Raw genomic sequence first — 48988 nt, 5'->3', positions numbered from 1 at the left:
GGTACGTTTGAAGTAGTGGGTTCAATCAATGAAACAGGGCATCACAGGAAGCGCGATGCCAGTTCTTTCATGATCTCGTTGGTGCCGCCATAGATGCGCTGCACGCGCGAATCGGCCCACAGGCGAGCAATCGGGTACTCCTTCATGTAGCCGTAGCCCCCGAACAGCTGCAAGCATTCGTCGATCAGCTTGCACTGGTTGTCGCTGATCCAGTACTTGATGAGCGCCGCGCGGTCTACGCCCAGCTTGCCTTGCAGGTGCGACACCATCGCGGCATCGACCAGCGCACGCGAGGCCATGAGCAGCGCCTGGCATTCGGCCAGCTTGAAGCGCGTGTTCTGGAACGAGAAGATCGGCTTGCCGAACGCCTTGCGTTCCTTGGTGTATTCGAGCGTCACCTTCATGGCCAGCTCCATGGCGGCGATGCCGGCCACGGCCACGATCATGCGTTCTTGCGGCAGCTCCTGCATCAGCTGCACGAAGCCCATGCCTTCGATTTCGCCCAGCAGGTTGTGCTTGCTCACCACCACGTCGTCGAAGAACAGCTCGGAGGTGTCTTGCGCCTCCATGCCGATCTTGTCGAGGTTGCGACCACGGCGGAAGCCCGGCGCCTCGTCGGTCTCGATCACGAACAGCGAGATGCCGTGCGCGCCTTCGTCCTTGTTGGTCTTGCAGACCACGATGACGAGGTTGGCGAGCTGGCCGTTGGTGATGAAGGTCTTGCTGCCGTTGATCTTGTAGCTCTCGCCATCCGCCGACTTCAAGGCCAGCGTACGCACGCCTTGCAGGTCGGAGCCCGTGCCCGGCTCGGTCATGGCGATGGCGCCGATGTACTCGCCCGTGGCCAGCTTGGGCAGCCAGCGCTTCTTCTGCTCTTCGGTACCGTAGTGCAGGATGTACGGCGCGACGATGCCCGAGTGCAAGCCACCGCCGAAGCCGCCAATGCAAGCCTCGCCTTGCGCCAGGATCAGCGCGGCCTCGTGGCCGAAATCACCGCCCGCGCCGCCGTATTCCTCGGGCATGGAGGCGCACAAGAAGCCGTTCGCGCCAGCGTCCAGCCAAGCCTGCCGATCCATCATGCCCTGCGCGCGCCAGGCTTCGTCCTTGGGCAGCCATTTGTCGGTCATGAAGCGCTTGGCCGAGTCGTAAAGCATCTTGTGCTCGTCGGTCATCCAGGTCGGCTCGAAACATTGAATCGCCATCTTCGTCTCCAATCAGTCTTTCACGTTCATACAAACGGTAATCTTGATTACCGCATCAAAAACTCTCCGATATCGACCACCAGCTGCACGAAAGACGACAACATGGCATCAATCATTCCCAGCATTCCCTAGCGTTCCTGCCTGATTCGTGAGTGCGCTCATCGTGTCGGCAGCCATGCCCAATTGCAAGCGCGAGACCCACTTTTTGCATATTTGCGCGTCATTTGGTAATCTTTATTTCCATGTCGGAAACCACCACGTCAAGACCGCATCGAGGCAAGCGCGCCGCCCGAGCCACCTCGAGCGAACCCGTCGATTCGGCCACGCACGCCGCCGCCGAGCAAGGCGCGCAAGCGCGCCGCGCCAGCCTGGACGGCATGCGCCCCGAGACCCTGCAACGCATCGAGAAAGCCGTGCTGCAACTCTTCTCGCAGCGCGACTTCAGCGAGGTGAGCCTGATCGACGTGGCCAAGGCGGCCAATGTGTCGCTGCAGACCATCTACAAATATTTCGGCAGCAAGGAGACGCTCGTCTACGCCATGCTCGACGTGATGCTGAGCCGCCTGGCCGTTCGCATGCTCGACCACCTGCAAGGCATTGCCGACGTGCGCGAGCGCCTGCGCAAGACCTTCTGGGTCATGCTCGACTTCATGGACAAGCAGCCCGAGGTGATGCAACTGCTGTGCACCGCGCTGCCGGTGCAACGGCACCGCAACATCCAGATCTACGAGAGCCCCGACCTGATGCAGGCGTTCTGGGGCGTGTTCACCGACGGCCAGCAGCGCGGCGTGCTGAACGACCGCGTGTCGAGCAAGGTGCTGCTCGATGTGTTCCTGGGCATCCTGGGGCGCGTGGTGCAGATGCACATCTTCAGGCGCGAGACGCATTCGCTGCTCGATCAGTTCGATGAGCTGTTCGACATCTTGTGGCGCGCCATGTCGAACCCGGGCCACCCCGATCCAGCCTGACTCGCCCGTCGCCATGATGCGCCGCGGTCAACCGCCCCTGCCGCGGCGTTTTTCGTCCAGCAACTTGCGGCTGCTGGCGTTGATGAGCCGCAACTCGGCCAGCGAGGCATCGATCTGCTCGCGCTTGGATTCCAGGTCACGAATGGCCGCATCGGTTTTCTCGACCACGAAGGTCAACTGCTGCACGCGGCCTTCGCCGCGCTGGCCGTACATGTCGAGGTAATGCTTGATCTCGGCCAGCGGCGTGCCCAGCGACTTGGCGCGCAGGATGCGGTAGAGCCGGGCCCTGTCTTGCTTGTTGTAGACGCGCGTGCCATTGATGCGGCGCGGCGCCAGCAGCCCCTTGGTTTCGTAAAAGCGCAGCGTGCGCGGCGAAACCTCGAAAGCCGCGCACATCTCGGCAATACCCATCAGGCCATCGCCATCGTCGTGCCTCACGTCGTCCAGAGCCCAGGCGGGCGGCAATTTGCTCACGTTGTTCATGCTGAAAAGGTTAGTCAGTCCGGCTAACGTAAACCATAAGCGTTTTACCTAATAGGTACATTGTTGACGTTAACGTCACCCAATCATACAGTGCAGGCATTCGACTTGAAACCTCACTCCATCGAGCACCATGCCCCACACCTCTCCCACCGGCACCCCATCGAAGTACGCCAGCGTGCTGCGCCCCGGCTTGTTCGCAGGTGAAGTGCACATCGTCACCGGCGGCGGCAGCGGCATCGGTCGCTGCGTGGCCCACGAGCTGGCCGCGCTGGGCGCCACCGTGATCCTCACCGGCCGCACCCAAGAAAAGCTCGACAAGGTCGCCGCCGAGATCCGTGAAGACGGCGGCCAGGCCGACACCTTCGCCTTCGACATCCGCGACGAAGACCAGGTCAAGGCAGCCGTCGCGCAGATGGTCGAAAAGCACGGCCGCATCCACGGCCTCGTGAACAACGCGGGCGGCCAGTTCCCGTCACCGCTGCAGATGATCTCGAAGCGTGGTTTCGACGCCGTGGTCACCAACAACCTCACCGGCGGCTTCCTGATGGCGCGCGAGGTGTTCAACCAGTCGTTCCAGAAGCACGGCGGCGGCGCCATCGTCAACATGACTGCCGACATGTGGAACGGCATGCCCGGCATGGGCCACTCGGGCGCCGCACGCGCCGGCATGGCCAACCTGACCAAGACGGCCGCGTTCGAATGGTCGGTCGCCAATGTCCGCGTCAACGCCGTGGCACCGGGCTGGATCGCGTCCAGCGGCATGGACTCCTACGGCCCCGCCATGGCCGGCATCATCAACCAGCTCAAGCACAACGTGCCGATGCGCCGCATGGGTCTCGAAGCCGAAGTGAGCTCGGTGATCTGCTTCCTGCTCAGCCCGGGCGCCGCCTTCATGACAGGCATCACGGTGGCCATCGATGGCGGCGCGCCGCTCAACAGCCCCATCTTCCCGCTGGCCGATCACGCACCGTCCACCACCTACGAAGGCTTTCACCGCGCGGTGTTGCCCAAGGCGCTGCAAGGCGATTGAACCTCCCGAGCCCCGTCCCCCCCCACCCCGAGACACCACGAGCCTCTCAACATGCCCGTATTGCGTTCAACCCTCAACACCAAGACCGACGCGTTCCGCACCAACGTCGAGCGCATGAACGAGCGACTGCAACAAGTGCGCGCGCTCGAACAGCAGGTGCGCAACGAATCAGCCGCCAAGCGCGACAAATTTGAAAAGCGCGGCCAACTGCTGCCGCGCGAGCGCGTGGCTCGCCTGCTCGACCGCGATTCGCCCTTCCTCGAACTCAGCACCCTGGCAGGCCTGGGCATGCACGACGACGACGGCAAGAAGAGCGTGCTGGGCGGCGGCACCATCATCGGCATCGGCGTGGTGGCCGGCAAGCGTTGCCTCGTCACCGCGAGCGACTCGGCGCTCAAGGGCGGCACCGTGTCGCCCATGGGTCTGAAGAAAGGCCTGCGCGCACAAGAGATCGCCCGCGAAAACAAGCTGCCCCTGATCTGCATGGTCGAGAGCGGCGGCGCCAACTTGATGTACCAGGCCGAGATCTTTGTCGAAGGCGGCAAGAGCTTCGCCAACCAGGCGCGTCTGTCGGCCATGGGCATCCCGCAGATCGCGGTGGTGCACGGCTCGTCGACCGCCGGCGGCGCGTATCTGCCGGGCTTGTCTGACTACGTGGTGCTGGTGCGCGAGCGCTCGAGCATCTACCTGGCCGGCCCACCGCTGGTCAAGGCGGCCATCGGTGAAGACGCCACCGACGAAGACCTGGGCGGCGCCGAGATGCACGCCAGCGTCACCGGCCTGGGCGAATACATCACCGACAACGACGCCCACGCCGTGGCCCTGGCGCGCGACCTGATCGACAAGCTCAAGTGGGACGCGGTGCCCGCGCACCCCGAGGCATCGGCCCCGCTCTACGACGAGCAGGAGCTGCTGGGCTGCATCCCGGCCGACGACCGCGAGCCCTTCGACACCCGCGAGGTCATTGCCCGCATCGTCGACGGATCGGACTTTTTGGAATTCAAGGCCAAGTACGCCCCTGAAACGCTGTGCGGCCACGCCCGCATCGACGGTCACCTCGTCGGCATCCTGGGCAACAACGGCCCGATCCAGCCGCAGGGCTCGACCAAGGCCGCGCAGTTCATCCAGCTGTGCGACCAGTCGGGCACGCCGCTGATCTTCTTGCAGAACACCACCGGCTACATGGTGGGCTCGGCGGCCGAACACGGCGGCGCGATCAAGCACGGCTCGAAGATGATCCAGGCCGTGGCCAATGCCCGCGTGCCCAAGTTCACCATCGTGCTGAGCGGTTCGTTCGGCGCCGGCAACTACGGCATGTGCGGCCGCGGCTTCGACCCGCGCTTCATCTTCAGCTGGCCCTCGGCCCGCACCGCCGTGATGGGTGGCGCGCAAGCCGCCAAGGTGATGGAGATCGTCACGCGCGGCAAGATGGAACGCGCCGGCATGCCGGTGAACGACGCCATGCTCGAAGGCATGAGCGCCGAAATCAAGAAGCGCCTCGACGCCGAGAGCAACGTGCTCTTCGGCACCGCCCGCCTGTGGGACGACGGCGTGATCGACCCGCGCGACACCCGCCGCGTCCTCTCGCTTTGCCTGTCCCTCGCTGCCGAGGCCGACCAACGCACGCTGCGCCCGAACACCTTCGGCGTGGCCCGCATGTAACCCACCGTCTGGAGACATCCGATGCAATTCACCGCAGAACACATCGCCCTGAGCGACACCGTCAAGCGCTTCGTCGAAAACGAGATCAACCCCTTCTGCGCCGAGTGGGAAAAGGCCGGCCACTTCCCCGCGCACGAGCTGTTCAAGAAGCTCGGCGACCTGGGGCTGCTCGGCATCAAGTACGACACCGCCTACGGCGGCATGGGCCTCGACTTCTCGTACGCCGCCGTGGCCTCTGAAGCCTTCGGCGTGGCCAACTGCGGCGGCGTGCCGCTGGCCATCGGCGTGCAGACCGACATGTGCACCCCCGCGCTGCACCGCTTCGGCTCCGACGCGCTGAAGAAGGAATACCTGGCCCCCGCCATCGCCGGTGACATGGTCGGCTGCATCGGCGTGAGTGAAGTGGGTGGCGGCTCCGACGTGGCCGCGCTCAAGACCACCGCCAAGACCGATGGCGGCGACTACGTGATCAACGGCTCGAAGATGTGGATCACCAACGGCATGCAGGCCGACTGGTGCTGCCTGCTGGCCAACACCTCCGAAGGCAAGGTGCACGAGAACAAGTCGCTGATCATCGTGCCGATGGACGCCAAGGGCATCGAGAAGCAGAAGATCGACAAGCTCGGCATGCGCGCCTCCGACACCGCCCAGCTGTTCTTCGACAACGTGCGCGTGCCCAAGCGCAACCTGATCGGCATCGAAGGCACCGGCTTCATGATGCAGATGCTGCAGTTCCAGGAAGAGCGTCTGTACGGCGCGGCCAACTCGCTGCTGATGATGGACCGCCTGATCGACCAGACCATCGCTTACTGCAAGGATCGCCACACCTTCGGCGTGCCGCTGATAAACAACCAGGTCATCCACTACCGCCTGGCCGAACTGCGCACCGAAGTCGAGTTGCTGCGCTCGCTGACCTACCGCGCCGTTGAGGAGTACGTGAGCGGCAAGGACGTGACCCGCCTAGCTTCGATGGCCAAGCTCAAGTGCGGTCGCCTGGTGCGCGAAGTGGCCGACAGCTGCCTGCAGTACTGGGGCGGCATGGGCTTCACGTGGGACAACCCGCTGGCCCAGGCCTATCGCGACGGCCGCCTCGTGTCGATCGGCGGCGGCGCCGACGAAATCATGCTCGGCATCATCGCCAAGCTCGAAGGCACCCTGCCCAAGAAGGCGCGCTGATCATGAGCGCCAACATCACGACAACCAAGACGCTCAAGCTGGAGCACGGCAACGGCGTGCTGACCATCTGGCTCAACCGCCCCGAAGTGCGCAACGCCATGTCGCTTGAAATGGTGGGCGAACTGACCGACGTGCTCGGCAGCGCCGAAGCCGACTCCAGCGTGCGCGTGGTCGTGCTGCGCGGCACCGGCGGCCACTTCTGCGCCGGCGGCGACATCTCCGACATGGCCCAGGCCCGCATGCGCCTGGCTGCCGGCGAAGCCAACGCGGTGGCCGACGTCAACGCGCGCTTCGGCCGCCTCTGCCTGGCCTACGCACGCAGCACGCTGCCCATCATCACCGTGCTCGAAGGCTCGGTGATGGGTGGCGGCTTCGGTCTGGCCTGCGTGTCGGACGTGACCATTGCCCTGAGCAACGTGGCCTTCCGCCTGCCCGAAACCTCGCTGGGCATCCTGCCCGCGCAGATCGCACCCTTCCTGGTCGAGCGCATCGGTTATGCCGAGGCCAAGCGACTGTCCATCACGGGCGGCAAGGTCGAGGCTGCCGAGGCGCTGCAGATCCGTCTGGTGCACGAGGTGCATGCCGACGAAGCCGCGCTGCAAGCCGCGCTCAAGCAAGTCGTCTTGCGCATTCAGAGCTGCGCGCCGGGCGCCATCGCCACCACCAAGGCACTGCTGGCGCGCACGCGTTTCGACGCGCCGCAGAACCTCATCGACGACGCCGCCGCGCTGTTCTCGAAGGCCGTGTTGGGCCCCGAAGGACAAGAGGGCACCTCGGCCTTCATGCAAAAGCGCAAGGCCGCCTGGGTGCCGGCCAGCGAATAAGCCAAGAGAGTTTCAACCGTGCTCAAAAAAATCCTGATTGCCAATCGCGGCGAAATCGCCTGCCGCGTGATCCGCACCGCGCGCACGCTGGGCTACCGCACCGTGGCGGTCTACTCCACGGCTGACGCGCAAGCGCCGCATGTGAGCCTGGCCGACGAAGCCGTGTGCATCGGCGGCGCGCCGGCGTCCGAGTCCTACCTGCGCGGCGACGTGCTGCTCGAAGCCGCCAAGAAGACCGGCGCCAACGGCATCCACCCCGGCTACGGCTTTCTGTCTGAAAACGCGGGCTTCGCGCAGGCTTGCGCCGATGCCGGCGTGATCTTCATCGGCCCGCCGCCCGACGCCATCAAGGTGATGGGCGACAAGGCCGGCGCCAAGCGTCGCATGCTCGAAGCCAAGGTGCCCTGCGCCCCCGGTTATCTGGGCGAGGATCAGAGCGACGACCGCCTCATCGCCGAAGCCGAGCGCATGGGCTACCCGCTGCTCGTCAAGGCCGTGAGCGGCGGCGGCGGGCGCGGCATGCGCCTCGTGCATCAGCACAGCGAACTGGCGCAAGCCATCGTGAGCGCACGCCGCGAAGCGCAAAGCGCCTTCGGCGACGGCACGCTGATGCTCGAGCGCCTGATCCTCAACGGTCGCCACATCGAGATCCAGGTCTTCGCTGACGCGCACGGCAACGCCGTCTACGTGGGCGAACGCGACTGCACGGCGCAGCGCCGTCGCCAGAAGGTGATCGAAGAGGCGCCGTCGCCCGTGGTGAGCCCCGAGATGCGCGCCAGCATGGGCCGCGACGCCGTGGCCGCCGCGCTGGCCGTGGGTTACCGCGGCGCCGGCACCATCGAGTTCATCGTCGACGACAAGCTCAACTACTACTTCCTGGAGATGAACACCCGTCTGCAGGTCGAGCACCCCGTCACCGAAATGATCTCGGGCTTCGACCTCGTTGAGTGGCAGCTGCGCGTGGCCTCGGGCCAGCCCCTGCCGGTCAAGCAAGACGACATCACCCTCACCGGCCACGCCATCGAGGCGCGCCTGTACGCCGAAGACCCGTATGCCGGCTTCGTGCCGCAGACCGGCCCGATCCAATGGTGGCGCCCCGAGCGCGCCAAGTTCGGCGGCGTACGCATCGACGACGGTATCCGCGAAGGCGGTGAAGTCACCCCGTTCTACGACGCGATGGTGGCCAAGCTCATCGTGCACGGCCGTGACCGCGACGACGCCATCCGCCGCCTGATCGCCACGCTCGACGACGCCCCGCTGATCGGCCTGCGCAACAACGCCCGCTTCCTGCGCGACCTCATCGATCACCCGACCTTCCGTGCTGGCGAGATGACCACCACGCTGATCGACAAGTGGGCCGAAGACGGCGAGCCGATCCTGCAGCGCCCCGGCATGTCGCGCGAAGCCTTGCTCGTGGCCGCCTCGCTGTTCGCGCTGCGCGACCACGTCAACGCGCACGACGCCTCGCACGTCCACCTGCGCTCGGCCAGCGTCACCGGCTACGAACTCAAGCTGAGCCACGACGACACCGAGCACGCCGTGCGCGTCACCCCGGGCCGCGACGGCCTGGTGACGCTGCGCGTGCGCGGCGAAACCGAAGACGCCGAACTGCGCGTGCTGAGCCACGAGGCCACCCCCGGCGCGGGCTCAACCGGCGGCGAGCTGCGCTACGAGCTGGGTGGCGTGCGCCGCCGCGTGCTCGCGGTGTGGGCCGGCGCCACCTTGAACGTGGTCGTCGATGCCGCCGTGTTCGTCTTCAACGAAGTCTCGCCCTGGCCCGCGCAGAACGATGCCAACGACCCCAGCCGCGCCGTCGCCCCCGTGGCCGGCGTGGTGGCCCAGGTGCTGGTCAAGCCCGGCGACAAGGTCGAGGCCGGCCAGCAGATGGTCAGCGTCGAGGCCATGAAGATGGAAATGTGGCTCTGCGCGCAAGCGCCGGGCGTGGTGAAGGCCGTGCACGGCGCGGTGGGCGAGCAGGTGCAAGCGCAAGCCCTGATCGTCGAGATCGAGTTGTCCGAATAACCGCGCAGTAAAAGGATTCAAGAGATGAGCACCAACCTCAACCCGCAAAACAAGGCCATCCTCACCTGCGCCCTCACCGGCGTGCTGACGGACCCGGCCCAACACCCGGTGCCCGTCACCGCCGCCCAGATGGCCGCCGCCGCCCGCGAGGCCTATGACGCCGGCGCCGCGATCATGCACGTGCACCTGCGTCGCCAAGAGCCCGGCATGGGCCGCTTCCCGAGCTGGGACCCGGCCGTCGCCGCCGAGATCGACACCGCCATCCGCGCTGCCTGCCCCGGCGTCATCATCAACCTGACCACCGGCGTCGTCGGCCCCGATATCTCGGGCCCCGTGGCCTGCATCCGCGCCGTGCGCCCCGAGATCGCCGCGTGCAACGCCGGCAGCCTCAACTACCTGAAGATCAAGGAGAACGGTCAGTGGGCCTGGCCCCCGATGCTGTTCGACAACCAGGTCGACAAGGTCAAGGCCATGATCGACGTGATGAAGGAATGCGGCACGCGCCCCGAATTCGAATGCTTCGACGTCGGCATCGTGCGCTCCGTCGGCATGTTCCAGAAGGCGGGCATGACCGACTACCTCGAATACAACTTCGTGATGGGCGTGGCCTCGGGCATGCCGGTCGATGCCGACCTGCTCAAGCTGCTCGTCAAGTACCGCGAGCCCGACACCTTCTGGCAGACCACGCTGATCGGCCGCGAAGAAATCTGGCCGGTGCACCAGGCCACCGCCGATCTGGGCGGCATGCTGCGCACCGGCGTCGAAGACACCTTCTATCTGCCCGGCGGTGCCCGCACCACCGGCAACGGCCAGCTGATCGAGGCGCTCGCCACGTGCGCGCGCAACGCCGGCCGCGAGATTGCATCCCCACAAGAAGCACGGGCCATCCTCGGCCTACAAGCAGGAGACAACCATGGTGCAGCAAGCGTTCAAACCGGAGTCGCCGTCTGAAACCCGCGGGCCCGCGGCTGCAGGCCAAGGGCCGCAGCTGGTGAGCGGTTTCATCTCGTCGCCCGCGCGGTTCTTGCAGACCGCGCAACAGTTCGCCACGCGCGGCGCCTACTACGTGCGCAACGATGACGGCTGGGCCAGCACTTCGTGGGCCGATTACGCGCAGCAGGTGCAAACCGCCGCGCGAGCCCTCATTGCCCTGGGTGTGCAAGCCGGCCAATCGGTATGCATCCTCGGCTTCAACCGCCCCGAGTGGGCCATCATGGATCTGGCAGCCATGATGGTCGGCGCCGTGCCCGCCGGCATCTACTGGACGAGCTCGACCAGCGAGATCGAGTACATCCTCGACCATGCCCGCGCCCCCGTGCTGCTGGTCGACAACAACGAGCGGCTGCGCAAGGTGCAGGGCATTCGTGAACGGCTCGCCCACCTGCAGCACCTCATCCGCATGCCCGACGGCCAACCGTCGGATGCCGGCTCGATGTCGTGGGCCGATTTCATGGCCCTGGGTCGGCCCGAGCTGCAAGCCACCGTTGAGGCTCGCCTTGCCGCCATCCGCCCCGAGCACCCCGGCACCTACATCTACACCTCGGGCACCACCGGCCCGGCCAAGGCCGTGATGCTGTCGCACGGCAACATCGCCTGGAGCTCACGCGCCATGAGCGGGTCACTCGGCGGCTCGCCCGAAGAGCGCGTCGTCTCCTATCTGCCCATGGCTCACGTGGCCGAGCAGATGATCAGCATCCACGGCCCCGTGCAGCGCGGTTTCTCGGTCTACTACGCCCGCAAGATCGAAGACCTCAGCCAATATCTCGTCGAGGTGCGGCCCACCATCTTCTTCGGCGTGCCGCGCGTGTGGGAGAAGATGCACGCCGCCATCGAAGCCAAACTCAGCGCCGCCACCGGCATCAAGGGCCAGCTCGCGCGCTGGGCCATGAGCACGGGCCGCCGCTGGCACGACGCCGAGCTCAACCACGAACGCCCCGGCGCGTGGCTGTCGCTGCAACACCGGCTCGCCAACCGCCTCGTGCACAACAAGGTCAAAGCCGCCATCGGGCTCGACCAGGCCCACATGCTCGCCAGTGGCGCCGCGCCGATCTCCGCCGAGAAACTCAAGTTCTTCACCGGGCTCGACATCGTCATCCGCGAGGTCTACGGCCAATCCGAGAGCTCTGGCGCCACCACCCTCAGCCTGCGCGGACGCACCCGGCTGGGCGCCGTCGGCCTGCCCATGGACGGCGTTGAAATACGCATTGCCGACGACGGCGAGATCCTCGTGCGCGGCCCGCACATCTTCGCCGGGTACGCCGGCAACGCGCAGGCCACCGCCGAAACCATGCAAGACGGCTGGCTGGCCTCGGGCGATCTGGGCCATCTCGACAAAGACGGCTACCTCTACATCACCGGGCGCAAGAAGGACCTGCTCATCACCTCGGGCGGCAAGAACATCTCACCGGCCAACATCGAGGCTGATCTGATGACGATTCCGCTCGTCGAGCACGCCGTGGTGTGCGGCGATGGCCGCCACTACCTCAGCGCGCTGCTCACGCTCAAGCCCGAAGCCCTGAGCGAACTGATCGCGCAATACCACCTGGGCGACCTCAGCCGCGAACAGCTCTGCGAGGCGCCCGCCTTGCAAGCCGAGTTGCAACGCGGCATCGATGCCCTCAACACCCGGCACGCCCGCGTCGCCAACATCCGCAAGTTCCGCGTGCTGCCTCAAAGCTTCAGCATCGAAGCCGGCGAGCTCACGCCGACGATGAAGGTCAAGCGCAAGGTCGTCATCGATCGATTCAAGGATCTGGTCGAAGACATGTACGCCGAGCCTCCGGGCAACTGAGGCGACACGAACTGCCCTTTTACTTCACTTGCGTTGAACGCCCCCGCGATGCTTTGCGCGTCGCAGGGGTTTTTTTGTGGCCCGAAACGGGCAGCGCAGGTCGCGCAGAACGGGCTTGCACAGACTGGCTTGCGCAACGCGAACCGGCCCTGCCCCAAGCGAAACGCCAACCACTGCGGTTGCAACGAACAGGCAACAAAAAACCCGCCGAGCCGAGCTGGGCGGGTTCTTTGCCGATCAGCCGAAAAATTACTTCAGCTTCACTTCCTTGTAGGCCACATGCTTGCGGGCCTTCGGGTCGAACTTCATGAATTCCAGCTTTTCAGGCGTGGTCTTCTTGTTCTTGGTCGTGGTGTAGAAGTGGCCGGTTCCTGCAGTGGATTCCAGCTTGATCTTTTCGCGTCCGCCTTTTGCCATGATGGGCTCCTAATCAGAGTTCGCCGCGGGCGCGCAGGTCGGCGACGACCTTCTCGATGCCCACTTTGTCAATCAAGCGCAGGGCGGCGGTCGAAATGCGCAGACGCACCCAGCGGTTTTCGTTTTCCAGCCAGAAACGGCGGTATTGCAGGTTCGGCAGGAACCGACGCTTGGTTTTGTTGTTGGCGTGAGAAACGTTGTTCCCCACCATCGGGCCCTTACCCGTAACTTGACAGACGCGTGCCATGACGCTTCTCCGTTTAACTTAATGGTTCAAATCGGTGACCAGAGCAAGCAACCGCCTCGATCAAGACCTTGCTTGGGTAACCACCCTTCCGGCGCCAGAACCCGGCAGTCTGCAAAACCACCGGTCGGCCACGGGACGAATGCGGCAAAAACGGCGATTATAGTCAGAAATTGCGTCGCCGTCATCTACCCGATATCAGACGTTTTCAGTGCGCTCCGCCCTGCTCCAGGAAGCGCTGGGCGTCGAGCGCCGCCATGCAGCCGGTGCCCGCGCTGGTGATCGCCTGGCGGTAGATGTGGTCCTGCACGTCGCCGGCGGCAAACACGCCCGGCACGCTGGTCATGGTGGCAAAACCGTTCTGCCCGCCGCGCGTCACCAGGTAGCCGTCCTTCATCTCCAGCTGGCCCTTGAAGACCTCGGTGTTGGGCGAGTGGCCGATGGCGATGAAACAGCCGCTGAGCTTGATATCTTGGGTGGCGCCGGTATCGACGTGCTTGATGCGTACGCCGGTCACGCCGCTCTGGTCGCCCAGCACCTCGTCGAGCGTGTTGAACAGATGCAGCTCGATCTTGCCGGCCTGCACCTTCTCTTGAAGGTTGTCGATCATGATGGCTTCGGCGCGGAATTTGTCACGCCGGTGGATCAGATGCACCTTGCTGGCGATGTTCGACAGGTACAGCGCCTCTTCGACCGCCGTGTTGCCGCCGCCCACCACGCAGACCTCCTGGCCACGGTAGAAGAAGCCGTCGCAGGTGGCGCAGCCGCTCACGCCGCGCCCCATGAAGGCTTCTTCAGACGGCAGGCCCAGGTATTTGGCCGACGCGCCGGTGGCGATCACCAGGGTGTCGCAGGTGTAGGTACCGCTGTCGCCCTTGAGCGTGAACGGGCGCTTGGTCAGCTCGACCTCGTTGATGTGGTCGAACACGATCTGGGTGTTGAAGCGCTCGGCATGCTGCAAGAAGCGCTGCATCAGCTCGGGGCCCTGCACGCCCATCACGTCGGCCGGCCAGTTGTCCACCTCGGTGGTCGTCATCAGCTGCCCGCCCTGGGCCATGCCGGTGACGAGCAGCGGCTTGAGGTTGGCGCGGGCGGCATAGATGGCGGCGGTGTAGCCGGCGGGGCCGGATCCGAGGATCAGAACCTGGGCGTGCTGGGTGGTGGTGGTCATGGGGTGCGATCCGGTGAGAGGGTCAAAAGAAGTGACGAAGTGCGCGGTTTTTGATAGCTTTATCGAGTTCTGCCCCGCACGTGAAGGTCGGTAGAGTCAGTTCCGTGTTGTGCGCCGTGGCTTCAATTTTGAAAGACTTGAGAGACGGCGCTACGTGAAACTCAAATTGTAGGTTTGTGGACGAAGGTCGGCTCGCTGCCGTTTCTATTTCAGCCATAGCCCCGCAAGCCCCTTGTCTCGACGGAGGATCTTCCATGGCCATGCTGTCCAATCTCGACCTGATCCGGCGCGTGCCGCTGTTTTCGATGCTGACCGCCAATCAGGCGGAATCGGTGGCCGAAGCGGTGGTCAAGCGTCGATTCCGCCGCGGCGAAATCATCGTCGAGCGGGGTCAGAAATCGAACGCGCTGTACATCCTGCTGACGGGCCGCGCCCGTGTGGTGGCCGCCGATGCCCGCGGCCGCGAAGTCATCCTGGCCGTGCTGCAACCGGGCGACTACCTCGGCGAGATGAGCCTGATCGACAACGAACCCCACTCGGCCACCGTGCGCGCCGAAGTGCAGACCGACGTGCTGATGCTGGGCCGCGCCGAATTCGCGCGCTGCCTGCCCGAGAACTCCAGCCTGTCCTACGCCATCATGCGCGGCCTGGTGAGCCGCCTGCGCAACGCCGACCGCCAGATCGAATCGCTGGCCCTGCTCGACGTCTACGGCCGCGTGGCCCGCGCCCTGCTCGACATGGCCGCCGACGACTCCGGCCAGCGCGTGATCCGCGGCAAGGTGTCGCGCCAAGACTTGGCCAAGCACGTGGGAGCCTCGCGTGAAATGGTCAGCCGCGTGATGAAGGATCTGGAAGAACGCGGCCTGGTTGAAACACTCGAAACCGGCAGTGTGGTGCTCAAGGAGCGCCTCGAAGCCGGCGCGTGAGCCCACGCCCCAGTTGGCTCACAATGCGGGAATGACCTTCCCGCTCGGCACCATGCGATCCGAGAGCGGCGCTCACCAGGCGCCGCTTTCCACTTCTGCCCTGCGGCGCCACCAAGGCGCCGCGTCGGCTCTACCCCCGCAATCCGCCCCCTCGCCCGAAGCCTCGGCCTGGCGATTGCGTGCCGGCTTGGTGGTGGGTGCACTGGCCTGGGTGCTGGCCGTGCTCGCGCTGGCCTCGCACAACCCGAACGACGCCGCCTTCAGCACCACCGGCCTGGGCCCCGAGGTGAGCAACCGTGCCGGCGCCCTCGGCGCGTGGTTCTCCGACCTCGCCTTCATGACCTTCGGCCACTCGGCCTGGTGGGGCGTGCTGATCGGCCTGCGCGCCTGGCTCAGCGGCCTGGCGCGCTTGCTGCGCAGCGATGCACCCACCGTCAGCCGCTCGCGGCGCACGGGCTGGAGCATGGCGGTCGGCGCCATCTTGTTGATGGCCGCCAGCACCTCGCTCGAATGGACGCGCCTGTACCGCTTCGAACCCGGGCTGCCCGGCGGCCACGCCGGCGGCGCGCTCGGCTACACGCTGGGGCCGCTGAGCATGCACACGCTGGGCTTCACCGGCTCGGGCGTGCTCTGGATCACCGCCTTACTCGCCGGCCTGGCGCTGGCGCTGCGCTTTTCGTGGCTCGACCTCGCCGAGCGCATCGGCGGCCTGTTCGAGGGCGTGCGTGATCGCGCCCAGGCCAAGCGCGAGGCCGAAGAAGACGTCCGCCTGGGCGAGCAAGCCATTCGCGAGCGCGAGATCGTGGTCGAAGAAGAGCGCCACATCGTCGAAGAGCACCTGCCCATCGTGATCGAGCAGCCGGTGGCCGAGTTGCCCAAGAGCGAGCGCGTGGCCAAAGAAAAGCAGAAGCCGCTGTTCAACGAGCTGATCGACACCAAGCTCCCGCAGGTCGACCTGCTCGACTCACCCGGCGGCAAGCTCGAAACGGTCACGCCCGAATCGCTCGAGATGACCTCGCGCCTGATCGAAAAGAAGCTCAAGGACTTCGGCGTCGAGGTGCGCGTCGTGGCGGCCTCGCCCGGCCCGGTCATCACGCGCTACGAAATCGAGCCCGCCACCGGCGTGAAAGGCTCGCAGGTGGTCAACCTCGCCAAGGACCTGGCACGCTCGCTGAGCCTGGTATCGATCCGCGTGGTCGAGACCATCCCCGGCAAGAACCTGATGGCGCTGGAGCTGCCCAATGCCAAGCGCCAGACCATCCGCCTGGCCGAGATCCTGGGCTCGCAGGCCTACAACAGCGCGCAGTCGATGCTGACCATGGGCCTGGGCAAGGACATCATCGGCGGCCCGGTGGTGGCCGACCTCGCCAAGATGCCGCACTGTCTGGTGGCTGGCACCACCGGCTCGGGCAAATCGGTGGGCATCAACGCGATGATCCTGAGCCTGCTCTACAAGGCCGAGGCGCGCGACGTGCGGCTCATCCTCATCGACCCCAAGATGCTCGAGATGAGCGTCTACGAAGGCATCCCGCATCTGCTGTGCCCGGTCGTCACCGACATGAAGCAGGCCGGCAACGCGCTCAACTGGGCGGTGGGCGAGATGGAACGCCGCTACAAGTTCATGAGCAAGATGGGCGTGCGCAACCTGGCCGGCTACAACAAGAAGATCGACGACGCCACGGCGCGCGGCGAGCTCATCCCCAACCCGTTCAGCCTCACGCCCGAACAACCTGAACCGCTCGAACGCCTGCCGCACATCGTGGTGGTGATCGACGAGCTCGCCGACCTGATGATGGTGGTCGGCAAGAAGATCGAAGAACTCATCGCCCGCCTCGCACAAAAGGCGCGCGCCTCGGGCATCCACCTCGTGCTGGCCACGCAGCGCCCGAGCGTGGACGTGATCACCGGCCTGATCAAGGCGAACATCCCGACGCGCATCGCCTTCCAGGTCAGCAGCAAGATCGACAGCCGCACCATCCTCGACCAGATGGGCGCCGAGGCGCTGCTGGGCATGGGCGACATGCTCTACATGGCCAGCGGCACCGGCCTGCCGGTGCGCGTGCACGGCGCCTTCGTCAGCGACGACGAAGTGCACCGCGTGGTCGAATATTTGAAGACGCAAGGCGAGCCCAACTACATCGAGGGCATCTTGGAGGGCGGCACGCTCGACGGTGAAGACGGCGCGGGCGAAGGTGGCAGCGGCGATGCCGAAGCCGACCCGATGTACGACCAGGCCGTGGCCATCGTGCTGCAGCACAAGCGCGCCTCGATCTCGCTGGTGCAGCGCCACTTGCGCATCGGCTACAACCGCGCGGCGCGCCTGCTGGAACAAATGGAAAAGTCCGGCCTCGTATCCAGCATGTCCACCAGCGGCAACCGCGACCTCCTCGTGCCGAATCGAAACGAATGACCGCCCTGACCTCTCTCATGCATCGCGCCCACCGCGGCGGCTTGGCGCTGGCACTCGCACTGGCGACCGCAGCCGCTCACGCCGGCGCTATCGACACTTTGCAGAGCTTCGTGCGCGACGTCAAAAGCGGCCACGCCGAATTCACGCAAACGGTGACCTCACCTGATGGCAAGAAGAAGCGCGTGTCGCAAGGCAGCTTCGACTTCCAGCGCCCCAACCGCTTCCGCTTCGACTACGCCAAGCCCTATGAGCAGACCATCGTGGGCGACGGGCAGAAAGTGTGGCTGTACGACGCCGACCTCGAACAGGTGACCGTGCGCCCGATGAGCCAGGCTGTCGGCGCCACACCTGCGGCGCTGCTGGCCGGCGGCACGCTCGACAAGGACTTCGAGCTGAAGAACGCCGCCCCGGCCGATGGGCTGGAGTGGGTCGATGCCAAGCCCAGGCAGAAGGACGGCCAGTTTCAGCTGGTGCGGGTTGGTTTCAAAGGCAATGCGCTAGCGGTGCTGGAGATCATCGACAGCTTCGGCCAGCGTTCGCGGCTCGAATTCAGCGGCTACACGGCCAATGCGCCGATCGCCGCGCAGCGCTTCCAGTTCACGCCGCCCAAGGGCGCCGACGTGATCGAGCAGTAAGCCCGCTCAGTCGTCGAGCCCCAGCTCCTGAATCTTTCGCGTGATGGTGTTGCGGCCGATGCCGAGCTTTTGCGCGGCCTCGATGCGACGCCCCCGTGTGACGTCGAGCGCGGTGTGGATCAGCCGCGCCTCGAACTGCCGCGTGAGCGCGTCCCACACATCGGGCACGCCGGCATCGAGCATGGTGCGAGCCTGTTGCTCCAAGTCGGTCAACCAGTCTGACCGGCTGGGCTCGGTTGGCGCCATGGGCACCACCGGCGCCGCATAAGGAGCCGCACCGGCCATCGGTGCCGCTGGCGCAGCGAAACCGGCCGGTTGGCCGATCGAGCCGAACGGCACATACCCGGGCACAGCCGTGGCCATCGGCGCCGGATCGGCCCCCGGCGCGGGCCAGCTGGGCGCAGCGGCAGGAGGCACTGCGGCCGAGCCATCCAGCGTCGCGACCGGCACGGGTGCAGCCGACACACCAGCCCCCCCCGCCAGCGACACAGGCAAGGCGCTCACCGCCCCCTCCATCAATTCGGGCGGCAGGTCTTTCGACTCGATCACCTGCGCCGGCGCCATCACGGTCAGCCAATGGCAGATGTTTTCGAGCTGGCGCACGTTGCCGGGGTAGTCGAAGGCCGTGAGCTTGGCCAGGGCGGGCTCGGAAATGCGCTTGGCCTCGACACCCAGCTCCTTGGCGCTCTTTTGCAAGAAGAAGCGCGCCAGTGCTGCGATGTCTTCGCGCCGTTCGCGCAAGGCCGGCAGGCGCAGGCGGATCACGTTGAGGCGGTGGAACAAGTCTTCGCGGAAGCCGCCGAGCTTGACGCGCTCCTCGAGGTTCTGGTGCGTCGCGGCGATCACGCGCACATTGCTCTTGAGCGGGTGATGACCACCGACGCGGTAGAACTGCCCGTCGCTGAGCACGCGCAGCAGCCGCGTCTGCAAGTCGAACGGCATGTCGCCGATTTCGTCGAGAAACAACGTGCCGCCATCGGCCTGCTCGAAGCGCCCGCGCCGCATCGTCTGCGCGCCGGTGAACGCCCCGCGTTCGTGACCGAAGAGCTCGGACTCCAGCAGGTCTTTCGGGATGGCCGCCGTGTTGATCGCGACGAACGGGCCATTGGCGCGCGGACTGTGCTTGTGCAGCGCCCGCGCCACCAGCTCCTTGCCCGAGCCCGACTCACCGGTGATCAGCACGGTGACATTGCTCTGGCTCAGTCGCCCGATGGCGCGAAAGACGTCTTGCATCGCCGGCGCCTGGCCGAGCATTTCGGGCACCTGGGTCAGGCGCTCGTCGGCCACGTCCTCGCGCACGCTTTCTTCGACGGCGCGGCGGATCAGCTCCACCGCCTTGGTCAGGTCGAAAGGCTTGGGCAGGTACTCGAACGCACCGCCCTGGAAGGCCGACACGGCGCTGTCGAGATCGGAGAACGCCGTCATGATGATGACCGGCAGGCCCGGGCAACGCTCCTTGACCTTGCCCAGCAGATCGATGCCCGAGCCGCCGGGCATGCGGATGTCGGACACCAGCACCTGCGGCTCGTCGGCATCGAGCGCCGCCAGCACGTCACGCGCATTGGTGAAGCTGCGAACCGGGAAGTCCTCGCGCGCCAGCGCCTTTTCAAGCACGAAGCGGATGGATTGGTCGTCGTCTACGATCCAGATGGGTTTCATGCGATGCGTGGTCCTGTGTACGACTGCCGAGCTCGGAAGGTGTCCGGTCCCGCTACCCTGAGCCGCCCCCGCAACAAGCGGGCGGCTGGGTCACAGCAGCGGGATCAGCAACTTGAATACCGTCCGGCCCGGTTCGCTTTCGCATTCGATCGCCCCCTGGTGCTGCTGGACGAAGGTTTGCGCCAACGTCAGACCGAGCCCCGATCCGCCGTCGCGCCCCGATACCAGCGGGTAAAAAATGCGATCGCGGATGGACTCGGGCACGCCCGGGCCGTTGTCTTCGATATGCAAGACCAGTGCCAGACGGTGCAACTGGCGCTGGATGGTGAGGCTGCGCACCACCCGGCTGCGGAAGATGATCCGGGCGTCGCCTGTCGCAATGCGATCGGCCAGCGCATGTGCGGCGTTGTGCGTGATGTTGAGCACCGCCTGGATGAGCTGCTCGCGATCGCCGCGAAACTCGGGGATCGAGATGTCGTAATCCCGAACGATCTTCAATCCCTTCGGGAATTCGGCCAGGATCAGCGACCGCACGCGCTCGCAGACCTCGTGGATGTTGACGTCGCTCACCACATGCGGTTTGCGATGCGGCGCCAGCAGGCGGTCCACCAGCGCCTGCAGCCGGTCGGCCTCGTGGATGATGACCTGGGTGTACTCGATGAGGCCCTTGGACTCGACCTCCATCTGCAGCAGCTGCGCCGCGCCCCGGATGCCGCCCAGCGGGTTCTTGATCTCGTGAGCGAGGTTGCGGATCAGCTCCTTGTTGGCCCGCGCCAGGCCCAGATCGCGCTCCTCGCGGTCTTGCCGCGTGCGCTGCTGCACCTCCACCAGCTCGACCAGCGCCAATTCGCCCGCCGCGAACTGCGTGACGATGACGTGCACCGCCAGCGGGTCGCCGGGCGAGCCGGGCTGCGGGCGCAGTTGGGCCTCGAAGCGGCTGCTGGAGTAGTCGTTGCGGCACACCGCCGCCACCGTTTCAAGCAGCGGTTGCTGATCGATGAAACGCTCGAACAGCGAACCGCGCAAGACGCTGCGCCTGGACAGGCCCAGCACCTCTTCGAACGCCGCATTGGCGAACACGCACTGGCCGTCGACCCGCACCACCGCGACCATGGTCGCCAACAGGTCGAACACCTCCAGATCCAGCCCCGGCGGCAGCCCCACCGCGGGCTCGCCTCGCTCGGCCACCGCGCCAGTTCCCATCACAGAACCATCACTGCGCTGCCGGCAACTTGGCGAGTTCGCGCTTGAGCGCCTCGACGTCGGCCTCCTTGCGCACCAGCGCGGCCTTCATCTCGGCGACGCGGTCGGCGTACTTCTGGTAGTTCTTCTCGTCGCCCTGGCGCTCGGGCTCGCCGTTGTTGTAGTTCTTTTTCAAAGCCGCCAGCGCGTCTTCTTCCTTCTTCAGCTCGGCCTCGAGAATGCGCCGCGCGTCGCTGTCGCGGGCGCGCTGATCGCCCGGATCAACCTTGGCGTCCTTGCCGCCGGAGCCCTTGGCTTCCTTGCTGTCTTTGGGCTCGCGTCGTGGCGCCGATTGCAGCACCGTGATGGGGGCGCCTTCCAGCGTCTTGCAGCCCTTGGCCGCCGCCTCCTTTGCCGACAACGAATCGGTGTAGAGGTTGCCGGGGCATTTGTAGACTTGCTTGTCTGCGGCGGCGGGGTTGTCCGCCCAGGCGCTCAGCGGCGCGGCAGCACCGAGCACGAGGCAAGCCGTCAAACCAAACCAAGGTGTCCGATGGGTTTTCAACTTCATGTTGGATGCGTTCCTCATTGAGCGCCTCAGTATGGCGCAAGCCACGCAGCCACGCCATGACACGGCCGCTACGGTGTCGAACTTAACGCTTCACGATAGCGCCTTGCCGACAGCACCATCCCAAGAAAAAAGGGCGACCCGCAGGCCGCCCTTTTCGATATGAAACCGCCTGACGGCAGCTCACGCCTGCATCACAGGGCGTAGTACATGTCGTACTCGACCGGGTGCGTGGCCATGCGGAAGCGGGTCACTTCCTGCATCTTCAGCTCGATATAAGCGTCGATGTAGGCATCGGTGAACACGCCACCCTTGGTCAGGAACGAACGGCCCTTGTCGAGGTATTCGAGTGCCTGATCCAGGCTGTGGCAGACGGTCGGCACCAGTGCGTCCTCTTCGGGCGGCAGGTGGTACAGATCCTTCGTGGCGGCTTCGCCCGGGTGGATCTTGTTTTCCACGCCGTCCAGACCAGCCATCATCAGGGCTGCGAAAGCCAGATACGGGTTGGCCGAAGGATCGGGGAAGCGTGCTTCGATACGACGACCCTTGGGGTTGGCGACGTACGGAATGCGGATCGAGGCCGAGCGGTTCTTGGCCGAGTAGGCCAGCTTCACCGGAGCTTCGAAGCCGGGCACCAGACGCTTGTACGAGTTCGTGCCGGGGTTGGTGATGGCGTTCAGGGCACGAGCGTGCTTGATGATGCCGCCGATGTAGTACAGCGCGAAATCGCTCAGGCCAGCGTAGCCGTCGCCGGCGAACAGGTTCTTGCCGTCCTTCCAGATCGACTGGTGAACGTGCATGCCCGAACCGTTGTCGCCCACGATGGGCTTGGGCATGAAAGTGGCAGTCTTGCCGTAGGCGTGAGCCACGTTGGTGATGATGTACTTCTGCAGTTGCAGCCAGTCGGCACGCTGGGTCAGCGTGGCGAACTTGGTGCCGATCTCCATCTGGCCGGCGTTGGCCACTTCGTGGTGGTGCACCTCAACCGGAATGCCCATCGATTCGAGGATCAGGCACATCTCGGAGCGCATGTCCTGACCCGAATCGACCGGAGGCACGGGGAAGTAGCCGCCCTTGACGGTGGGACGGTAGCCGGAGTTGCCGTGCTCGTATTCCTTCGACGAGTTCCAGGCGCCTTCTTCGGATTCGATCTTGAAGAAGCTGCCCGACATCTCGTTGCCCCAGCGCACCGAGTCGAACACGAAGAATTCGGGTTCCGGACCGAAGTAGGCGGTGTCGCCCAGGCCCGAGGCCTTCAGGTAGGCTTCAGCGCGCTTGGCCAGCGAACGCGGGTCGCGCTCGTAGGGCTTGCCGTCGGTCGGATCGATCACGTCGCACGACAGGATCAGCGTGGGCTCTTCAAAGAAGGGGTCGATGTTGGCGGTGTTGGGGTCCGGCATCAGCAGCATGTCGGATGCTTCGATACCCTTCCAGCCAGCGATGGACGAACCGTCGAACGCGTGGCCCGATTGGAACTTGTCTTCGTCAAAGTGGGAAACGGGCACGGACACGTGCTGTTCTTTGCCACGGGTATCGGTGAAGCGGAAGTCCACGAATTTGACTTCGTTGTCCTTCACCAGCTTCATCACGTCGGCGACGGTTTTGGCCATCTGATGCTCCTAGCGAGATGCTTTTGGGGTGAATGCAAGGGGAATTTGCTGTTTCTGAATCTGGGGGCCAGAGAAACAGCGCGCAGTGTAATAGCAGAAAGCATGCCGCCCAGGGTCGGCGGCAGCAGCCATGACACAAAGGTGACTCAAGTCAACCGTCGGGCTCGACATCGACCCAAGACCGCGTCAGCAAGCAAACCACATTGGTGCGCGCATGAGTTTTGACGGGCCAAAACGCACCAATATGGTTCAATCTGATCACTGAACCCCAACTTCCGGCCCGGTCGGCACCCCATCTCGATGCAGCGCGGCGGTCAGCCACGCGAAAGCCTGATTGACCTGCTCGGGCTCGCCTTTCACGCCCAGTTCGATGTGGCGCCCCCATTGCGGGTGATCGACGCTGGGCAGGCTGAACACCTTGATGCCAGGGAAGCGCGCTTCGATGTCCACCATCAGCGGCGTCAGCGTGGCCTCCATGGTGCCGAGCACGATCAGCGCCCGCTCGGCCCACGGTCGTTGCCGATGCAGATGCGCGCAGTGCGTGTCGAGCGCCCACTCGACCATCGGCCAGGCCATCACCGGAAAGCCCGGCACGAAGTACACGCTGCCCACCGAGAAGCCGGGGATGCGGTTGTAGGGGTTGGGGACGATGCTCGCGCCTTCCGGAAAGCGCCCCATGTCGAGTCGCCGCACGGTGTCGGGGTGATCGGCGTCGAACGGCTCGCCTTTCTCGGCGGCCGTCTCGCGCACCCGCTGCAAGATCAGCTCGCGCGCTTGCGGGTGCAGCACCAGCGGGCGTTGCAGCGCCTGCGCGGCGCAAGCGCGCGTGTGGTCGTCTGGGGTGGCGCCGATGCCGCCGAACGAGAACACCAGATCGCCGCTGGCAAAGGCCTCGCGCAATTCGCGCGTGATGCGCTCGGGGTCGTCGCCCACGTAGCGCGCCCAGCTCAATTGCATGCCGCGCGCCGTCAACAGCTCGATGGTGCGCGCGAGATGCTTGTCGGCGCGTCGGCCGCTGAGGATTTCGTCTCCGATGATGAGGGCGCCGACGTTCACGATGGGTCTCCATGGCCGAGTTGAGTCATGCCGGGTAGCGACAGCTGGGTCGAATCGGGCGCCGAAGCGACCTCGGCCTCCGAGCCGGTGCGCAGGGTGTGCAAGGCTTTCAGCGCATAGTGCGCGAACCACAGCGCCGAAAACACGAAGATGCCGGTGTAGAGCCACACCGAGGCGATGATGACCAGGGGCGCCAGCATCAGCGACGTGGCCCCGAACGCCCACAGCAGCGAGGGCGTGGCGCCCAGATAACCGGTGACGATGCCGATGGCCCACAGCGGCCCGCGATGCGCGCGCAACAAGGCTGCGCGCTCGCCGCTCGACGCCACCTCGGCCAGCACGTCGCCCGTCATCACGCGGTAACTCAGCCACCCCCAGATCAGCGGCGGCACGATGGCCGCGAACGGTGGGATCAGCCACAGCGGCAAGCTCAGCAACAGCACCGCGCCCGCCAGCAGCGTCCAGCCGATCGAGCGCAGCACACCCCACACCCAGCTCTCATCCCCCTGGCTTTGCAGATCGGGGAAGCGCCGCACCCGCACCAGCCGCACCAGCGAAGGCACCATGACCTGCGCCACCGTCAGCAGGCAGACGACTACCACCACCGGCACCGCCGCCGCCACCAGCACCAGGGGCGCGACCATGCCGCGCAAGCTCGACAGGCCCAGCGCGTCCAGCCCGTCGAGCAGCGTTTGCGCCAGCGACCAGCGGTGCAGCAGATCATTGGTCAGGGTGACGCCATCGCCCCAGAAGAAATAGCCCAGCAAGCCGGTCGCGCCAACGCACAACACGAGCGGCAGCACCGACAACCAGATCACGCGCGGCAACAGGCAATAGGCCAGCGCGCGCCACAAGGCATCAAGAGAAGACTTCATCCGGTCAGCATAGCAAGGCCGGCCAGCGCGCAGGCCCGACCCGGCTGACGCAGCACGAGTCAGACGCCGCGCGCCCGCACCAAGCGCTTCAGCCCCAGCCATTGCTGGGCCCAGAAGCCGCGGCCGTAGTCGCGCCCGCCGGCTTCGGGCAGTTGATCGCGCACGCCCGTGGGGTCGAAACGCAACTCGAAATTGGCGGTGCGAAAGAGCATGTCCCACAGCGGGAACAGCACCGCGAAGTTGTGCCCGCCCAGCGTGCCTTCGCCCGCCGACTCGTGCCCCAGCCCGATGGCGTGGTGCACGCGGTGGTAGCGCGGGCTGACCAGCAGGCGCTCGCCGAGCCCGCCGAAGGTGAGCCGCACGTTGGCATGCGAGAGGCTTTCAAGCAGCTTGCCGATGGCCACCAGCGCCACGAACTGCCCCGGCGCCACGCCGATCAGGCGCGCCAGCAACACCAGCGCGATGTCGATGAGCACGGAGTCGAGCAAGTGGTTGCGGTCGTCGCTCCACATCGTCATCTGCCGCTGGCTGTGATGCAGCGAATGCAGCGCCCACCACCAGTTGAATTGGTGCTGGGCCCGGTGCAGCCAGTAGTTGGCGAAGTCGAACACCAGCAGGTACAGCACGAAGCTGGCCCAGGCGGTGTCGAGCACGCCGGGCCACCACGGCGCCATCAGCTGATCGAGCTGCAGCGGCTGCATGCCGTGCAGGTGCAGGTAGCCGAAGAGCGCGTCCCACAGCGGATCAAGCGCGAAGAACAGCGCCAGACGGAACACGCCGAGGCGGTGGATCAAGGTGTAGACGATGTCGACGCGGATGGCGGCGCGGTCGGTCACGGCCTCGACCGGTCGCCAGCGCTGCAGCGGCGCGAACACGCACAGCATCACCGCGATCTGGATCAGGCCGACGAGCAGCCAGCCGGTGGCGTCGTAGCCGTCCTCAAACAGACTGCCGAGCCCGAGCTTGAACAGGGCAGGCTGCACCAGGGTTTCAAACAAGGCTTGTTGCACCTGGCCAAACAGATCGGTCAGACCATTCATCGTGGGCGACTCGCGAGGTTCAATGGAGGCGGGCCGACGCGGCCTGCAGCCACGCGCGGTACTCGGGGTGCTCGCGCAAGGTGGCGAAGCAGTAGCCCTTTGCCTTCAGCCCGGCAATGAGCGGTTCGAGCACGGCCGGCGCCCAGGGGTCTTGCCGCGACCAGATACCGAGGTGCGCCAGCAGGATGTCGCCGGCGCGGATGTTCTGGAGCGCGCGGCCAAGCAATTGCCGATTCGGGTAGCGATCGCTGTCGAGCTCGTCGCCCAGGAAGCCGGCGGGCGTCCAGGGCACGTGATGCCAGCCGCAGGCTTGCGCGGCCTGCAGCAAGGCCGGCGATGTCTTGCCGGCCGGCGCGCGAAAGATCGGCGCCATCGCCTGCCCGGTCATGGCTTGAAAGCGCTGCGCGGGCCGGGCCAGTTCGTCGCAGTACGCCTGCGGCGTCACGTGCAGGATCTGGCCGCTCTGCGCGCCGGCGGTGGCCTTCATCTTGAAGCCGTTCGGCTCGTCGGCCAGCCAGACGAGGTGGTCCCAGGTGTGCGAGCCGAACACGTGGCCGCCTTGTGCCAAGGTCTTCCACCACGGCGCCCAGTGGTCGTCGAGCGTGGTGCCCTCGGTCACGGTGCGCTCGTTGGCCAGGAAGAAGGTGGCCTGCACCTGCTGGCGCTGCAGCACCTCGGCCACCAGCGGCGCCACGCCCATGTGGCCGGTGTCGAAGGTCAGGTAGACCGGTCGATCGCAGCCGGCGTGCACCGGGCTGCACAGCGCGGCCACCGCCAGGCAGGCGACCGTGCGCTTGATCGACGCAGGCTTATTGGCGCGGGGCATGGTCCAGCGTCCAGACCCCGTGCGGCGAGCGCCCGACCGGAACCATGTGCACGACCTTGTGGGCAGTGGTATCGATCACGCCCAACTTGCGCGCCCAGCGCGAGGCATAGATCAAGGTCTTGCCATCGGCGAGCAGATCCATGTCGTCCGGCCCGCCAGGTGCGACATATTGATCGACCACCGCGAAGGTCTGCATGTCGATGCGGCTGATGCTGTTGCCCGCGCGGTTGCTCACCAGCACGTGGCGCTTGTCGCCCCAGGCGCGGAAGGAGTGCGCGCCGTCGCCGGTCTTGATGCGCTTGACCAGCTTGGGCTGCGCGCCGCTCACGTCATACACCTCGACGAACGAGTCGCCCGTCAGCGCCACCAGCAGGTGCTTGTCGTCTGGCGTGAGGTAGACGTCGGCCGGCGTCTTGCCGACCGGCACCTTCCAGCGCAACGACTGCGTGAGCAGGTCGACCGCGATCAGCTCGTCGCTGCCTTGCAGCGACACGTAGGCCACGGTGCTCTTGGTGTCGATGAAGATGTGGCTGGGGGTCTTGCCGGCCGGGATGCGCTTGACCAGCGTGATGTCGAAACCCGCGGCCCCTGCCTCGGGCTTGCTGTTGACCTTGTAGATGGCCACGTGGTCGAGCCGGTTGCCGGCGGTGACGAACCATTTCATGTCGGGCGATAAACGCAGTTGATACGGGTCGATCACGCCCGCAATCGTGCGCTGGATCTCGCCGGTCTTGGGGTCGACCAGCGTCAGCGAATCGCTCAAGGCGTTGGCCACGATCAGCGAGCGCTCGTCGGGCGACATATACAGATGATGCGGCTCCTTGCCGGTGGGCAGGCGCCTGATCTCGGTGTAGGTGGTCGGGTTGATGACGCTGATCGTGGCGTCCAGCGAGTTGAGCACGAAGATCGGCGCCGGAGCAGCCGCCGGCGCTTGCATCGCAGCCAGCAGGCAAGATGAAACCCAGGCCAGCCGCACGCTGCGCCGCACCGGCGTCTGCGTCAGGGGAAAGATATTTTTTTTCGTCAATCGGAACACCTGAAAATGAGCCGCTCAGTGTAATTCTTGGACTCCGTCAAGATCTTGCGGCAAGGTGACTCGTGTGGGCGCCTACTAGCAGGCCGCGATACGCCAACTCGGACGCCCCCACCGTCGAACCGCCGCGCTGACCGTCTGACCACACCGCGATCCGAAATCGAGCAACAGGCTTCGGGTGTCACAGCATTCGCATTAATTTCGCAATACAAAACAGCATTCCAACGTCCTCCCACATATTAGGGATGCGGTGACCGACGACGCAGACCAGAATTTGCCGACACCCCCTCATCCTCGCCGGCAGTTGTATGCACGCATTCCCGTCGCTTGATCAGCCCACCCTGATGGTCGTCATCGTGACGGTGATGGCAGCCATTTCGGGCGTGATGACCTTCATCGGGCAGACGCAACGTGTATACCGGGGCTACTGGCTGTGGACCGCCTCGCAATGGCTGTACGCCGCCGGCGTCGCCTTGCAACTGCTGCGCGACGACTACCCGCCGGTGGCGCCGATCTCGACCGCGCTGATGCTCCAGTGGCCGATCCTGTGGCTGTGGGGCACGCGCCGTTTTTACGCCCGCAGCACCTTCCCGGCACCGATGGCGCTCGACGCGCTGATGCTCGCCGGCGCCTACATGCTGTGGTTGATGGCCTGGACAAGCCCCTACGGCGCGCCGGCCCGCATGGCCGCGTTTTCGATCGCGGCCTGCGCGCTGCACGGCTATGTGTTCTGGTCGATCTACCGCATCCGCGAATGGCGCGTCAGCGCGTCGCTGCAAGGCTTGTCGATCTTCATGCTGGTGACGGCGGCGGTACAGGTGCCGCGCGTCGTCGCGAGCATCGTGCATTGGGGCGACGCCACCGTGACGTCGCAAGACGTGATGCTGCCCTGGGTGAACCTGCTGATGCTGTGCGGCGCGGTCTTCATGGTCTACCTGTGCGTGCTGCTGACCTACGAGCGCACCGAGCGCGGCCTGCGCGACACCCAGCGCCAGTTGCGCGTGCTGGCCGACATCGACATGCTCACGCAAGTGCCCAATCGCCGACACTTCTACGACCTGGCCGAGCAGGTGCTCAAGAACTCGCCGCCCGCCAGCGCGTCGGTGATGCTCTTCGACATCGACTTCTTCAAGCTCGTCAACGACACCCACGGCCACGCGGCGGGCGATCTGGCCCTGCGCGACGTGGCCCATGCGGCGCGACTGATGCTGCGCAGCCGCGACGTGGTGGGCCGCATCGGCGGCGACGAGTTCGTTTCGCTGCTGCCCGAGACCTCGCTGCACGATGCCATGCAAGTGGCCGACCGCATCATGCGCCACGTCGATGCCGTGCGTCGCGAAAGCGGCGCCGTGCCCTTGAGCCTGAGCTTTGGCGTGGTGCAGACCCTGCCCGGCGAATCGCTCACCGATGCGTTGCACCGCGCCGATCTGGCCTTGTACGAGGCCAAGCGCCAGGGCCGCCACCGCGCCGTGGCCGCCGAGCACGAAGATGGTCACCCCGTCTTCACGCACAGCCAACCGCTCAGCCTGACGTGATGCGCCCGGCATGGACAATGCCGGCCCATGCAAACCTTTGATGTCATCGTGATCGGCGCCGGCGCGGCGGGCCTGTTTGCCGCCGGGCGCGCCGGGCAGGCGGGCTTGTCGGTGGTGCTGATCGACCACGCCGAGCAGCTTGCCGAGAAGATTCGCATCTCGGGCGGCGGCCGCTGCAACTTCACCAACCTCGAAGCCGGCCCGGCCAACTACCTGAGCGAGAACCCCCACTTCTGCCGCTCCGCGCTGGCCGGCTACACGCCGCAGGACTTTCTGGCCCTGCTCAAGCGCTACAACGTGCCCTGGCACGAAAAGCACAAGGGCCAGCTGTTTTGCGACCGCTCGGCCGAAGACATCATCGCCCTGCTCGCCGCCGAATGCGACGCCGGCCGCGTGCAACGCTGGCAGCCGTGCAGCGTGCAAGCCGTGCGCCCCTGTGCCGACGGCCCGCAGCGCTTCGAGCTGACCACCTCGCGCGGCCCGGTGCGGGGCCGGCATCTGGTCGTCGCCACCGGCGGCCTGTCGATCCCCAAGATCGGTGCGACCGACTTCGGATTGCGCGTCGCCAAGCAGTTCGGCCACACCATCGTCGAGCCGCGCCCGGCCCTCGTGCCGCTGACCTTCGACGCAACCGAATGGCAACCCTTCGCCGAGCTGGCGGGCTTGTCGCTCGAAGTGGATGTGAGCGTGCCGCCCCCGCCCGGCGCCAAGGGCAAGGCCGCCAGGCAGGGCCCCGCGTTCGTCGAAGACCTGCTCTTCACCCACCGCGGCCTGAGTGGCCCGGCCATCTTGCAGATCTCAAGCTTCTGGCGCCCCGGTCAGCCCCTGACCTTGAACCTTGCGCCGCATGCCGACCTGGCCAAGTCGCTCAAGGCGGCCAAGCAGACCTCGAAGAAGCAGCTGGCCACCGAGCTCACCCAGTTGCTGCCGACGCGCCTGGCACAGACCTTTCTGGCGGTGCACCAGCTGCCCGGCACCAAGCCGCTGCCCGAATGCCGCGATGCCGATCTCGACCACGCCGCGCAGAGCCTGCAACGCTGGACGCTGACGCCAAACGGCAGCGAAGGCTGGCGCAAGGCCGAAGTGATGGCGGGGGGCGTGGACACACGCGAGCTCAGCTCGCAGACGATGGAGAGCCAGCGCACGCCGGGCCTGTATTTCATCGGCGAAGTGGTGGACGTGACCGGTTGGTTGGGCGGCTACAACTTCCAGTGGGCCTGGGCCAGCGCGGCGGCCTGTGCCCGCGCGTTGGCCGCCGACTGATCACGGCCTGACCGCGCCTCAGCGCGGCGCCATGCCCTCGAAGGTGGTTGAGAGCACCCAGTCGAGGATCTGCTCGTCGGTGTACTGGCCCGACGACTTGAGCATCTCGACCACCGGGTCGCAAGCCCGGGCGAAGAGCGTGTAGAGCACCAGCTCGGCCGGCAGGCTCGGGTTGATCTGCCCGCTGGTCTGGGCCTCGGCGATCCAGATGCTGAGCTTGTTGCTCAAGTCGATCAGGCGGTCCATGTAGGCGTCGTTGGACTTCAACGATTCGCTCAGCGATGAATTCTGCGAGGGCAGCGAGGGCATCTCGCCTTCGAGCTGGGTCTGCATGGCCCAACGCGCCACGGCCTTGAGCTGATCGACCGGGCGCACCGCGGCGAGTTGCGCCTGCGAGCGCAGCCCGTCCACGAAGGCCAGGGCGCGGTCCAGCACGGCCACCATGGCAGCGCCGGCCAGCTCTTCTTTCGACGTGAAGTGCTTGTACAGGCTGGCCTTGGCCAGCCCGGCCTCGGCGGCCACTTCGTCCACCGTCATCGCGTCGTAGCCCTTGGTGGCCAGCAAGCGGTTCACCGCCACGACGATCGCGTCTTCGCGCATCCGCAGCATCTGTTCTCGAATCGATGGACGTACAGCCATGGCGGCATTCTAGACCGGCAAGATCACAACAAATACCCATCAGTGCAAAGTGGATACCAATGGGTTATATTTTGAACCGCTCAGTTCACATTTTGATCTGACCAGTTCAAACCCCTCAAAAAGGCCTCCACCATGAAGCGCGTCGCCGTCATCGGATCCGGCATCTCCGGCTTGTCTGCCGCCTGGCAACTGTCCGCCCCGGGCCAGCAGGCCCTGGTGGCCCTGTTTGAAGCCGGCGAGCACTTCGGCGGCCATGCCAACACGGTCGACCTGACGCTGGACGGCGTGACCCATGGCGTGGACACCGGCTTTCTGGTCTACAACGAGCGCACGTATCCGAATCTGGTGCGGCTGTTCAAAGAGTTGCAGGTGGACGTGGCTCCGGCGGACATGTCGTTCTCGGTGCAGGTGCCGCGAGTTGACGGGCAAGCGAGGCTCGAATGGAGCGGCAGCTCGCTGAACTCGGTGTTCGCCCAGCGGCGCAATCTGCTGCGCCCGCGCTTCATCGGCATGCTGGCCGACATCCTGCGCTTCAACCGCCTCACCACCGAGTTGGCCGAGCAAGGTGCCGACGCCGCCTTGCAGCAGACCATCAGCGAGTTTCTCGACGCGCACGGCTTCGGCGCCACGTTCCGGCAGGACTACCTGCTGCCCATGATGGGTTGCATCTGGTCGTGCCCGACCGATCAGATGCTGCGCTTCCCGATCGCCACGCTGATCCGCTTCTGCCACAACCACGGCCTCATCCAGGTGACCAACCGGCCGCAGTGGTACACGGTGCGCGGCGGCTCGCGCCAATACGTGAACCGCATGCTGCGGCGTCTGCATGACGCTCGGTTGCGCTGCCCGGTGCAAGCCATCCAGCGCGACGCTGACGGCGTGTGGGTGCTGAGCGCCCACGGCAACGAGCGCTTCGACGCCCTGGTGCTCGCCTGCCACTCCGACCAGGCGCTGGCGCTGCTGGGCGCCGATGCCACCGCCGACGAGCGCGCCGTGCTGGGCGCCATCCGCTACCAGCCGAATGTGGCCGTGCTGCACACCGACCCCAGCGTGCTGCCCTCGCGCCGCCGGGCCTGGGCGGCCTGGAACTACGAGCGCGCGGCCGATCAAGGCCAGGAGCAGGCCGGCGTGTGCCTGCATTACCTGATCAACCAGTTGCAGCCGATCCCGTGGCAGCAGCCGGTTGTCGTGTCGCTCAACCCGACCCGCCCGATCGCACCACACCACGTGCATCAACGCATCGAATACGCCCACCCGGTGTTCGACTTGGCGGCCATCCAGGCGCAGCGCCGCGTCGGTGAGTTGCAAGGGCAGCGCCGCACCTGGTTCTGCGGCGCGTGGAGCGGCTACGGCTTCCATGAAGATGGCCTCAAGTCGGGGCTGAGCGCCGCCGAGGCCGTGGCCCGCGCGCTCCCGCGCCTCGACCGCGCGCCGCTGCGCGTGGTGGCTTGACCAAGGCAGACACAGCCATGGCACGCTCCCCCTCCACCCCGCTGATCGGAATCGGCCACGTCTGGCACCGCCGCCTGCGCCCGGTAACGCATGCCCTGCGCTACCGCAGCTACTTTCTGATGCTGCCGCTGCGCAGCCTGCGCGAGCAGCCAGCGGCCGAAAGTTTTGCCTGGCGACGCAACCGCTTCGGCCTGCTGAGCTTCCACGACCGCGACCACGGCGTCGGCGGCCCCGACGCGCTGGCCTGGTTTGAAGAACTGCTGCACGCCGAGGGCATCCACGATGCAGACGGCGAAGTGTGGTTGCACACCCTGCCGCGCGTGCTGGGCTACGCCTTCAAGCCGGTGAGCTTCTGGTATGCCCACCGCGCCGACGGCTCGCTGGCGGCGGTGCTGGCCGAAGTCAACAACACCTTCGGCGAACGGCATTGCTACTTGCTGAGCGGCCCCACCCTGCGCTGGGGTGTGGAGCTGCAGGCGAACAAGGTCTTCCACGTCTCGCCGTTCTGCCAGGTCAGCGGCCATTACACGTTCCGCTTCGACCGCAGCCTCTCGCCCCGGCAGGCGGGCTGCGAGCACACGATCGCACGCGTGGACCTGCACGACGACGCCGGGCCGCTCTTGCAAACCAGCGTGAGCGGCACGCTGTATCCGCTCGACAGCGCCACCGCGCTGCGGGCTTTCTGGAGCGTCCCGCTGATGACCTTCGGCGTGGTCGCCCGCATCCACTGGCACGCCCTGCGCTTGCTGCTCAAGCGTGTTCCGTTCTTCAGCAAACCGGGCGCCCCCGAGCGCTCCGTCACCCGATGAACACCACCACCTTCGCCCCCTCTCTCGCCCTGCCCGCCACGGCCCCCGCTGCAGCCCGCCGCGTGCTGCGCCTGCTGGCCAAGATCCCGCACGGCTCGCTGGATCTGCAACTGCCCGATGGCTCGACCGCGCACTTCCCGGCCGGGCCTGGCGCAGCACCCAACAGCGCGCTCGCCACCGAACCCCGCGCCGCGCTGCGTCTGCACAACTGGCGCGTCTTCGAGCGGGCCTTGCGCTCGGGCGACATCGGCTTTGCCGAAAGCTATGTGGACGGCGATTGGTCCACCCCCGACCTCGCCGCGCTGCTGCGGCTGTTCATTGGCAACCGCACGCACATCGAGGCCGTGGTCTACGGCTCGTGGTGGGGCTCGCTGCTGCACCGGCTCAAGCATCTGCTCAACCGCAACTCGCGACGCGGCAGCGCCAAGAACATCCACGCCCACTACGACCTGGGCAACGAGTTCTACCGCCTCTGGCTCGACCCGACGATGAGCTACAGCGCCGCCTGGTTCGAAGGACGCGACCCGCGCGGCATCGACCTGCCGAGCGCCCAGCACGCCAAGGTGCGCCGTGCCCTGCTCGAAGCCGGCGTGCGGCCCGGCAGCCGCGTGCTGGAGATCGGCTGCGGCTGGGGCGGCCTGGCCGAGATCGCCGCCAAAGAATTCGGCGCGCAGGTGACCGGCGTGACGCTGTCGTCGGAGCAACTGGCCTGGGCCCAGAGCCGCATGCAGAACGCCGGCCTCGACCACCAGGTGGATCTGCGTTACCAGGACTACCGCGACCTGCCCGCCGAACACGCGGCCGAGCCCTTCGATGCGATCGTGTCCATCGAGATGTTCGAGGCCGTGGGCCGCGAATACTGGAACGACTATTTCGACACGCTGCGCCGCTGCCTCAAGCCGGGCGGCCGCGCCTGCATCCAGACCATCACGATCCGCGACGACCTGTTCGCCCGCTACGTGCGCTCGACGGACTTCATCCAGCAGTACATCTTCCCGGGCGGTTTGCTGCCCAGCCCCGGCGCGTTTGAGGAGCAGGCCCGACAAGCCGGCTTCGTCGTCGAAAACCGCCTGCGCTTCGGCCCCGACTACGCCGAGACCCTGCGGCGCTGGCGCCAGGCCTTCTTGCAGCACGAGGCCGCCACGCGGCAGCTGGGCTTCGACACGCGCTTCCAGCGCATCTGGGAGTTCTACCTCGCCTACTGCGAAGCCGCCTTCGACACGGGCAACACCGATGTCATGCAGTTCACCTTGAGGCGCGCAGCATGAACCGCGGCGTGTGCACTTTGACCCTGGCGATGGGCCTGATGTGTGCGTCGCCTTCCCACTCTTCACCCCTCCTTGTCATGACCACCTCGTCCCTCACCTCCGTGGCCGCGCCAACGCCCGTCGCTCCGCCCGAAGTGCGCGCCGCCTTGCCGCAAGCGCGCCTGGTCGGATCGGGCACGCTGCGCTTCTTCGGCCTGCTGGTCTATGAAGCGCGACTGTGGGCCGCGCCGGGCTTTCAGCCCGATGCCTACGAGCGCCAGCCCTTCGCGCTCGAACTCGAATACGCCCGCAAGCTCGACGGCCCGGCCATCGCCGAGCGCTCGGTGGCCGAGATGCGCCGCGTGGGTCCGTTATCGGACACGCAGGCCCGCTCCTGGCTCGGCTTGATGCTGCAGGCCTTCCCGAACGTGGTGGCGCAAGACCGGCTGGTGGGCCTGAACGACGGACAAGGCGGCGTGCGCTTCATGCACAACGGCCGCCCCACGGCCCAGACCACCGACGCCGACTACGCGCGGTTGTTCTTCGGCATCTGGCTGCACCCGCAAACCTCGGCGCCCGCCCTGCGCCGCGCCCTGATCGGCGCCGAGCGCTGAACGCCGCCCCACGCCATGAGCCCCCCGCTGCACGTTGCTGATGGCTGGCGTTACGGCGCGCTGGCGCTGCCGCTGGCGTTCGTGTCGCTGCCGCTGTATGTGACGCTGCCGCATCACTACGCCCAGCAGTTCGGTGTGCCGATGGCCGCGCTCGGCGGCGTGCTGCTGACCACCCGGGCGCTCGACGCCCTGTTCGACCCCTGGATCGGCCGCTGGGTAGACCAGCACTTCGCCGCCAGTCCCGCGCACGTCTTGCTCGTGGCTGCGGGTGCCGCCGTCTGCATGGCCCTCGGCTTCGCAGCCTTGTGGCACCCGCCGCTCGGTGAGCCCGGCACCACGCTCGCGTGGCTCGGCGCAGCCCTGCTGCTCACCTACGCCGCCTTCAGCGTGCTCTCGGTGGTGCACCAGGCTTGGGGCGCGCGCTGGGGTGGCGCGGCCGGCCAACGGGCCCGCATCGTCGCTTGGCGCGAAGGCGCCGCCCTGGTGGGCGTGGTGCTGGCCAGCGTGCTGCCGCGCGCCATCGGCTTCGATGCCACCAGCGTCGTCCTCGCCGCCGCCCTGGCCGCCGGCTGGTGGTGGCTGGGCCGCACGCCCCATCCCCTTGCCGCCACGGCGCCTGACGAGCCCGCCGCACCGACCGCGTCGCCCTGGTCGTCGCCAGCGTTCCGGGCCTTGCTGGCGGTGTTCATGGTCAACGGCGTGGCCAGTGCCATCCCGGCCACGCTGCTGCCCTTCTTCGTCGCCGACCGGCTGGGCGCGCCCGCGGCCGAGCCTGCCTGCCTGCTCGTGTACTTCGTGTGCGCGGCGGTGGGGCTGCCCGCGTGGGTCCGGCTGGTGCCCCGCATCGGCCTGGCGCGCACCTGGCTGACCGGCATGGCCCTGAGCGTGCTCGCCTTTGGCGGTGCCCTGCTGCTGCGCACCGGCGATGTCGCGCCCTTCCTGGCGGTGTGTGCCGCCAGCGGCCTGGCCCTGGGGGCCGACCTGGCCGTTCCCGGCGCGCTGCTCACCGGCGTGGCGCACAGCCACGGCGCCCGCGGCGCCCACGAGGGTCAGTACTTCGGCTGGTGGGCCTGCGCGACCAAGCTCAATCTGGCGGCGGCAGCCGGCGTCGTGCTGCCCCTGCTCGAATGGGTCGGCTACCGCAGCGGCTCGCAGCAGCCGGGCGCCTTGCAGGCCCTGAGCCTCACTTACGCAGCCTTGCCCTGCGTCTTCAAGATCCTGGCCGCCGGCGCGCTCTGGCGTGCCATGCACCGCCACCCTGCTCTGGGAGTTCACGCATGAACACACTCACCCGACTCGGGCGCCACGCCGTGGCGTCGATCACCACGCTCGTCAAACTGGCCGCGCTCGCCTGCGCCCTCAGCCTGGCCGGCTGCGGCAGCCCGCTGGTCAGCGACTACGCGCTCGAACGGCCCCAGCTCGACCTGCGCGACTACTTCAACGGCCCGGTCACCGCGCACGGCATGTACACCGACCGCAACGGGCGCATCGTCAAACGCTTCATCGTCAAGATGGCCTGCTCCTGGCAGGGCGACGACGGCACGCTCGACGAAGCCTTCACCTACAGCGACGGCAGCACGCAGCGGCGCGTGTGGCATCTCAAGCGCCTGGCCGACGGCCGCTATGAAGGCCGCGCGGACGACGTGGTCGGCGCGGCGCATGGCGAAGCCGGCGGCAACACCTTCAACTGGCGCTACACGCTGGCGCTGCCCGTCGATGGGCGGACCTGGGACGTGCAGTTCGACGACTGGATGGTGCTGATCGACGAGCGCACGCTGCTCAACAAGGCCGAGATGAGCAAGTTCGGCGTGCGCCTGGGCGAGGTCACCTTGTCGTTCACCAAGGGCTGACATCAAGGGCTGACCACCATGCCACTCAACACCAAGATCACCAGTTGGGACGGCCGCGTCGCGTGGGTCGTCGGCGCGTCGTCGGGCATCGGCCGGGCGACGGCGCACGAGCTGCATGCGCGGGGCGCCACGGTCATCGTGTCCGCCCGCAACGCGGCCGCGCTGGACGCCTTCGTGGCGCAACACCCCGGCAGCATCGCCCTGCCGCTCGATGTGGGCGACGCCCCCGCCTTGCAAGCCGGCGCGCAGCAGATCCTGCGCCGGCACGGTGCCATCGACCTCGCGCTCTACTGCGCCGGCCACTACCTGGCGCAGCGGGCCACGGCCTTCAATTTGGCCGAGATGCTGCGCCACCAGCACATCAACTACGTGGGCGCGCTGCACCTGCTGCAGGCCGTGCTGCCCGGCATGATCGCGGCGCGCTCGGGCCACATCAGCCTGGTCGGGAGCGTGGCGGGCTACCGCGGGCTGCCGCGCTCGCTGGCCTACGGGCCCACCAAGGCGGCGCTGAACAACCTCGCCGAATCGCTGTATCTCGACCTGCATCCGCTCGGCATCGGCGTGTCCATCATCAACCCCGGCTTCGTGCAAACCCCGCTGACGCAGCAGAACGACTTCACGATGCCGGCGCTGATCACGCCCGAGCAGGCGGCCCAGCACATCGTGCGCGGCTGGGCCCGGGGGCGCTTTGAAATGCACTTCCCGCGGCGCTTCACGGCCTGGATGCAGTTGCTGCGCCACCTGCCCGCGCCGCTCTACTTTCGCGCCGTGCAGCGCACCACCGGAGCCTGACGATGGCCGACCCGCGCACCGCCCGCGTCGTGCAGCATTTCGAGGCGCTGACCCCGCACACGCTGCCCGCGCTGCTGGCGCTGTATGCCCCCGAGGCGCGCTTCAAGGATCCGTTCAACGACGTGCAAGGTCTGCCCGCGATCGAGGCGATCTTTCAGCACATGTTCGACACGCTCGACGCACCGCGCTTCACGGTGCGGCTCGCCGTGACCGAAGGCGACGATGCCTTCCTGACTTGGGATTTCACCTTCCAGCGCCGCGGCAGCAGTCAGCCCTGGCGCATCCACGGCAGCACGCACCTGCACTTCGCACCCGATGGCCGGGTGGCCCTGCACCGCGATTACTGGGACGCGGCCGAAGAGCTCTACGCCAAGCTGCCCCTGCTCGGGGCGCTGATGCGCTGGCTGCAAAACCGATTGCGCGTGGCCGCCCGCTGACCCGTGGCGGGCACGGCGCCATCGCCCCAGACGCGGGGCCACAATGGCTGACTTCGGCCTGGCACCCCGCTCGAGCAACAGAGCGTTTACGTGCCAGCCAGACAATCAGCACACCCCGGCCGCTTCGAGCGGCACGCCGTGATGGGCCGGGCATCCTGTCGACTTCACCCTCCGCTGTCTCATGACTCGCACAGATCGCCTCTCCCACCTCGTCGCCGGCTCTCGCAGCGTTCACCCTCAGGCCTGGCAAGGCAAGGTGTCTCCCTGGTTGCTGGGGCTGGTCGTGGCAGCCGGCGCGGCGGGCAGTTGGTGGTGGGCCCAGCACCGCACCGGGGCCGATGCCCCCGCCGCCCCCGCCGCCGCAACCAGCGGCGCCCAGCCCGGCGGGCCGGGTGGCTCGGGCGGACGACGCTTCGGCGGCAGCGACCGGCCGCAGCCCATCTCGGTCGGCACGGTGCGGCGGCAGGACGTGCGCGTCAGCGTGCAGGCCATCGGCACCATCGTGGCGGCCAACACCGCCGTGGTCAAAGCCAAAGTGGACGGCGAGCTGCAAGCCCTGCGCTTCAAGGAAGGCCAGCTCGTGAAAGCCGGCGCCGTGCTGGCCGAGATCGACCCCCGGCCGTTCCAGATCGCGCTGGCGCAAGCCCAGGGGCAACTGGCGCGCGACCAGGCCCAGTTGAAGAACGCGCAGATCGATCTCGAGCGCTTTCGCGATCTGCTGTCGAAAGACGGCATCGCCAAGCAGCAGGTCGATACCCAGGCCGCACTGGTGCAGCAGCTGCAAGGCACGGTGCAGTCCGACCAGGCCCAGGTGGACAACGCCAAACTGCAGCTCTCGTACACCCGCGTGGTGGCGCCCATCTCGGGCCGGGTCGGCCTCAAGCAGGTGGACCTCGGCAACATCGTGCACGCCAGCGACGCCAACGGCCTGCTGACCATCACCCAGGTGCAGCCCGCCTTCGTGGTGTTCGCCGTGCCCGACACGCACCTGCCGCGCATCAACGCGCAGCTCAAGGCGGGCACCCTCTTGCCGGTGCAGGCCTGGGACCGCGAACAGCAGCACCGGCTGGCCGAAGGCCAGGTCAGCAGCCTCGACAACGCGATCGACACCGCCACCGGCACGATCAAGCTCAAGGCCCAGTTCGCCAACGCCGACGGCGGCCTCTACCCCAACCAGTTCGTCAACGTGCGCCTGCAGCTCGACACCCTGCCCGACGCCTTGACCGTGCCGGCCGCCGCCCTGCTGCGCGGCGCGCAAGGCACGTTTGTCTACGTGGTCAACCGCGACAAGACCGTCAGCGTGCGCCGCGTGGTCGCGGGCCCGGGCGATGGCGAGCGGGTCAGCGTGCAGGGCGGTGCGCCCGACGCCCTGCAGCCAGGCGACACCGTGGTCACCGATGGCGTGGACCGCCTACGCGACGGCGCCAAGGTCGAGGTGATCGTGCCCGGCGCGGCCGACGCAGCCAACCGGGCCGCCAGCGGCGCCCAATCGGGCCGCCACGGCAAGCATTCGGCACCGTGACGCGGGCGTCGGCATGAACCCGTCTCGCCTCTTCATCGAGCGCCCGGTCGCCACCTCGCTGCTGATGGTGGCGGTGCTGCTCGCCGGGCTGCTCGCCTTTCGGCTGCTGCCGCTGTCGGCCCTGCCCGAGGTGGACTACCCCACCATCCAGGTCAGCACGCTCTACCCCGGCGCCAGCCCCGATGTGATCGCCACCAGCGTCACCGCGCCGCTGGAGCGCCAGTTCGGCCAGATGCCAGGGCTCACGCAGATGTCGTCGAGCAGCTCGGGCGGCGCCTCGGTGATCACGCTGCGCTTTTCGCTCGACATCTCGCTCGACGTGGCCGAGCAGCAAGTGCAGGCCGCCATCAACGCCGGCGCCAACCTGCTGCCCGGCGACCTGCCCATGCCGCCCACCTACAGCAAGGTCAACCCGGCGGACGCCCCCATCCTGACCATCGCGGTAACGTCGCCGTCACTGCCCGTCATCAAGGTGTACGATCTGGTTGAAAGCCGGCTGGCGCAGAAGATCTCGCAGACGCCCGGCGTGGGGCTGGTGAGCATCGCGGGCGGACGGCGCCCGGCCGTTCGCATCCAGGTCAACCCGAGCGCGCTGGCCTCGCTGGGCTTGTCCACCGAAGACCTGCGCACCGCCATCGGCAACGCCAACGTCAACCAGGCCAAGGGCAGCTTCGATGGCGTGGCGCGCGCCTCGACGCTCGACGCCAACGACCAGCTCAAGACCGCTGCCGAGTACGCCAACCTCGTCATCGCCTACAAGTCGGGCGCGCCGATCCGCCTGAAAGACGTGGCCACGCTGGTAGACGACGCCGAGAACACCAAGCTCGGGGCCTGGGCCAACACGCGCGCCGGCGTCATCCTCAACGTGCAGCGCCAGCCCGGCGCCAACGTGATCGAGACGGTAGACCGCGTGAAGGCGCTGTTGCCGCAACTGCAGGCCACGCTGCCGGCGTCGATCGACCTGCGCGTGCTCACCGACCGCACCGTCACCATCCGCGCCTCGGTGCACGACGTCGAATTCGAGCTGATGCTGGCCATCGCGCTGGTGGTGATGGTGATCTTCGTGTTCCTGCGCAGCGCCTCGGCCACGGTGATCCCGGCGGTAGCGGTGCCGCTGTCGCTCGTCGGCACCTTCGGCGTGATGTACCTCGCGGGCTTCTCGATCAACAACCTCACCTTGATGGCCTTGACCATCTCGACCGGCTTCGTGGTGGACGACGCGATTGTCATGATTGAGAACATCGCCCGCTACGTCGAAGAAGGCGAGCACCCCTTTGCCGCCGCGCTCAAGGGCTCGCAGCAGATCGCCTTCACCATCATCTCGCTCACGATCTCGCTGATCGCGGTGCTGATCCCGTTGCTGTTCATGGGTGACGTGGTCGGCCGCCTGTTCCACGAGTTCGCCGTCACGCTGGCCGTGTCCATCCTGATCTCGGCCTTCGTCTCGCTCACGCTCACGCCGATGATGAGCGCGCGGCTGCTCAAGCACACGCCCGAGAGCAGCCACGGCCGGCTCTACCAGGCCGTGGGCCGCACGCTCGACCGGCTCATCGCCGTCTACGACCGCGCCCTCACCTGGGTGCTCAACCACCAACGGCTCACGCTGCTGGGCTTCGGGCTCACGCTGGCGCTCACGGCGGTGCTGTACCTGGTGGTGCCCAAAGGCTTCTTCCCCGAGCAGGACACCGGCGTGATCCAGGCCATCACCGAGGCCGACCAGTCGATCTCGTACGCCGCGATGGCCGAGCGGCAACAGCGCCTGGCCGAGCTGGTGCTGCAAGACCCTGCCGTCGAGAGCCTGTCGTCCTTCATCGGGGTCGACGGCGCCAACGCCACGCTCAACAGCGGCCGCATGCTCATCACCCTCAAGCCGCACGAGCAACGCCGCGTGGCGGCCAGCGAGGTGATCCGGCGCCTGACGCAGGCCGCGCAAGACCAGCCCGGCATCGCCCTCTACTTGCAACCGGTGCAAGACCTCACCATCGAAGACCGCATCTCGAAGACGCAATACCAGGTCACCCTGAGCTCGCACGATCAGGCCGAGCTCACCACCACCACGGCACGCCTGCTCGACAAGCTGCGCACGCTGCCGCAATTGGCCGACGTGGCCACCGACCTGCAAGACCGTGGCCTGCAAGCCTTTGTGGACATCGACCGCGACGCCTGCGGGCGACTCGGCGTGAGCGTGGCCGCCGTGGACGCCGCGCTCTACAACGCCTTCGGCCAGCGGCTGATCTCGACGATCTTCACGCAGTCGATGCAATACCGCGTGGTGCTCGAAGTGGCGCCCTCGTTTCAAACCGGGCCGCAAGCGCTCGAAGGCTTGTATGTGCCCAGCACCAGCGGCCAGCAGATCCCGCTGTCCAGCGTGGCGCGTGTGAGCGAGCGCACGGCGTCGCTGGTGCTCAACCACATGGCGCAGTTTCCGTCGGCGACGATCTCGTTCAACCTGCCGGCCGGCGTCTCGCTGGGCGAAGCGGTCGAGGCCATCAAGACCGCACAGGCCGAGCTGGGCATGCCGCTGAGCGTGGAGACGCACTTCCAGGGCGCGGCGCGCGCCTTCGAGGCTTCGCTGAGCAACACGCTGTGGTTGATCCTGGCGGCCGTGGTGACGATGTACATCGTGCTGGGCGTGCTGTACGAGAGCACCATCCACCCGCTCACCATCTTGTCCACCCTGCCCTCGGCCGCGCTCGGCGCGCTGCTGGCGCTGCTGGCCTTCAGGCTCGACCTGGGCGTGATCGCCATCATCGGCATCGTGCTGCTGATCGGCATCGTCAAGAAGAACGCGATCATGATGATCGACTTCGCGCTTGAGGCGCAGCGCGAGCAGGGTCTGTCGCCGCGCGACGCCATCCACCAGGCCTGCCTGCTGCGCTTTCGGCCCATCTTGATGACCACGCTCGCCGCGCTGCTGGGCGCGTTGCCCATGATGATCGGCTCCGGCGTGGGCAGCGAGCTGCGACACCCGCTCGGCGTGACCATGGTCGGCGGCCTGATCGTCAGCCAGCTGCTCACGCTGTTCAGCACGCCGGTGATCTACCTGGGCTTTGATGCGCTCATTGCGCGGTTGCGGGGGCCCAGCGCCAGACGAGGCGCAGCATGAATTTTTCGGCGCCGTTCATCAACCGACCGATTGCGACGACCTTGTTGACCATCGGCGTGGCGCTGGTCGGCCTGATCGCGTTCGGCCAGTTGCCCATCGCCCCTCTGCCGCAGATCGACTACCCGACCATCTCGGTCTCGGCCTCGCTGCCCGGCGCCAGCCCCGAGACCATGGCCGCCACGGTGGCCACGCCGCTCGAGCGTGCCTTGGGCAGCATCGCCGGCGTCAACGAGATCACCTCGTCCTCGTCGCTCGGCAGTACGCGAGTCACGCTGCAGTTCGACCTCGACCGCGACATCAACGGCGCCGCGCGCAATGTGCAGGCGGCCATCAACGCGGCGCGGTCGCTGTTGCCCAGCGGCTTGCCGAGCAACCCGACGTATCGCAAGGTCAACCCGTCCGAGCCGCCGATCATGGTGCTCGCGCTCACGTCCGACACCTTGCGCCCGGCGCAGATGTACGACGCCGCTTCCACCGTGCTGGCGCAGCGGCTCGCGCAGGTCAAGGGCGTGGGTGACATCTCGGTGGGCGGTGGCTCGCTGCCCGCCGTGCGCGTCGAGCTCGACCCGAACCGCCTGGCGTCCAACGGTATCGCGCTCGATCAGGTACGCCTGGCGCTGGTGGCCGCCAACGCCAACCGCCCCAAGGGCCAGGTCGAAGACGACACCCGCCTGTGGCAGATCGGCGCCAACGACCAGGCCCGCACCGCCAGCGAATACGGCCCGCTGGTGCTGAGCTACCGCAACGGCGCCGCGGTGCGCCTGCAAGACGTGGCCAGCGTGCGCGACTCGGTGCAAGACGTGCGCGCCTACGGTCTGGCCAACGGCCGCCCGGCCATCGTGCTCGTCATCCAGAAAGCGCCGGGCGCCAACATCATCGAGACGGTGGACAGCATCAACGCCATGCTGCCGCTGCTGCGCGCGTCGATCCCGGCGGGCATCGACCTGAACGTGATGATGGAGCGCACCCGCACCATCCGCGCCTCGCTGCGCGACGTCGAGATCACGCTGGCCCTGTCGCTGGTGCTGGTGGTGCTGGTGGTCTACGCCTTCTTGCGCAGCGCCCGCGCCACGGTGATCCCGGCCATCGCCATGCCCGTGTCGCTGGCCGGCACCTGCGGCGTGATGTATTTGCTGGGCTACAGCATCGACAACCTCTCGCTGATGGCGATGACGGTGGCCACCGGCTTCGTGGTGGACGACGCCATCGTGGTGCTCGAAAACATCTCGCGCCACATCGAGCGCGGCAAGACGCCGCTGCAGGCCGCGCTCGACGGCGCCCGAGAGATCGGCTTCACGGTGGTGTCGATCAGCCTGTCGCTGCTGGCGGCGTTCATCCCGATCCTGTTCATGGGCGGCATCGTGGGCCGGCTCTTTCGCGAGTTCGCGGTGGTGCTGTCGGTGGCCATCCTGGTGTCGATGGTGGTGTCGCTGACCACCTCGCCGATGCTCGCCGCGCGGCTGCTCGCCCCCCGACGCGCGACCACCGCAACGCCGGGGGCCGTGGGTCGTTGGCTCGCTGCCGTCCAATTAGCCTTGCTGCGCGGCTACCGCCGCTCGCTGCGCTGGACGCTGCGGCACCAGCCGGTCGCGCTGCTCGCGCTGGGCGGTGTGATCGCGCTCAACGTGCATCTCTACGCGGCCATCGAGAAGGGCTTCTTCCCGCAGCAGGACACCGGCCGCGTCATCGGTTCGGTCACGGCCGACCAGGGCAGCTCGTTCCAGTCGATGAAGACCAAGCTCGACACCTTCATGGCCATCGTGCGCGCCGACCCGGCCGTGGAGAACGTCACCGGTTTCACCGGCGGTGGGCAGCGCAACAGCGCCCGCCTGTTCATCATGCTCAAGCCGCTGCGCCAGCGCGATGCGTCGGCCGAGCAGGTGATCGACCGCCTGCGCCCCAAGCTGAGCAAGGTGGCGGGCGCCAGCCTGTATCTGCGCGCGGCGCAAGACATCCGCATCGGCGCGCGGGATTCCAGCTCCGAATACCAATACACCTTGCAGGCCGACGAGCTCGGCGACCTGCGCACCTGGGAGCCCCGAATCAACCGTGCGCTGGGTCGCTTGACCGAGATTGCCGACGTCGACAGCGACCAGCAAGACAGCGCCCCGCAGACTTCGCTGCTGATCGACCGCGACGCGGCCAGCCGACTCGGGCTGAGTATGCGCGACATCGACAACACGCTCAACGACGCCTTCGGCCAACGCCAGGTGGGCGTGATCTACAACCCGCTCAATCAATATCGCGTGGTGATGGAGTTCGCCCCCGAGCACCTGCAAAGCCCCGACACCTTGCAGCACCTGTACTTCACGTCAGGCTCGGGGCAGCCGATCCCGCTGGCCGCGTTTGCCCGCGTCGAGCCCACGCTCGCTCCGCTGTCGGTGAGCCACCAGAAGGGCACGCCGGCCAGCACCATCAGCTTCAATCTCACGGCGGGGCATTCCCTGTCAGACGCCACCGCGGCGATTCAGAACGCCGTGGCCGAGCTGGGCGTGCCCGTGTCGATCCGCGGCACCTTCGAGGGCACGGCCAGCGCGTTCCAAAAATCGCTGCAAAGCCAGCCGCTGCTGATCCTGGCCGCCATCGTGGCGATCTACCTGGTGCTGGGCATGCTCTACGAGAGCCTGATCCACCCGATCACCATCTTGTCCACCTTGCCCTCGGCGGGCGTGGGCGCCTTGCTGGCGCTGATGCTGTTCAAGACCGAGTTCTCGATCATCGCGATGATCGGCGTGGTGCTGCTGATCGGCATCGTCAAGAAGAACGCCATCATGATGATCGACTTCGCCATCGCCCGGCAGCAGCGCGCCCGCCAGCGCGGCGCCACGCTCAGCGCGGCGCAGGCCATCCACCGCGCGGCGCAATGGCGGCTGCGGCCCATCCTGATGACCACCCTGGCCGCGCTGTTCGGCGCCATCCCGCTGGCCATCGGTTTCGGCGAAGGCTCCGAACTGCGCCGCCCGCTCGGCATGGCCATCGTCGGCGGGCTGGCGCTGAGCCAGCTGCTCACGCTCTACACCACGCCGGTGGTCTTCGTCTGCATGGACCGCCTGAGCCGCCGCCGGGCGCCCTCGCGGCCTGCCGCCGCGCCCGCCACCTTGCCTGTATCCGCATGAACGACTTGCCGAACCACCCGCGTCGCCGCCTCACGTCTGTCGCCAGCTGCATCGTGCTCGGCTGGGCCTTGTCCGGCTGCACCCTCACCCGCGTCGACCCACCCGCGCCCGCCTCACCGTCCGCCGCGTTCAAGGAGCAAGGCTTGTGGGTGCAGGCCGGGCAACACGCCGATGCCGAGTCCGCCCCCGATGCCTGGTGGCAGCAGTTCAACGACCCCGTGCTGAACGAGCTGCAAGCGCGGCTGGTGGTGGGAAACGAGAACCTGCGCGCGGCCCTGGCGCAAGTCGATGCCGCACGCGCTGCGCTGGGCACCAGCCGCGCCGCGCAAGCCCCCTCGGTGACGGCCACGCTCGAAGGCGACCGCTCCCGCTCGGTGGCGACGGGCAGCGCGCCGTCCACCCTCAAGAACAGCGTGGCCTTGAGCGGCACCGCCACGTGGGAACTCGACCTGTGGGGCCGCCTGGTCCACGCCACCGAGGCTGCGCAAGCCCGCTACCAGGCCAGCGCCGATGACCTCGCCGCCGTGCGCTTGTCGGCCCAGGCCACGCTCACGCAGACCTATCTTGCGCTACGCGCGGCCGAGGCGCAGCAGGCGCTGTACGAGCGCACGGTGGCGGTCTACCAACGCTCGCTCGAATTGACCCAGGCGCGCTACCAGGCCGGCGTCGCGCCGCAGACCGATGTGCTGCAGGCGCAAACGCAACTCAAGACGGCGCAGGTGCAAAGCCTCGACACCGCCGCGCAGCGCACCCAGCTCGAACACGCCATCGCCGTGCTGCTCGGCCAGCCGCCCTCGGGCTTGTCGCTCGAGCGCACGGCCGCCCTGCCCACGCCCCCCGCCGTGCCGCGCTTCGTGCCGGCCACGCTGCTCGAACGCCGCCCTGACATCGCCGCAGCCGAGCGCCGCGTGGCGGCGGCCTACGCGCAGATCGGCGTGGCGCGCGCCGGCTACTTCCCCGACCTCACGCTCTCGGCCACCGGCGGCTACCGGGGCTCGGGCCTGAGCCAGTTGCTCACGGCGCCGCATCTGTTCTGGTCCGTCGGCCCCGCGCTCGCGCAAAAGATTTTTGATGGTGGCGCCACGCGCGCTGCCTGCGAGCAGGCCCAGGCCAACGCCGACCAGGCCAGCGCCACCTACCGGCAAACCGTGCTGACCGCGCTGCAGGAGGTCGAAGACAACCTCGTGCTGGCCGACCAGTTGAGCCGCGAAGCCGCGCTGCAACGCGAGGCCCTGCAAGCGGCGCAGCGCAACCTCGAGATCACGCAGAACCAATACCGCGTGGGCACCGTCGGCTACCTGAACGTCGTCACCGCCCAGGCGGCCGCCTTGACCAGCGAACGCTCGCTGCTCGACGTGCAGGCGCGACAACTCAACGCCGTCAACCAACTACTGAAGAACCTGGCCGGACGCTGGGAGCGCGCCGCCGAGTAACGCGCGCCCGCATTCACCTCCGCGAAACGCCCAAAACAAAAGGCGCCTCATGGGCGCCTTTGCTTGAAATATTGCTGGTGGGCGGTGCAGGGTTCGAACCTGCGACCCCTGCCGTGTGAAGGCAGTGCTCTACCACTGAGCTAACCGCCCAGCAAGACAGCTATTCTAACACGGCTTTCTGATTTCGCAACTCCCGTTGGGCGCAAGTCGATCGCACGCCTCAAGCCGCCGAAGCGGGCGCCGCCTCGCGCGTCCAGAGCGTCTTGCCGCCGCTGGCTTTGTCGAGGTCCTGCAGCATGGCCGCGTGCGCGGCCAGTTCGTCGGCCGTGGGTTCAAGCACGATCAACTTGAACTGGCTGAGGTCGGTGTCGGCCACCGCCACCGTGTTGTCGCTCGACTCGACGGCATCGATGACCAGGCTGTCCTGGCCGCGAGTCATGTTGATGTAGACCTCGGCCAGCAGCCCCGCGTCGAGCAAGGCGCCGTGCAGCGTGCGGTTGGAGTTGTCCACCTCCAGGCGCTTGCACAAGGCGTCGAGCGAGTTCGACTTGCCCGGGAACATCTCGCGCGCCATCAACAGGCTGTCGGTGATGGCGCCGGCGATCTCGGCGAACGGCGGGCGCGCCAGTCGACGCAGCTCGGCATTCAGGAAGCCGACGTCGAAGCCCGCGTTGTGGATGATGATCTCGGCGCCTTCGAGATATTCAAGCAGCTCGTCGGCAATGGCCGCGAACACCGGCTTGTCGGCCAGAAACTCGTCCGTCAGGCCGTGGATCTTGACCGCGTCTTCGTGGTTGGCCCGCTCGGGGTTGATGTAGAAGTGCTTGTTGTTGCCGGTGAGCTTGCGGTTCACCATCTCGACGCAACCGACTTCGATGATGCGGTCACCCGAATCCGGGCTCAGGCCGGTGGTTTCGGTATCCAGAAAAATCTGGCGAGTCATGTCAGCCCCTGTGCCTCAGTGATTTTCTTTGGCGTGGTTGATCGTGTATTTGGGAATTTCAACGACCAGATCCTGCTGCGCCACGATGGCCTGACAGCTCAGGCGCGAATTGGGCTCCAGGCCCCAGGCGCGGTCGAGCAGATCTTCTTCGGTTTCTTCCATCTCGCCCAGCGACTTGAAGCCCTCCCGCACGATGACGTGGCAGGTGGTGCAGGCGCAGCTCATGTCGCAGGCGTGCTCGATGTTGATGTGGTTTTCGAGCAGGGCCTCGCAGATCGTGGTGCCAGGCGTCACGTTGATCGTGGCGCCTTGCGGGCAGTACTCGGCGTGGGGCAGGATCTTGATGGTGGTCATGCGGTGCAGCGGTTCAGATCTCGTTGACGTTGCGGCCTTCGAGCGCGTGGCGAATGCCGCGGTTCA

At 66.9% G+C, this 48988-nt stretch carries 42 protein-coding genes and 1 tRNA gene; 25 read left to right on the top strand and 18 right to left on the bottom strand.

The annotated features are described in order from the left end of the window. Positions 1-41 precede the first annotated feature (41 nt). Positions 42-1202, bottom strand: a complete 1161-nt coding sequence (locus ACE3SS_RS05125) for an acyl-CoA dehydrogenase family protein (protein WP_374592023.1) — start codon at positions 1200-1202, stop codon at positions 42-44. A 242-nt stretch (positions 1203-1444) separates the two neighbouring features. Here ACE3SS_RS05125 and ACE3SS_RS05120 point away from each other — a divergent pair, with 242 nt between their 5' ends. Then, entirely contained in the window at positions 1445-2170 is a 726-nt protein-coding gene (locus ACE3SS_RS05120; protein ID WP_374592021.1) for a TetR/AcrR family transcriptional regulator, read from the top strand. Between the two features lie 27 nt (positions 2171-2197). Here ACE3SS_RS05120 and ACE3SS_RS05115 read toward each other — a convergent pair whose 3' ends face one another. Beyond that, entirely contained in the window at positions 2198-2653 is a 456-nt protein-coding gene (locus ACE3SS_RS05115) for a MerR family DNA-binding transcriptional regulator (RefSeq protein ID WP_374592019.1), read from the bottom strand. Positions 2654-2783: 130 nt separating this feature from the next. On the opposite strand from ACE3SS_RS05115, the gene ACE3SS_RS05110 reads away from it, so the two are divergent. From ACE3SS_RS05110 to ACE3SS_RS05080, 7 genes are read left to right on the top strand one after another with little or no spacing between them, the layout of a single operon-like run. Then, positions 2784-3683: an SDR family oxidoreductase gene (locus ACE3SS_RS05110; RefSeq protein WP_374592017.1), complete on the top strand. Its 900-nt coding sequence runs from the start codon at positions 2784-2786 to the stop codon at positions 3681-3683. Between the two features lie 51 nt (positions 3684-3734). Next, positions 3735-5345, top strand: coding sequence for an acyl-CoA carboxylase subunit beta (locus tag ACE3SS_RS05105; RefSeq protein WP_374592015.1), 1611 nt, complete (start codon positions 3735-3737; stop codon positions 5343-5345). Between the two features lie 21 nt (positions 5346-5366). Further along, positions 5367-6521: an acyl-CoA dehydrogenase family protein gene (locus ACE3SS_RS05100; protein ID WP_374592013.1), complete on the top strand. Its 1155-nt coding sequence runs from the start codon at positions 5367-5369 to the stop codon at positions 6519-6521. A 2-nt stretch (positions 6522-6523) separates the two neighbouring features. Further along, positions 6524-7345 carry an enoyl-CoA hydratase/isomerase family protein gene (locus ACE3SS_RS05095; RefSeq protein ID WP_374592011.1) on the top strand — a complete coding sequence of 274 codons (822 nt, stop codon included), beginning with the start codon at positions 6524-6526 and terminating at the stop codon, positions 7343-7345. A gap of 18 nt (positions 7346-7363) precedes the next feature. Further along, complete coding sequence (locus ACE3SS_RS05090) at positions 7364-9367, top strand: biotin carboxylase N-terminal domain-containing protein (protein ID WP_374592009.1); 2004 nt, start codon at positions 7364-7366, stop codon at positions 9365-9367. Positions 9368-9391: 24 nt separating this feature from the next. Next, positions 9392-10318 (top strand): 3-keto-5-aminohexanoate cleavage protein, encoded by a 927-nt coding sequence (locus tag ACE3SS_RS05085; protein ID WP_374592007.1) that lies wholly within the window; start codon positions 9392-9394, stop codon positions 10316-10318. Then, entirely contained in the window at positions 10281-12158 is a 1878-nt protein-coding gene (locus tag ACE3SS_RS05080; protein WP_374592005.1) for a long-chain fatty acid--CoA ligase, read from the top strand. The genes ACE3SS_RS05085 and ACE3SS_RS05080 overlap by 38 nt, the downstream gene beginning before the upstream one ends. Before the next feature lie 249 nt (positions 12159-12407). On the opposite strand, the gene rpmG is transcribed toward ACE3SS_RS05080, so the two are convergent. From rpmG to trxB, 3 genes are all read right to left on the bottom strand, one after another. Beyond that, positions 12408-12575, bottom strand: coding sequence for a 50S ribosomal protein L33 (rpmG, locus tag ACE3SS_RS05075; protein ID WP_374592003.1), 168 nt, complete (start codon positions 12573-12575; stop codon positions 12408-12410). 13 nt (positions 12576-12588) lie between these two features. Further along, positions 12589-12822: a 50S ribosomal protein L28 gene (gene rpmB / locus ACE3SS_RS05070; protein WP_374592001.1), complete on the bottom strand. Its 234-nt coding sequence runs from the start codon at positions 12820-12822 to the stop codon at positions 12589-12591. A 205-nt stretch (positions 12823-13027) separates the two neighbouring features. Beyond that, positions 13028-13990 carry a thioredoxin-disulfide reductase gene (gene trxB, locus ACE3SS_RS05065; protein WP_374591999.1) on the bottom strand — a complete coding sequence of 321 codons (963 nt, stop codon included), beginning with the start codon at positions 13988-13990 and terminating at the stop codon, positions 13028-13030. 254 nt (positions 13991-14244) lie between these two features. Between trxB and ACE3SS_RS05060 the strand changes: the two genes are divergently transcribed. From ACE3SS_RS05060 to lolA, 3 genes are read left to right on the top strand one after another with little or no spacing between them, the layout of a single operon-like run. Continuing rightward, positions 14245-14916 (top strand): Crp/Fnr family transcriptional regulator, encoded by a 672-nt coding sequence (locus tag ACE3SS_RS05060; RefSeq protein ID WP_374591997.1) that lies wholly within the window; start codon positions 14245-14247, stop codon positions 14914-14916. A gap of 31 nt (positions 14917-14947) precedes the next feature. Continuing rightward, positions 14948-17326, top strand: a complete 2379-nt coding sequence (locus tag ACE3SS_RS05055; RefSeq protein ID WP_374591995.1) for a DNA translocase FtsK — start codon at positions 14948-14950, stop codon at positions 17324-17326. A 17-nt stretch (positions 17327-17343) separates the two neighbouring features. Continuing rightward, positions 17344-17961, top strand: coding sequence for an outer membrane lipoprotein chaperone LolA (gene lolA, locus ACE3SS_RS05050; protein WP_374591993.1), 618 nt, complete (start codon positions 17344-17346; stop codon positions 17959-17961). Between the two features lie 6 nt (positions 17962-17967). On the opposite strand, the gene ntrC is transcribed toward lolA, so the two are convergent. The 9 genes from ntrC to ACE3SS_RS05005 all read right to left on the bottom strand — a co-directional run bounded on the left by ntrC (position 17968) and on the right by ACE3SS_RS05005 (position 27714). Continuing rightward, the gene (gene ntrC, locus ACE3SS_RS05045) at positions 17968-19620 is read right to left on the bottom strand and encodes a nitrogen regulation protein NR(I) (RefSeq protein ID WP_374591991.1); all 1653 of its coding nucleotides are present in this window, start codon (positions 19618-19620) and stop codon (positions 17968-17970) included. A 90-nt stretch (positions 19621-19710) separates the two neighbouring features. Continuing rightward, positions 19711-20823, bottom strand: coding sequence for a nitrogen regulation protein NR(II) (glnL, locus tag ACE3SS_RS05040; protein WP_374591989.1), 1113 nt, complete (start codon positions 20821-20823; stop codon positions 19711-19713). A gap of 10 nt (positions 20824-20833) precedes the next feature. Beyond that, entirely contained in the window at positions 20834-21373 is a 540-nt protein-coding gene (locus tag ACE3SS_RS05035) for a hypothetical protein (protein ID WP_374591987.1), read from the bottom strand. A 191-nt stretch (positions 21374-21564) separates the two neighbouring features. Then, positions 21565-22980 carry a type I glutamate--ammonia ligase gene (gene glnA, locus ACE3SS_RS05030; protein ID WP_374591985.1) on the bottom strand — a complete coding sequence of 472 codons (1416 nt, stop codon included), beginning with the start codon at positions 22978-22980 and terminating at the stop codon, positions 21565-21567. A gap of 258 nt (positions 22981-23238) precedes the next feature. Continuing rightward, entirely contained in the window at positions 23239-24036 is a 798-nt protein-coding gene (locus ACE3SS_RS05025; protein WP_374591984.1) for a competence/damage-inducible protein A, read from the bottom strand. Further along, positions 24033-24911, bottom strand: coding sequence for an EI24 domain-containing protein (locus ACE3SS_RS05020; RefSeq protein WP_374591982.1), 879 nt, complete (start codon positions 24909-24911; stop codon positions 24033-24035). Before ACE3SS_RS05020 ends, ACE3SS_RS05025 begins: the two co-directional genes overlap by 4 nt. A gap of 59 nt (positions 24912-24970) precedes the next feature. Next, on the bottom strand, positions 24971-25951 hold the full coding sequence (locus ACE3SS_RS05015) for a sterol desaturase family protein (protein ID WP_374591981.1): 981 nt from the start codon (positions 25949-25951) through the stop codon (positions 24971-24973). 19 nt (positions 25952-25970) lie between these two features. Next, on the bottom strand, positions 25971-26777 hold the full coding sequence (locus ACE3SS_RS05010) for a polysaccharide deacetylase family protein (protein ID WP_374591979.1): 807 nt from the start codon (positions 26775-26777) through the stop codon (positions 25971-25973). Beyond that, entirely contained in the window at positions 26761-27714 is a 954-nt protein-coding gene (locus ACE3SS_RS05005) for a YncE family protein (RefSeq protein ID WP_374592025.1), read from the bottom strand. The genes ACE3SS_RS05010 and ACE3SS_RS05005 overlap by 17 nt, the downstream gene beginning before the upstream one ends. Before the next feature lie 404 nt (positions 27715-28118). On the opposite strand from ACE3SS_RS05005, the gene ACE3SS_RS05000 reads away from it, so the two are divergent. Together ACE3SS_RS05000 and ACE3SS_RS04995 are read left to right on the top strand one after the other, a co-directional pair. Continuing rightward, entirely contained in the window at positions 28119-29345 is a 1227-nt protein-coding gene (locus tag ACE3SS_RS05000; RefSeq protein ID WP_374591977.1) for a GGDEF domain-containing protein, read from the top strand. Positions 29346-29372: 27 nt separating this feature from the next. Then, positions 29373-30608 (top strand): NAD(P)/FAD-dependent oxidoreductase, encoded by a 1236-nt coding sequence (locus ACE3SS_RS04995; RefSeq protein ID WP_374591975.1) that lies wholly within the window; start codon positions 29373-29375, stop codon positions 30606-30608. Positions 30609-30626: 18 nt separating this feature from the next. Here the strand turns inward: ACE3SS_RS04995 and ACE3SS_RS04990 are convergent, their stop codons facing one another. Continuing rightward, entirely contained in the window at positions 30627-31247 is a 621-nt protein-coding gene (locus ACE3SS_RS04990) for a TetR/AcrR family transcriptional regulator (RefSeq protein WP_374591973.1), read from the bottom strand. Positions 31248-31379: 132 nt separating this feature from the next. On the opposite strand from ACE3SS_RS04990, the gene ACE3SS_RS04985 reads away from it, so the two are divergent. The 12 genes from ACE3SS_RS04985 (at position 31380) to ACE3SS_RS04930 (ending at position 47625) form a co-directional block, all read left to right on the top strand. After that, complete coding sequence (locus ACE3SS_RS04985; RefSeq protein ID WP_374591971.1) at positions 31380-32699, top strand: NAD(P)/FAD-dependent oxidoreductase; 1320 nt, start codon at positions 31380-31382, stop codon at positions 32697-32699. Positions 32700-32716: 17 nt separating this feature from the next. Further along, positions 32717-33508 (top strand): DUF1365 domain-containing protein, encoded by a 792-nt coding sequence (locus ACE3SS_RS04980; protein WP_374591969.1) that lies wholly within the window; start codon positions 32717-32719, stop codon positions 33506-33508. Continuing rightward, entirely contained in the window at positions 33505-34776 is a 1272-nt protein-coding gene (locus tag ACE3SS_RS04975; RefSeq protein WP_374591967.1) for a class I SAM-dependent methyltransferase, read from the top strand. The genes ACE3SS_RS04980 and ACE3SS_RS04975 overlap by 4 nt, the downstream gene beginning before the upstream one ends. A gap of 77 nt (positions 34777-34853) precedes the next feature. Further along, entirely contained in the window at positions 34854-35369 is a 516-nt protein-coding gene (locus ACE3SS_RS04970) for a hypothetical protein (RefSeq protein ID WP_374591965.1), read from the top strand. A gap of 15 nt (positions 35370-35384) precedes the next feature. Then, the gene (locus ACE3SS_RS04965; protein ID WP_374591963.1) at positions 35385-36650 is read left to right on the top strand and encodes an MFS transporter; all 1266 of its coding nucleotides are present in this window, start codon (positions 35385-35387) and stop codon (positions 36648-36650) included. Continuing rightward, complete coding sequence (locus ACE3SS_RS04960) at positions 36647-37219, top strand: DUF3833 domain-containing protein (protein WP_374591961.1); 573 nt, start codon at positions 36647-36649, stop codon at positions 37217-37219. Before ACE3SS_RS04965 ends, ACE3SS_RS04960 begins: the two co-directional genes overlap by 4 nt. An 18-nt stretch (positions 37220-37237) precedes the next feature. Further along, on the top strand, positions 37238-38011 hold the full coding sequence (locus ACE3SS_RS04955; protein WP_374591959.1) for an SDR family NAD(P)-dependent oxidoreductase: 774 nt from the start codon (positions 37238-37240) through the stop codon (positions 38009-38011). 2 nt (positions 38012-38013) lie between these two features. Next, entirely contained in the window at positions 38014-38448 is a 435-nt protein-coding gene (locus ACE3SS_RS04950; RefSeq protein ID WP_374591957.1) for a nuclear transport factor 2 family protein, read from the top strand. Positions 38449-38629: 181 nt separating this feature from the next. After that, the gene (locus ACE3SS_RS04945) at positions 38630-39970 is read left to right on the top strand and encodes an MdtA/MuxA family multidrug efflux RND transporter periplasmic adaptor subunit (protein WP_374591955.1); all 1341 of its coding nucleotides are present in this window, start codon (positions 38630-38632) and stop codon (positions 39968-39970) included. 13 nt (positions 39971-39983) lie between these two features. Continuing rightward, on the top strand, positions 39984-43076 hold the full coding sequence (locus ACE3SS_RS04940) for an MdtB/MuxB family multidrug efflux RND transporter permease subunit (protein ID WP_374591953.1): 3093 nt from the start codon (positions 39984-39986) through the stop codon (positions 43074-43076). Then, positions 43073-46192 carry a multidrug efflux RND transporter permease subunit gene (locus ACE3SS_RS04935; protein ID WP_374591951.1) on the top strand — a complete coding sequence of 1040 codons (3120 nt, stop codon included), beginning with the start codon at positions 43073-43075 and terminating at the stop codon, positions 46190-46192. Before ACE3SS_RS04940 ends, ACE3SS_RS04935 begins: the two co-directional genes overlap by 4 nt. Further along, a complete protein-coding gene (locus ACE3SS_RS04930; RefSeq protein WP_374591949.1) occupies positions 46189-47625 on the top strand; it encodes an efflux transporter outer membrane subunit in 1437 nt (478 codons plus the stop codon). The genes ACE3SS_RS04935 and ACE3SS_RS04930 overlap by 4 nt, the downstream gene beginning before the upstream one ends. 75 nt (positions 47626-47700) lie before the next feature. On the opposite strand, the gene ACE3SS_RS04925 is transcribed toward ACE3SS_RS04930, so the two are convergent. The 3 genes from ACE3SS_RS04925 to fdx all read right to left on the bottom strand — a co-directional run bounded on the left by ACE3SS_RS04925 (position 47701) and on the right by fdx (position 48922). Next, a tRNA-Val gene (locus tag ACE3SS_RS04925) sits at positions 47701-47775 on the bottom strand. A 70-nt stretch (positions 47776-47845) separates the two neighbouring features. Then, the gene (dnaQ, locus tag ACE3SS_RS04920) at positions 47846-48568 is read right to left on the bottom strand and encodes a DNA polymerase III subunit epsilon (RefSeq protein ID WP_374591947.1); all 723 of its coding nucleotides are present in this window, start codon (positions 48566-48568) and stop codon (positions 47846-47848) included. Positions 48569-48583: 15 nt separating this feature from the next. Then, positions 48584-48922, bottom strand: a complete 339-nt coding sequence (fdx, locus tag ACE3SS_RS04915) for an ISC system 2Fe-2S type ferredoxin (RefSeq protein WP_374591945.1) — start codon at positions 48920-48922, stop codon at positions 48584-48586. Between the last annotated feature and the right edge of the window lie 66 nt (positions 48923-48988).

Source organism: Aquabacterium sp., assembly GCF_041915145.1.
Taxonomy (GTDB): domain Bacteria; phylum Pseudomonadota; class Gammaproteobacteria; order Burkholderiales; family Burkholderiaceae_C; genus Aquabacterium.
Note: the sequence above shows the minus strand (reverse complement) of the source record. Positions and strands in the feature narration are given on the sequence as shown.

Coding starts and splice junctions, on each gene's coding strand:
- ACE3SS_RS05125 (WP_374592023.1), bottom strand. CDS start 1,202: ATGGCGATTCAATGTTTCGAGCCGACCTGGATGACCGACGAGCACAAG.
- ACE3SS_RS05120 (WP_374592021.1), top strand. CDS start 1,445: ATGTCGGAAACCACCACGTCAAGACCGCATCGAGGCAAGCGCGCCGCC.
- ACE3SS_RS05115 (WP_374592019.1), bottom strand. CDS start 2,653: ATGAACAACGTGAGCAAATTGCCGCCCGCCTGGGCTCTGGACGACGTG.
- ACE3SS_RS05110 (WP_374592017.1), top strand. CDS start 2,784: ATGCCCCACACCTCTCCCACCGGCACCCCATCGAAGTACGCCAGCGTG.
- ACE3SS_RS05105 (WP_374592015.1), top strand. CDS start 3,735: ATGCCCGTATTGCGTTCAACCCTCAACACCAAGACCGACGCGTTCCGC.
- ACE3SS_RS05100 (WP_374592013.1), top strand. CDS start 5,367: ATGCAATTCACCGCAGAACACATCGCCCTGAGCGACACCGTCAAGCGC.
- ACE3SS_RS05095 (WP_374592011.1), top strand. CDS start 6,524: ATGAGCGCCAACATCACGACAACCAAGACGCTCAAGCTGGAGCACGGC.
- ACE3SS_RS05085 (WP_374592007.1), top strand. CDS start 9,392: ATGAGCACCAACCTCAACCCGCAAAACAAGGCCATCCTCACCTGCGCC.
- ACE3SS_RS05080 (WP_374592005.1), top strand. CDS start 10,281: ATGGTGCAGCAAGCGTTCAAACCGGAGTCGCCGTCTGAAACCCGCGGG.
- rpmG (WP_374592003.1), bottom strand. CDS start 12,575: ATGGCAAAAGGCGGACGCGAAAAGATCAAGCTGGAATCCACTGCAGGA.
- rpmB (WP_374592001.1), bottom strand. CDS start 12,822: ATGGCACGCGTCTGTCAAGTTACGGGTAAGGGCCCGATGGTGGGGAAC.
- trxB (WP_374591999.1), bottom strand. CDS start 13,990: ATGACCACCACCACCCAGCACGCCCAGGTTCTGATCCTCGGATCCGGC.
- ACE3SS_RS05060 (WP_374591997.1), top strand. CDS start 14,245: ATGGCCATGCTGTCCAATCTCGACCTGATCCGGCGCGTGCCGCTGTTT.
- ACE3SS_RS05055 (WP_374591995.1), top strand. CDS start 14,948: ATGACCTTCCCGCTCGGCACCATGCGATCCGAGAGCGGCGCTCACCAG.
- lolA (WP_374591993.1), top strand. CDS start 17,344: ATGCATCGCGCCCACCGCGGCGGCTTGGCGCTGGCACTCGCACTGGCG.
- ntrC (WP_374591991.1), bottom strand. CDS start 19,620: ATGAAACCCATCTGGATCGTAGACGACGACCAATCCATCCGCTTCGTG.
- glnL (WP_374591989.1), bottom strand. CDS start 20,823: ATGGGAACTGGCGCGGTGGCCGAGCGAGGCGAGCCCGCGGTGGGGCTG.
- ACE3SS_RS05035 (WP_374591987.1), bottom strand. CDS start 21,373: ATGAAGTTGAAAACCCATCGGACACCTTGGTTTGGTTTGACGGCTTGC.
- glnA (WP_374591985.1), bottom strand. CDS start 22,980: ATGGCCAAAACCGTCGCCGACGTGATGAAGCTGGTGAAGGACAACGAA.
- ACE3SS_RS05020 (WP_374591982.1), bottom strand. CDS start 24,911: ATGAAGTCTTCTCTTGATGCCTTGTGGCGCGCGCTGGCCTATTGCCTG.
- ACE3SS_RS05015 (WP_374591981.1), bottom strand. CDS start 25,951: ATGAATGGTCTGACCGATCTGTTTGGCCAGGTGCAACAAGCCTTGTTT.
- ACE3SS_RS05010 (WP_374591979.1), bottom strand. CDS start 26,777: ATGCCCCGCGCCAATAAGCCTGCGTCGATCAAGCGCACGGTCGCCTGC.
- ACE3SS_RS05005 (WP_374592025.1), bottom strand. CDS start 27,714: ATGCAAGCGCCGGCGGCTGCTCCGGCGCCGATCTTCGTGCTCAACTCG.
- ACE3SS_RS05000 (WP_374591977.1), top strand. CDS start 28,119: ATGCACGCATTCCCGTCGCTTGATCAGCCCACCCTGATGGTCGTCATC.
- ACE3SS_RS04995 (WP_374591975.1), top strand. CDS start 29,373: ATGCAAACCTTTGATGTCATCGTGATCGGCGCCGGCGCGGCGGGCCTG.
- ACE3SS_RS04990 (WP_374591973.1), bottom strand. CDS start 31,247: ATGGCTGTACGTCCATCGATTCGAGAACAGATGCTGCGGATGCGCGAA.
- ACE3SS_RS04985 (WP_374591971.1), top strand. CDS start 31,380: ATGAAGCGCGTCGCCGTCATCGGATCCGGCATCTCCGGCTTGTCTGCC.
- ACE3SS_RS04980 (WP_374591969.1), top strand. CDS start 32,717: ATGGCACGCTCCCCCTCCACCCCGCTGATCGGAATCGGCCACGTCTGG.
- ACE3SS_RS04975 (WP_374591967.1), top strand. CDS start 33,505: ATGAACACCACCACCTTCGCCCCCTCTCTCGCCCTGCCCGCCACGGCC.
- ACE3SS_RS04970 (WP_374591965.1), top strand. CDS start 34,854: ATGACCACCTCGTCCCTCACCTCCGTGGCCGCGCCAACGCCCGTCGCT.
- ACE3SS_RS04965 (WP_374591963.1), top strand. CDS start 35,385: ATGAGCCCCCCGCTGCACGTTGCTGATGGCTGGCGTTACGGCGCGCTG.
- ACE3SS_RS04960 (WP_374591961.1), top strand. CDS start 36,647: ATGAACACACTCACCCGACTCGGGCGCCACGCCGTGGCGTCGATCACC.
- ACE3SS_RS04955 (WP_374591959.1), top strand. CDS start 37,238: ATGCCACTCAACACCAAGATCACCAGTTGGGACGGCCGCGTCGCGTGG.
- ACE3SS_RS04950 (WP_374591957.1), top strand. CDS start 38,014: ATGGCCGACCCGCGCACCGCCCGCGTCGTGCAGCATTTCGAGGCGCTG.
- ACE3SS_RS04945 (WP_374591955.1), top strand. CDS start 38,630: ATGACTCGCACAGATCGCCTCTCCCACCTCGTCGCCGGCTCTCGCAGC.
- ACE3SS_RS04940 (WP_374591953.1), top strand. CDS start 39,984: ATGAACCCGTCTCGCCTCTTCATCGAGCGCCCGGTCGCCACCTCGCTG.
- ACE3SS_RS04935 (WP_374591951.1), top strand. CDS start 43,073: ATGAATTTTTCGGCGCCGTTCATCAACCGACCGATTGCGACGACCTTG.
- ACE3SS_RS04930 (WP_374591949.1), top strand. CDS start 46,189: ATGAACGACTTGCCGAACCACCCGCGTCGCCGCCTCACGTCTGTCGCC.
- dnaQ (WP_374591947.1), bottom strand. CDS start 48,568: ATGACTCGCCAGATTTTTCTGGATACCGAAACCACCGGCCTGAGCCCG.
- fdx (WP_374591945.1), bottom strand. CDS start 48,922: ATGACCACCATCAAGATCCTGCCCCACGCCGAGTACTGCCCGCAAGGC.